Below are 56,886 nucleotides of genomic sequence, written 5' to 3'. Positions count from 1 at the left end.
TCGCGGCCAAGGGCCTGGCCTGGATGCCGACACTGTCCAACGACGTGCAGGCGGTGCTGGCGACGGACAAGGTGCGGTTCCAGGGTCAGGAGGTGGCCTTCGTCGTCGCCGAGGATCGCTACTCCGCGCGCGACGCGTTGGAGCTGATCAATGTCGAGTACGAGATGCTCGAGCCGGTGATCGACGTCCGGAGGGCGCTGGCGCCCGAGACGCCGGTGATCCGCACCGATCTCGAGGGCAAGCGGGACAACCACTGCTTCGACTGGGAGACCGGTGACGCCGCCGCGACCGAGGCGGTGTTCGCGCGCGCAGATGTCGTGGTGAAGCAGGAGATCGTTTATCCGCGGGTGCATCCCGCGCCGATGGAGACCTGCGGCGCCGTCGCGGATCTCGATCCCGTGACGGGAAAGCTCACGCTGTGGTCGACGAGCCAGGCGCCGCATGCCCACCGCACGCTCTACGCGTTGGTGGCCGGACTGCCCGAGCACAAGATCCGGGTGATCGCACCCGATATCGGCGGCGGGTTCGGCAACAAGGTGCCCATCTATCCGGGATATGTCTGCGCCATCGTCGGATCGCTGCTGCTGGGCAAACCGGTGAAGTGGATGGAGGACCGCAGCGAGAATCTGGTCAGTACCGGGTTCGCCCGCGACTACATCATGGTCGGCGAGATCGCGGCCGACACCGACGGCAAGATTCTCGCCATCCGGTCGACCGTGCTCGCCGATCACGGCGCCTTCAACGGCACGGCCGCGCCGTTGAAGTATCCGGCGGGCTTCTTCGGCGTCTTCACCGGTAGCTACGACATCGAGGCCGCGTACTGCAAGATGACCGCGGTCTACACCAACAAGGCCCCGGGTGGCGTCGCCTACGCGTGCTCGTTCCGGATCACCGAGGCCGTCTACTTCGTCGAGCGGTTGGTCGATTGCCTCGCCCAGGAACTGAAAATAGATCCGGCCGAACTACGGTTGCGGAATCTGCTTCGCCCCGAACAGTTCCCGTACACCAGCAAGACCGGCTGGGTCTACGACTCCGGCGACTACGAGAAGACCATGCGCCTCGCGATGGACATGATCGGCTACGACGCGTTGCGAGAAGAGCAGCGGGAGCGACGCGCACGCGGCGAGCTGATGGGCATCGGAATGTCGTTCTTCACTGAGGCCGTCGGCGCGGGTCCGCGCAAGGATATGGACATCCTCGGGCTCGGGATGGCCGACGGGTGCGAGCTGCGCGTCCATCCGACCGGCAAAGCCGTTGTGCGCCTGTCGGTTCAGACCCAGGGGCAGGGACACGAGACGACGTTCGCCCAGATCGTCGCCGAGGAACTCGGCATCCCGCCGGACGACATCGACGTGGTGCACGGCGACACCGATCAGACGCCGTTCGGCCTCGGCACCTACGGCAGCCGGTCGACACCGGTCTCGGGCGCGGCCGCCGCGCTGGTGGCGCGCAAGGTGCGCGACAAGGCGCGGATCATCGCCTCCGGCATGCTCGAGGTCTCCATCGCCGACCTCGAATGGGAGAAAGGCTCGTTCCACGTCAAAGGCGATCCGTCCGCGGCGGTCACGATTCAGCAGATCGCGATGCGCGCGCACGGCGCCGGTGATCTCCCCGAGGGGATCGAGGGCGGACTCGACGCGCAGATCTGCTACAACCCGGAGAATCTCACCTACCCCTACGGTGCGTACTTCTGCGTCGTCGACGTCGACCCGGGGACGGCCGTGGTGAAGGTCCGACGCTTCCTGGCCGTCGACGACTGCGGGACCCGGATCAATCCGATGATCATCGAGGGCCAGATCCACGGCGGTGTCGTCGACGGCATCGGCATGGCGCTGATGGAGATCATCGCCTTCGACGAAGACGGCAACTGCCTCGGCGGATCCCTGATGGACTACCTCATCCCGACGGCGCTCGAGGTTCCGCATCTGGAGACCGGGTTCACGGTCACCCCGTCCCCGGTGCATCCGATCGGTGCGAAGGGCATCGGCGAATCGGCCACGGTCGGATCGCCCGCGGCGGTGGTCAACGCGGTGGTGGACGCGTTGGCGCCGTTCGGAGTTCGGCACGCCGACATGCCGCTGACGCCGTCGCGGGTGTGGGAGGCGATGCAGGGCAGGCCGAGACCGCCCATCTGAGTGGATGCGAGCGATGAGATCACCGATGAAGATCAGCGAGCGAGCGCAGCAGCTGGTCCGCACCCGGACTCCGTTCGTGCACGCGACCGTCGTGCGCGCGCAGCAACCGACCTCGGCGCACGCCGGGGACGAGGCGATCCTGTTGCAGGACGGGACGATCGAGGGATTCGTCGGCGGCCAGTGCGCCCAGAACTCGGTCCGCAAGGCCGCGCTGGGCGCCCTGCAGTCGAACGAGAGTGTGCTGCTGCGCGTGCTACCCGACGGCGATCTGCAATTCCCCGAGGCGCCGGGCGCGGCGGTGGTGGTGAATCCCTGCCTGTCCGGCGGAGCGCTGGAGATCTTCCTCGAGCCACAGATCCCGGCGCCGCTCGTGCGCATCTGCGGCGCGACACCCATCGCGGACGCGCTGGCCGAACTGTGCGAACTGGTGGGCTTCGGGGTGCAGCGAAGCGTCGCCGAACCCGACCCGCTGGATTCTCCTGCCGACACGACGGCGATGGTGATCGCCAGCCACGGTGGACCGGAAGCCGAGTTGATCCGCGTCGCGCTCGACGCGGGCGTGGGCTATATCGGTCTGGTGGCCAGCAGCATTCGCGGGGCGTCGATCCTCGACGAGCTCGGCCTGACCGACGCCGAGCGTGCACGGGTGCGCACCCCCGTGGGTTTGCCGATCGGGGCCAAGACGTCCCAGGAGATAGCCGTTTCGATCGTCGCGGAACTGATCCAGGCGATCCGCAAGGGTGGTTTGACGGTGCCGTCGCGCCCGGCGAGCCTCGTGTCCGAGGCTCTCGATCCGGTGTGCGGCATGACCGTGGCGGTCGGGCCGGACACGCCGCGTCTCACTGTCGACGGTGTCGACTACTGGTTCTGTAGCTCCGGCTGCCGCAAGTCCTTCGCAGCGACGAAGACGGACTCATGACGAGCGGGTTCGTCACCGGAGTCGTCCTCGCCGCGGGAACCTCGCGGCGTCTCGGCACCGCGAAACAGTTACTGCCGTATCGGAATACGACGGTTCTCGGCGCCACGCTCGACGTGGTGCGATCCTGCGCTTTCGATCAGATGATCGTCACCCTTGGCGGATCGGCGGCAGCGATCCAGCGGCAGGTCGATCTGACCGGGCTGGAGGTGGTCATGGCCGAGGACTTCGGTTCGGGATGCTCGTCGTCGTTGCGTTCGGCCCTGCGCTCGGTGCATCCCCGGGCCGACGGGATCGTGCTCGTGCTCGGTGATCAACCGGGTCTGTCGGCGGCGACGGTCGACCGGCTGATCGCCGAGGGAACGACCGGCGCCATCACGGTCTGCCGCTACCGCGACGGCCTCGGGCATCCATTCTGGCTGAGCCGCAGCATGTTCGGCGAGCTGGCCCGATTGCACGGCGACAAGGCCGTGTGGAAGATCATCGAGTCGGGTCGCGTGCCGGTGTCCCGGCTCGAGGTCGACGCACCGGTGCCCTTGGACGTGGACACCTGGGACGACTACGAGCGCCTGCGCGCCGCCTCGCCGCCATGATGTCGCCGTTCGACGATGTCGAGGACGTGGTGCGACGTTTCGACGCCGACGACTACCTGCTCGACACCGGGACCGCCGCGGCGTTCTATCTGGCCACCACGCTGGGGCGGCCGCTGCTGCTGGAAGGCGAACCGGGAGTGGGTAAGACGACGGCGGCGAAGACCTTGGCCACCGTGCTCGGCGCACCGCTGATCCGCCTGCAGTGCTACGAGGGCCTCACGGTCAGCGAAGCGCTGTACGACTGGAACTATCAGCGTCAACTGCTCAGCATCCGGCTCGCCGAGGCACGCGGCGCGGCCCTCACCGAAGCCGATCTGTTCACCGAGGCATTCCTGGTCGACCGCCCGATCCTGCGCTGTGTGCGGTATCGCGGGCCGACGCCGCCGGTGCTGCTCGTCGACGAGATCGACCGTGCCGACGACGAATTCGAGGCGCTGCTGCTGGAATTCCTCGGTGAGGCGGCGGTGACCGTTCCCGAACTCGGGACCTTCGTCGCCGAACAACCGCCGCTGGCGGTGCTGACCTCGAACCGCAGCCGCGACCTGCACGACGCGCTGCGGCGGCGCTGCCTCTACCACTGGATCGATTACCCCGAACCGGCCCGCGCGGTGGCGATCGTGCGACGCACCGTGCCAGGGGCGACCGACGCGCTGATCGAGCACGCCACCCGATTCGTCGCCCACGCCCGCACTCTCGATCTCGACAAGCCGCCCGGCGTCGCCGAGGCCATCGACTGGATCGCCGCGTTGGCCACGCTCGATGTCGCCGAGCTCACCGCGCCGGAGGCGATCGCCGCGCTCAGCGCACTGGCGAAGACACCCGACGATCGCGCCACCGTGCACGGGGCGTTCGCCGAATACACCCAGGGCCTGGCTCCCGGATGAGAGGGATACTTCGATGAAGATCGCCAACGAGTTCACCGTCAACGCACCCGTCGAGCGGGCGTGGGAGGTGCTGACCGACCTCGAACAGGTGGTCCCGCTCATGCCTGGCGCGCAGATGGTGGGCTGGGAGGGAGACGACTTCCTCGGCAAGCTGAAAGTCAAAGTCGGTCCGGTGATCAGTGAATTCAGCGGTAAGGCGAATTTCGTCGAGCGCGACGAAAACGACCATCGAGCGGTGATCAACGGCCGTGGCCGGGATTCCCGCGGATCCGGAAACGCCGCGGCGCTCATCACCACACAATTGCGTGCAGACGGCGACCAGACCCGTGTCACCGTGGACACCGATCTCAAAATCGTCGGCAAGCTCGCTCAATTCGGCAGCGGAATGCTGCAGCAGGTTTCCGAAAAAATGATCGGTCAATTCGTTGCCTCTTTGGAAGCGAAACTCGCGGAAGCCGATTCGGCTTCCATCGAGCCGGTGGCCGAGGTGGACAGCCGAGCAGTGCGGTCACAACCGGTTGCGCAGCCCGAGCAGGCGCCGCTCGACCTCGGAAATCTCCTCAGGTCGGCGATACTGGAGAAGTATGTACCCGCGATCGTGTTCGCGCTCGCGGCATTGATCGGAATCGTTGTGATACTCAGGCGAATGCGCGGGCAACGATGACCCGAGCGGTCCTGCTGCGCGGCGTCGATCTGGCCGCGTTCGCCGTCGCGGTCGTTGCGCGGTTGCGGCGCGGCGGGGTCGCGGTGGCGCCGAGCGGGCCCGCGCTGTACGTGCAGGCCTTGCGTCGCATGGCGCCGCGATCGCGCACCGAGCTCTACTGGGCCACGCGCCTCACGCTCGTCGATCGCATGCAGGATCTTTCCGCCTTCGACGCGGTCTTCGCGGCGGTGTTCGCCAATGCGGTGCTGGGCTCGGACCCGCCGAGCCGAACGCACGGACTGCCGCCGGGACGGGCGTCGGCGCCGGGCACGGGCGGTCGCGGGCAGCCTCGGCAAGGTGGTGAAGTGCCTTGGGCGACACTGGGATCGGTAACCGGCTTCGATCAGTCGACCGACCAGAGCGCGACGCTGCCGGACGTGCTGCCGAGCCGCTTCGCGGCGCGAGCACAGGAACCGTTCGCCCGCTTCGATCCGGACGATCTGCGCACCATCGGGACCTGGTTGGAACAGGCGTCGGCGCTCTGGCCCCAGCGCAGCAGCAGGCGCTACGAGAGTCATCCGCACGGCAAGCGCATCGACTTCCGGGCGACGATGAACAACTCCCGCCGCACCGGTTGGGAGTCGGCGGTGCTGGTCCGCACTCGTCCACGGCGTAGACGGCGCCGAATCGTCTTGATCTGCGACGTCAGCCGCTCGATGCAGCCGTACGCGACGATCTACCTGCATCTGATGCGGGCCGCGATGCAGCGCCGCTCCACCGATCGACCCGAGGTCTTCGCCTTCTCCACTTCGCTGACCAGGCTGACCTCGGTGCTGGCGCACCGCTCCCCCGATGTCGCGGTGGCCCGGGCCAACGACAAAGTGGTCGACCGCTATGGCGGCACGCACATCGGCCGATGCCTCGGCGCGCTGCTCGCGACTCCGTCCGGCGCCGCGGTGCGCGGCGCCGTCGTCGTCATCGCATCGGACGGCTGGGACAGCGATACCCCCGATGTCCTCGCCCGTGCGATGGCCCGGATCCGACGCCGTGCGTGGCGCGTCATCTGGCTCAATCCCCGCGCGGGCGATCCTCGATTCGAGCCGACTACCGGTGCGATGGCTGCGGCGCTACCGTTCTGCGACATGATGATGCCCGCGCATACGCTGGCGGGTGTGGAGGCATTGGTGCGCACGCTGGCCTCGTCGGTTGTCACCTGACGAGCACTCAGGACGTGGCCGAGTCCATGCGAAGGAACTCGTTGATGCGCAGCAGCTTCGGTGGACGCGCCACGTCATCGGCCAAGGCGCGGAACGCCTCCTCCGCCCCGACCAAACGCGGCGCGGCGAGGTCGAGCTCCGTGCCGTCCACCCGGAGCCGCGCGGTGCCCGCCGCCAGGATGTTGCGCACCCAGTCCGAATCTGATCCGTACACCGGAATGAACAGATAGCCGCCGTCGACGGGATGGGCGTCGAGCGGCGTGCGGTAGGTCGCGCCGGAGACGCGGCCGACGTGAATCAGTACGGGCCGCTTGCCTCCCGCGATCGCGGGAGGATTGAACACCCGCTTGTTGACGTGGGCGAACCACCTCGGCATAGGCATCGGTGATCTCCTTCTCTCGCACCGGAAGGGCGTCACGGATTGGTCGTTCGCCGAAACGGCGGCTGCTTCCAACCCGAGAAACTTACACTCGTAAGGCTGGCTTACACCTGTAAGCTTGTCAACACCTTCACACCCTGGAGACGTCATGCCCCCACGCCAACCCCTCAGCAGAGATCGCGTGCTCGATGCCGCGATCCGGGTCGCGGATCGCGGTGGGGCGGAGGCCATTTCGATGCGGCGGGTAGCCCAGGAACTGGGCGTGGAGGCGATGTCGCTCTATAACCACGTACCGAACAAGGAAGCGCTCCTCGACGGCGTGGTCGATGCGGTGTTCGCGGCGATCGAGCTGCCCACCGTCGACTGCGACGAGTGGCGCGATGCGATCCGGGCGCGCTCTCGCTCCGCGCGCGCGGTCTTGTCACGACACAGCTGGGCTCTCGGACTCATCGATTCGCGCCGCAATCCGGGACCGGCGACGTTGCGCCACCACAACGCGGTCCTCGGTGTCCTCCGGGAGGCCGGGTTCTCGCTGCCGATGGCCGCGCACGCCGTCTCGCTCATCGACAGCTATGTCAGCGGGTATGTCCTCCAAGAGGCGAATCTGCCGATGACGACTCCGGCCGATATCGAGGAAGTCGCGGGCAACCTGCTCGAGCACCTACCGACGCGGGAGTTGCCGTACCTCACGGAAATGATCGTCGACCACGCCCTGCGACCGGGCTACGACCACACCAGCGAGTTCGGCTACGGGCTGGAGCTGATACTCGACGCGCTCGAAACGCGCCGGGAAACGCCGACGGTGCACATACCGGCACCTCCGAGTGCGTAGCCCGAAACTCGAGCGGGCACACCCGTCGTCGTCAGATCCGCGCGGGGCGGGCGCCGCGGCGCCGCGGGCGCAGCTGATACAGGCGGTACCAAGCCAGCGCGAGGAAGACGATTCCGAGTGCGGCGACGACTCCCATGTCGACCAGCCACGTCCCGATGCTGTGCTTCCACAGCGGGTCGGCCGCGCCGTCGTGCGGCGACAGAGTGTCGAGATCGAGGGTGGCGGCCCCGGCGGCGTACCCCCACCGCGACGGCGATATGTACGACAACTGCTCCAGGAAGATGGTGCCGGGCAGCCGCACCAGCCCGCCGGTGAGCACCAGTTGCGCCATCGAGAGCACGATCAGCAGCGGCAGCGTCTTCTCGGAGGTGTTGACCGAGACCGACACCAGCAAGCCCAATGCCAGCGAGGTGATACCGAGCAGCGCCATCGCCAGAATCAGCTCCACCTCGGCCGAGGTGAACAGCCCTTTGGGCGGCATAGCCACGCCGATGGTGCCGATCAGCACCAACACCACCGCCTGGAGGGTGGTGATCACCCCCAGCACCAGCATCTTCGACATCAGATAGACGCCCGCCGACAAGCCCGCCGCGCGTTCTCTGCCGTAGATCGTCTGTTCCTTGACGATCTCGCGAATCGAGTTGCCGGTGCCGACGAAGCAGGCGGCGAACATCAAAATCATGAGCTTGGTCGGCGCGTCGACGTTGGTTCCCGGCGTCCCGGCGAAACCCTGGCCCGGGGGCACCGCGGCGATCAAGCCGCCGAGCAGCACGGGCATCACGCCGAGGAGCGCCAGATAGCTTCGATCCGAGGCGATGACCGCCAGGTACCGACGGCACAACGTGCTGAGCTGACTGAGCTTGGACTGCGGCGCGGGCGGTGGCTCCGGCGCGTGCACGTCGGCGGGGCCGACCTCGTCGGTCAGTCCGACCGCCACATACTGCTGGAAGTACGGGGAATCCCGGAACTCGCCCGCCCAGTCGCGGTCGGCCTCGCGTTCGAACGCCTGGAACACCTCGGCCCAGGTGCGCTGCCCGAAGTGCCGCAACCCCTCCGCGGGAGGACCGTAGTAGGCCAGCCTACCGCCGGGCACCAGCACCAGCAGGCGGTCGCAGGCATCGAGATTCGCCACGCTGTGCGTCACCACGATGACGGTCCGGCCATCGTGCGCCAGCTCGGACAGCATCTCCATCACCGTCTTGTCCAAGCCGGGGTCGAGGCCGGAAGTCGGTTCGTCGAGGAACAGCAGCGACGGCTTGGTCAGCAACTCCAGCGCCACGTTCACGCGTTTGCGCTGTCCGCCCGAGAGCCGATCGATGCGGGTCTCGGCGTGCTTCGCCAAGCCGAGCTCCCCCAAGACCTCGTCGACCCGCTGCTCGCGCTCCTCGCGGCGGGTGTCGCCGGGGAAGCGCAGTTCGGCCGCATAGAGCAGGGCGCGCCGGGTCTGCAGCTGGTTGTGCAGGATGTCCTCCTGCGGGACCAGGCCGATTCGGTGCCGGAGCTCGTCGTAGTTGGTGTACAGATCGCGTCCGTCGTAGCGGACCGTGCCCTCGGTCGCGGGTCGCAACCCGGTGACCGCGCCGAGCAGCGTCGACTTGCCCGCGCCGCTCGGACCGATGACGCCGACGAGCGAGCGGTGCGGGATGGGGAAGCTCACCCCGTCGAGGAGCACCTTGCCCTCGCCCGTCCGCACGATGAGGTTTTGCACCGAGACCGACACGTCACCCGTGTCGACGAACTCGCGCAGTTCGTCGCCGACCAGCCGGGCAGTGGTATGCCCCATGGCGATCAGGTCGGATTCGGTGAGGTCGGCGGCATCGACCCGGGAACCGTTGACATAGGTGCCGTTGTGGCTGCCGAGGTCGACGATCCGGTACTTGCCGTCGCCGATCACCCGCAGTTCGGCGTGATGGCGGGAGACCATGAGGTCGGAGACGACGATGTCGTTGTCGGCGGCGCGGCCGATCCGAAGCGGGCTCGTGGTGATCCGTACTACCGCGCTGGGGTCGGCGGACGGAGCCAGCGACCGCGCGATCGGCAGGCCGTCACCCGTGCGGAACTTCGTGACAGTCACTTCGTCGTCGAGCTGGTAGCCGGGATCCGGGACGATCATCGTGTCTCCGCCGGGATCGCCATCGGTCTCGCGACCGGGTGGCGCTTCCACCGAACAGGCCAACTGCTCGCCGTCCCTGGCGTGGCCGAGCTGGAACGTCTCGTCTCGGTCGATCACCATGCGTTCGACGCGTCTACCGTCGAAATACGTGCCGTTGCGGCTGCCCGCGTCCTCGATTTCCCACCCGTCGGATCCCCGCTCCAGGACGGCGTGCACTGCGGATACCCGGGGATCGGTGACCACGATATCGGCTGTGGGATCGCGACCGACGTTATATGCGCCACCGGCGCGTAGCCGATAGACGCGTTCCCTCGTCTGCACCACTAGAACCGGCGCCTCGGGAAATTCCGTGGAGGACGGTTCATCCGCCATAACGGGAGTATACGACCGTGCCGCATGCTCCCCGCAATAGTTGGTCGTAGGTGCCGGATTCGAATCCGCTGCGCCACCGGCCACAATGGAACATCGGAAATCTCGGCTGTGCGTACGCAATTCGATCTCGATACGAAACCGATGCAGCCAGCGGAGCGCTTCGCCTATCGATGGGAATGCGCCGACGAGCGCGTCGGGGTTATCGTTGAAGTCCTGCTGGAGGCCATGGTGGCCTCGAGGGGACACGACATGCACGGAGCGAATGGCGCCTTTCCGCTTTCGGCGGCGCAGCGCGGAATCTGGTTCGCCCAGCACATCGCGGGCGACGTTCCGATCTCCCTTGCCCAATATGTCGACCTGGCCGGACCGATCGACCTCGATCGGCTGGCGCCGGCAGCGCGTCAGGCCGGACGCGAATTCGGCACCGGCTATCTGCGCCTGATCGAAAACGACGGTTATCCACTCCAGTGTGTCGATACCACCTTGGACGACAGCGCGCGCGTCTTCGACTTTCGGCACGAGCGTGATCCGGAGGGCGCGGCCCAAGCCTGGATGCGCGACGAATACTCGGCGCCGCTCGATCTGCTGAACGATCGGTTGGCCTGTGCCGTCATGCTGCGGATCGCCGACGACCGCTGGTTCTGCTACTGGCGTATGCATCACATCGCGCTCGACGGCATGGGCGTCTCGGCCATGGTGCGGCGCACCGGTGAGCTCTACACGGCGGCGATCGAGGGCAGGCCGCCGCCGCGGGCACAAGCCGAGGACCTCAGAAAGATCGTCGACGCCGATCTGGCGTATCGCAGCTCCGAGCGCTTCGCGGCCGACCGGGAGTACTGGCTTCGGCACCTCGACGGGATGGCCGATCCGGTGAATCTCGCGGGCCGCAGCGCCGACGTCGACGCGCATCCGAGGCGCGTCGAGGGCGTGTTGGCGCCGGAGACCGCGCGGCTGCTGGAGACGGTCGCGAAGGCGGCGTCGTCCGGTGTGGCGCCCACGGTGGTCGCCGCCTTCGGCGCCTATCTCGCCGCGACGACCGGTGCTCCGGAGGTGGTGTTGAGTCTGCCGGTCTCCGCGCGCACGACGGCGGCGATGCGGCGCTCCGGCGGCATGATCGCCAACGTCGTTCCGGTGCGACTGCGGCCGACTCCGACCATGACCATCGGCGAGATGATCCGGGCCGCGCAGAACGAGCTGACCGGTGCGCTGCGGCGGCAGCGCTACCGCCAGGAGGACATCTTCCGCGACCTCGGCTGGCCGATGGACGAGGTCGCGACATTCGGCCCCTCCGTGAACCTGATGATGTTGGACACCAAGGTCCAGCTCGGCCCGGTCACCGGACGAGCGCACGTGCTGACCCCGGGGCTGATCGAAGACCTGTACCTCAACCTGTATCCCGGCGTGGGCGGCGAGAGCACCCACATCGATTTCCAGGGCAACGCCAACCTGTACAGCGACACCGAGTTGGGCGCACACCACCGCCGATTCCTGCGATTCCTGCGGCGGTTTCTCCTCGCCGGACCGGACGCCAAGCTGTCCTCGGTGTCCATCGTCTCCGACGACGAGTTGGCCGAGCTGGCGCCGGCACATGGACCGGCGAGCGTCGCGCCGCGTACGCTCCCCGAAATACTGTCCGCAGGTGCGCAAATCGACCCCGACGCGATCGCTGTACGCAGTGGCGCCACCGGTCTGACCTACCGTCGGGTGGGCGAATACGCCAATCGGCTCGCGCGTGTGTTGATCGCTGCCGGTGCGGGGCCGGAATCGCCTGTGGCGATCGCGATTCCGCGCTCGATCGATTCCGTGCTCGGGATGCTCGCGGTGGCCGAGACGGGCGCCGCCTTCGTGCCGATCGATCCGGCCTACCCGGTCGACCGGATCGCGCACATGGTCGACGACAGCGGAGTCGTCCTCGGTGTCACCGTGGCGACCGCGCGAACGTTGTTGCCTGACACTGTGAATTGGCTGGTTCTCGACGACGAGGCGACCCGACGGTGTATCGCCGAGCAGAGCGCGGAAGCGATCGATGACAGCGTGCGCCGCGCCGCGGTACGCCTGGATCAGGTCGCCTACATCATCTACACCTCCGGATCGACCGGATCGCCCAAAGGCGTGCTGGTCACCCACCGGGGTTTGGCGAACGTGGTCACGAGTCTGGCACACGACCTCGATGTCGGCGCCGATTCCGTGATGGCGCACGCGGTTTCGTCGAGCTTCGACCTATCGGTCGAGGAGATCCTGGTGACCTTCGCCGCCGGAGCGACACTCGCCGTTGTCCCACCCTCGGCGTATGCGGGCGAGGAGATGGCGGACAACCTTCGCGCGCAGGGTGTTTCCCATCTGGATGCCACCTCGGCGGTGGTGGGATCCCTCGACCCGGCGACACTGCCCGGCGTGCGTACCGTCGTCGTCGGTGGCGACGCCTGCCCTCCGGAACTGGCGGCCAAGTGGTCCGGCCATACTGTTCGCAACGGGTACGGCCCCACCGAAACGACCGTCACGGCGACCTTGAGCGACGCCTTGGCCCCGGCCGCGCCGGTCACGATCGGTGGCCCTGTTCGCGGCGTCTCCGCGGTCCTGCTCGATCCGTGGTTGCGGCCGGTGGCTCCCGGCGCGATCGGTGAGCTGTACCTCGCGGGTGCGGGTGTGGCGCGCGGCTACCACCGGCGCACGGGCCTCACCGCGGGACGATTCGTCGCGAACCCGTACGCCGACGGCGAACGGATGTACCGCACCGGCGACCTGGCGCGCTGGACCAAGAACTCCGGGCGGTTGGAGCTGGAGTATCAGGGCCGCAACGACTTCCAAGTCAAGGTGCGGGGCTTCCGCGTCGAGCTCGGTGAGATCGACGCAGTCCTGCAGCGCCACCCGGGCATCGACTTCGCGATCACCGTCGGGGCCGAGACCGATTCGGGCGCCACCGTCCTGGTGTCCTACGTACTGCCCGAGCCGGGCGCGGAGGTGACCGCGGAGGAGCTGAAAACAGCTGCCGCCCAATCGCTTCCGTCGTACATGGTGCCCGCCGCGGTTGTTCTCCTGGACAGCGTACCGCTGACACCGCTCGGCAAGATCGATCGTGCGGCGCTGCCCGAACCAGACTTCGCTTCCCACGCGCTCTTGGACCGACGACCCTCGACTCCGCGCGAGGAGACGCTGGCCGCGTTGTTCGCCGAGGTCCTCGGCCTGGAATCGGTGGGCGTCGAGGACAGCTTCTTCGCGCTCGGCGGCGACAGCATCTCGTCCATTCAGCTGGTCTCCCGGGCGAAAACCGCCGGGATCGCCTTCAGCGCGCGGGATGTGTTCGAACGCAAGACCGTCGCCGGGCTGGCGGCGGTGGCTACCGAGGCGTGCGCCAAGGCGGTGCACGAGCTGCCCGGCGGCGGAGTCGGCGCTGTCGAACTCACGCCGATCGTGCGCGCGATGCTGGACCAGGGCGATACCTGGCGTCGGTTCGGCCAGGCCGTCTTGATCGGTCTGCCCGCCGACGTCGACGGTGCTCGGCTGGTCGCGGCTGTGCGAACGCTCCTCGACCACCACGACCTGCTGCGCTGCTCGTTGCGAAAGACCGATCGCGGAGGGGAATGGAACGTCGCCCCGTCCGGTTCGGTCGCGGCAGACACCGTGGTGGAGGTGGTTCCCGCAGGTTCCGATGTCGACAAGACCTGCGAAGACGAATTGCAGCGCGCCGCAGACCAACTCGATCCGGAGGCGGGGATCGTCGCCCGCTTCGTGCTGATCGAACGCGCGGCCGCCGCTCCGCTGTGCTGGATCGTGCTGCATCACCTCGTGACCGACGCCGTCTCGTGGCGGATCCTGCTGACGGATCTGGCGACCGCCGCCGCGGGCGGCGCTCTGGCTCCGGTCGGCACTTCGTTCCGGCGTTGGGCGCGTGGCCAATTCGAGCACGCGGCCGATCGCGATGCCGAACTTCCGGTCTGGCAACGCATCCTCGCCACGCCCGATCCGCCGATCGGCACGGGCACCTTGGATCCGGCCGTCGATGTCGCGGCCACCATGGCGACCTGTCGGATCACCGTCGCCTCCGACGTCGCGGACCCAGCGCTCGCCACGGTCCCGGACCGATTCCACTGTGGTGCGGACGATGTGCTTCTGACAGCGCTCGCGATGGCGGTGAGCCGCTGGCGTGGCCGAAGGACATCGCTTCTCACGCTGGAAGGCCATGGTCGCGAGGAGACGATCCTGCCGGGCGCCGATGTCGCGCGGACGGTGGGCTGGTTCACCACGGTCCATCCGGTGGCCATCGATCTGACGGCCATCGACCTCGATGACGCGTTCGACGGCGGACCGGCGGCGGGAGCCGCGATCAAGACCACGAAGCAGCAGCTGCGCGCGGTGCCAGACAAGGGAATCGGTTTCGGCATGCTTCGCTATCCGAACGCCGACAGCGCGCTCGCGGACGCGCCGCTCCCCCAGCTGAGCTTCAACTATCTCGGCCGGGCGCCGACCGGCGGCGAAGCCGAACCGTGGCTGCCGCGACGCTTCGCGGCGACGCGCGACGACCGAGCGCCGTTGGCAGCGGTCGTCGATGTCAACGCCGTGCTGACCGACATCGGCTTGGAAGTCACCTGGGACTACGCTTCGCGGCTGCTCGACGCGGCCGAGGTCGAAGAACTCGCCGACCTCTGGGCGCAAGCACTGCGGGCCCTGGTCGATCACGCCGCTACCGCGGGAGCGGGCGGGCGCGCACCGTGCGACTTCGACCTCGTCACGGTCACCCAGCCGCAGATCGATGCCTGGGAGCAGGACTACCCGAAGCTGACCGACATCTGGCCGCTTTCGCCATTGCAGTCCGGCCTGTTCTTCCACGCGACATACGATCCCGACACCGCCGACGACTACACGGTGCAGTCGCTATTCACGCTGGCGGGCACTATCGATGCCGCACGGCTGCGCACCGCCGCGCAGGCGGTGGTGGCCCGGCACGACATCCTGCGCGTCGCTTTCGTGGAGACCGGCGAGGGGCCCCGCCAACTCGTCTCGGCGGACGCCGACATCGGTTGGCGGGAAATCGATTTGAGCGGAGTCGCCGATGCCGACGAACGACAGCGAGAAGTCGACCGGCTGATCGCCTTGGACGCCAGTACCCGATTCGACCTGTCCCGCCCACCGCTGGTGCGTTGCACGCTCGTACGCGGCGCCCCCGACCGGTACCGGTTCGTGCTGACCAATCATCACCTCGTGCTGGACGGGTGGTCCACCGCGTTGCTCGTGCGCGAGCTTCTGACGCTGTACGCCACCGCGGGCGACGCATCCGTGCTGCCGCCCGCGCACTCGTACCGCGAGTTTCTCTTGTGGCTGCGCGAGCAGGACCATGCCGCGTCGACGGCGGCATGGAAGCGATCCCTCGCGGGCATCGATACGCCGACACGGGTCGTCCCGACCCTCGCCGGGGACAAGGCGATAGAGGCCGGGATGGTCTCCATCGACCTGTTCGGGGACACGGTCGACCGGCTGGAAACGGTCGCACGCGATTCCGGCGCCACGGTGAACACCGTGGTGCAGGCGGGCTGGGCGATGTTGCTGGCCACGCTGACCGGCCGCACCGACGTGGTGTTCGGCGCGACGGTGTCCGGCAGGCCGCCGGAACTGACCGGTGTCGAGGACATGGTCGGGCTGTTCATCAACACGCTGCCGGTACGAGTGCGGCTCGATCCCGCGGAGCGGGTGGACGACCTGCTGACTCGCCTGCAGAGCGAGCAGGCGCGGCTGATGGACCACCAGCACGTCGGGCTCGCCGCGATCCACAAGGCGGTGGGCTTGGCCGAATTGTTCGACACCCTGACGGTTTTCGAGTCCTACCCGATCGACCGGGAAGCTCTGTCGGCAGCACCCGACATCGCGGGCATGCGTGTGCTGGACATCGAGGGCGCCGACGCGACGCCGTATCCGTTGAACCTCATGGTCCTTCCGCTCCGCGGTGGCGCTGGGCACACTACGCTGCGCGTCACCCTGAAATTCGCGGCCGACCAGATCGCGCCGGAGGCGGCGCGGCCGCTGTTGGATCGCTTGGTCCGGCTGCTGACCCAGCTCGCGAACAACCCGCATGCTCTGGTGTCCCGCCTGCAGTGCTGCGACGACGCGGAACGAGCCGAGCTGCTGCCGGTTCGTGGCGCGGAGTCGGCGCAGCCGCGAACTCTGCCCGAGGTACTGCACGCCGGAGCGCGGATCGATCCCGGTGCCATCGCGGTGCGCGCGGGCGAGCGCACGATGTCCTACGGGGAGCTCGACGCCCGGTCCAACCGCCTCGCCCGGGCACTGCTGCGCCGTGGTGTCCGGCGGGAGATGTGCGTCGCGCTGGCCCTCGGGCGATCGCTGGAATCGGTGCTGGCGGTGTGCGCGGTGGCCAAGACCGGCGCGGCCTTCCTGCCGCTGGATCCCCGCAGTCCGATCGCGCGGACAGAGCACATGCTCGCCGACTCCAAGGCGCCGATCGGCCTGACGGTGACCCCGGTTCGCGAGACGTTGCCGAGCACCATCGACTGGATGCTGCTCGACGAGCCCGAGTCGATCCGAGAGCTCGAGCAGATCGCCGACGCGCCGATCACCGACGCCGAGCGCGGCGGGCGCATCGACATCGACCAGGTGGCCTACCTGATCTACACCTCGGGATCGACCGGCACACCGAAGGCTGTGCTGGTCGGCCACGGCGGTATGGCGAATATCGTTGAGGGCCTGCGGGATTACCTGGATCTCGGTCCGTCCGACAGCGTGTTGCAAATAGCCGCACCGAGTTTCGACGGGTCGGTGTTCGATCTGCTCGCCGCGCTGAGCGTGGGCGGCAGGCTCGTGATCTCGCCACCCGATGTCGGCGGTGGCGCCGACCTTGTCGATCTAGTACGCACCGAACGGGTCACGCACATGGCGATCACACCGTCGGCGCTGGCCACCATGGATTCCGCGGGCCTCGATTGCCTGCGGGTGCTCGCTGTCGCGGGCGAGGCCGCGACACCGGAGCTGATCGAGCAGTGGTCGACCGGGCGGCGGATGCTGAACTTGTACGGCCCGACGGAGTTCAGCATCTGGGCGACTGGTCGCGACGAACTCGCACCGGACGAGCCGCTCACCATCGGCGGACCGATCCGTGGCGCCGCGACAGTCGTGCTCGACACCTGGCTGCGCCCGGTGCCGGTCGGCGTCGCCGGTGAACTGTATCTGGCCGGTCCCGCGCTCGCCCGCGGCTATCTCGACCGGTGCGGGATCACCGCGGGACGATTCGTCGCCAACCCCTGGGGCGAGCCGGGTGCTCGGATGTACCGCACCGGTGACATGGTGCGCTGGGTCGTCGGGCGCGACCATGCCTACGAGCTGGAGTACTTGGGCCGCAGCGACTTCCAGGTCGAGATCCACGGCGTGCGGATCGAGCTCGGCGAGATAGACACCGTGCTGTCGCGCGACGAGCTGGTCGATCACGCGGTGACGATCGGCCGGGTCGGACCGACAGGATCGACCGTGCTGGTGTCGTACGTAGTGCCCGTCGAGGGCGTCGAGGTCGAGATCGAGCACCTGCGCGCGGTAGCGGCCGCCGCCCTGTCCGCGTACATGGTCCCTTCGGCTTTCGTCGTGCTGGACGCGCTCCCGCTCACCGCGGTCGGCAAGCTCGACCGGGCGGCCTTGCCCGCGCCGAATTTCGCGGACTGCCGGGCCGAGTACCGAGCACCCTCGACGCCGACCGAACGAACTCTCGTCGACATCTACGCGGAGTTGCTCGGTCTCGCCGAGGTCGGTGTCGACGAGTCCTTCTTCGCCCTCGGTGGCGACAGCATCGCCGCCATTCAGCTCGTGACCAGAGCAAGGCAGCGGGGTGTCCACTGCACGCCGCTGCAGGTGTTCGAGCACCGCACCGTAGCCGCGCTGGCCGCGGCCGCCGACACCGCATCCGCGACGCAGCCACCCGAGGAGCTGTCCGTGGGACCCGCGCTCGACGTCGTCTTGCCGATCCGGCTCGGCGGCGCCGAACCCGCGCTGTTCTGCGTCCACCCGTCGTCCGGAGTGTCTTGGAGCTACCTGGGATTCGCGGACGCACTGGCGCCCGGCAGGCCGATCTATGGACTGCAAGCGCCGGACCTGGGCGGTTCCGAAGCTCCGGCGCGCTCGATCGAGGAGTTGGCCGATCGGTACATCCGCGAGATCCGCGCCGTCCAACCCGAGGGGCCCTACCACCTGCTCGGCTGGTCGTTCGGCGGACTCGTCGCGCATGCGATGGCGGCGAAGCTCGAGAACGCCGGCGCCACGGTCGGCGTCCTCGCGTTGCTCGACGCCGATTGCGCCGACATCGACGCTGACGGCATCGAGCAGCTGTCCGCTGGCGCTTTCGTCCACACTCACGGCCCGATCTTCGGTATCCACGACGTGCCCGCCGATGCGTCGGCTCGGGAGGCCGCCGATCTGATCCGTGTCCGGCTCGGTGGCGCGTCGCCGATCGACGCGGACGTCATCGAGCGGATGGCCCGGACCTACAACGCGGCGGCGCGGATCCGAACGGGTTACCGGCGTCCCGTATTCGACGGTGACATGGTGTATTTCCGCGCCAGGATCGCTACGTCCGACATCTTCGGTCCGGTCGGCTGGAAGCCTTTTGTCACCGGCGAAGTCGTCAACCACGACATCGAAGCGACTCATGAGCAGATGACCGCGCGACACGTGCTGCCGATCATCGCTCGCGTACTCGACGAGCATTTGGCAGGTCGGAGATGATCATCGCGGTGTTCGGATCGGGTCATGTCTGGTCGCCGGGCGCGCGAAGCAGCCGAGTTTGCAGCGCCAGATAGAGCAGCGCCGCGTCGGCGGGCGCCGCGAAGGCCGCGCCGGTGAGTCGCTCGATTCGCTTGAGACGGTGCAGGACCGTGTTGCGGTGCAGGTGCAGGCGCTCCCCCACCGCCGATGTGGAGCCGCCGAGTTCGTACCAGGCCAGGGCGGTTCGCAGGAGAGCATCGGCGTCGTCGGGGTGGAGTCGATCGAACGCGGCGAGCGCATCCGCGAGGACGTCCGCGGCGAGTCCGGGGTTCGCCGCGATCAACGCGCGCGCCGGGGACGAGGCATAGGTGTGGATTCCGGTGTCCGCCTCGCTCAGGCATCGGAACGCGAGGCGCGCTTGGTCGAGTGCGGTGGGCGTGGCCGCGAGGTCGGTGAACGGCTTGCTCGCACCGGCTCGCGCGCGCACGGCGTGCAGCGCGCGGTCGAGCGTGACCGGCGAGACCGCGGCGGCAAGGGTGACTCGGTCTTCGGCGAGACGGGTGCGGACGGTGGCGACTCCGGTCGCGACGAGGCGAATGTCGCCGACCAGGACGACGTACGTGGCTCGGGCGGGCAGGCGCATCCTTCGGCCAAGGTCCGCACGCTGCGTCGGCGGGAAGCCGGGATCGAGCAGCGCCCGCAGCAACCGTTGATCGGGTTGTTCGGCCCCGGAGACGACTACACGCCGGTAGGCGTCGGCCGCGGCGACGGAATACTCGTCGACGGTGGCCCACATCCGCGTGGACAGCTGAGGTAGCTCGGGACGGTCGTCGTCATCGGCGCGTTCGACGATGATCTCCCAGAACGCCAGGCCCGCGAGACGGAAGGCGTGCAGCAAACTGTCCAGCGGAATGCCTCGCTCGGCCTTGAGGCGTCCAGCGCCTCGGGCGGGTTCGAGCGAATACGGCTCTCCGCCAAGCGCGTCCAGCAACGCCGCGAGGCTTTCGGACACGATGGCGGCCAATTCGTGCTGATCGAGCGCGGCGTCGCCGTAGTCCCCGTCGTCGTTTTCGATTCTGGCGGTGACCATTTCGGAGATCGCGGCCAGATCCGCGCGCAGCTCGCGAAGGAGGCGCGGGTGCTCGGCGGGTATGTCCTGGGTCACTGTCGTGAACCTAGCGCTCGTTGTGCGCGCGCACAACGGAGGTGCCCGAAGTGGAGGCGTGCGCCCGTCGCCACGACGGACGGCTCCCCGCGACACTGAAGTCCCTGATCGGTCACAGCGTCCAGAGTGGCCCTCGCGGAACACCTTTCAGGTCATATCGACGAAAACTACTGCTACAGCGATCGGAGTTGGCCCTCATGACCACTGCCACACACGAATTGTTCGAGCGCTACCACGCGTGCTGGGCGGACCGCGACCCGGACCGAATCATCGAACTCCACACCCCCGACTCGGTGTTCCACTTGCACTCGGGCCAGGAACCCGCCCGAGGCCGCGCGGCCATCCGCCAGGCCGCGGCAGGGACCTTCGCCTTGGTTCCCGACCTGACCTTCCACCTGATCTCGTTGCGCGTCGGAGACGATTTCTGGGTGGTGCAGTGGCAGTTGACCGGGACCTCGGCGACCGGCAATCGCGTGCAGGTCGACCTCGCGGACTACGTCCTGGTCGAGGACGGCGCCGTCAAGGAGAAGCATTCCTACGTCGACGGGGTGGCCATGCAGGCGGCGCTCGGCTGACAGCGCGCTCACACCGCCGAGTTGCTAGTCACGCCAGACAGGTGGGCGCTTCTCCAGGAAGGCCGCCATCCCTTCGCGGGCGCCGGGAACTTGCGCGGCGGCGGCCATGACCTCCAGGGCGAGGGCGTAGGCGTCCGCTTCGGGGCGGTCGAGTTGGCTGTAGAGGGTGCGTTTGCCGAGTGCCTTGCAGGCCCGACTGCCCCGGGTGGCGCGGGCGAGCAACTCGTCCACGGCGGCGTCCAGCTCGGCGTCCGGCACCGCCCGGTTGATCAAGCCCCACTGTTCGGCCGTACGGGCATCTATCGGGTCGCCGGTGCGGGCCAGCTCCATCAGCCGCTTGCGGCCGACGGCGCGGGCCACCGGCACCGCGGGAGTGTGACAGAACCAGCCGCCCTTGCCGCCAGGGAGCGCGAAACCGGCGGATTCGGCGGCGACGGCCAGATCGCAGGAGGCCACCAGCTGGCAGCCCGCGGCCGTGGCCAGTCCGTGTACCCGGGCGATCACCACCTGCGGCACCGACTGAATCGTCGACATGAGTTCGGTGCACAGCGTGAGCAGTTCCCGCACGCCGAGCAGGTCGCGGGCGGCGACGTCGGCGAAATCGTGTCCCGCGGAGAAGACCGGACCGTGCGCTCCGAGCACTATCCCCGTGGCGTCGGTTTCGCCCGCGGCGCGGAACGAGGCGAGCAGTTCGGCCAGATGCTCACCCGACAGCGCATTGCGCCGTTCCGGCCGGTTCATGGTGATGCGCACGGTGTCGCCGTCCCGCGCGACCAGCACATGCCGATACTCCAAGGCGGTCATATCTCCACCGTAGAGCGCCACGGGCAACCGCACGACAACTCCGGGGCGGCACTGTCTTTTGCGTTCTCTCAGCCGCGGTACGGCCCGGGATCATGCGGCCGGGGCTCCGTCGCGGGAGTGGACCACGGTGCGGTTTCGCCGGGCCTCGGTGTGTCGGCTGGGCGGCGCTGCCTGTCCGCTTCGGCAGCGGCTCTGGTATCGACCTCACGTTGCGCGAAGGCGATGTCGCGTGCGCTTCGCACCGACAATCGGCCCAGCGAGGTCGCGGCGAAGAAGAGGATCAGCGCACCGAGACCGTAGAAGTAGGTCAGTTGCAGCACGGCACGTTTCCAGTCGGACGTGGCGACCGGGTCACCGACATCCCCGATTCCCAACGGGCCCGCCAGCACCGGCCCGATGACGAACCAGAAGCCCGCCGCCACCCCCAGCCACGCGCCGAAGCTCGCCACCAGACGGTTGCGGCTCACCAACATGAGCAGTCCGCCGATGACCGCGGCGGCGCCGGGCAGTACTTCGAGCCACCCACGCGCCGCGGTCCACACCCACGGCTCGTCCGGAGTGAACGCGAAGTCGAAGGACGGCCCGAGGAACGGGATCAGCGCACCCCAGGCGCCCAGCAGTAGCACCGCGAGCCCGCCGAGGGCTCCCCGGCTACGCGGAATTCGCAGCCGCCGGCCGCGGTCGGCGGGAACAGTGTCATCGACGTCCCTCATGACGCCTCCATTCGTGGGGGTAGGTGCTTACACCGCGCCTACCCCTTGCCCACCGCGGTACGCACGATCACCGCAGGTGGGTCCACAGCCGCTGCGCGACCGGCGGCTATCCGCCGAATCCCACCAGCGCGTCGGCGAGGTCCGGAACCTCGAGCACCTCCAGTGCTTGCTGCCGGACGTCGGGGCAGGTCTGCGTGGTGACCGTGTCGACGATCGTCTTGTCCTGAACGACGTCGTCGGTCAGCTCGTTGCGGGCCGCCCAGTTCTGCACGGTTCCGTTGAAACTGGTCTTGGCGATAGTCGAACCCTGGTCGCGCCAGTTGTCGAGTTCGGGCTGGATCATGTCGCACAACTGCTGGCTGGCTTCGGAGCTGATTTCGGCACCCGTCGTCGGCGATGTCGCAGGGGAGGTGGTCGGCTGTGTCGTGGTGACGGGCAGTGTGGTGATGATCGTGGTGTCGTCTGCGGTGTCGTTGCCGTTGTCATTGCAGCCGGTGAGCATGATGCTCGCGGCCACCGTCCCGGCGACGAGAGCGGAGCGGGTAATTCGACGTCGGTTGGCGATCACGTCATCTCCTTCTGGTCGAGTCGTCGATTCGCGTTCGGAGCCCAGGTGAGCACCGTTCATCGTTGGGCGGGCAAAGCGCTGACCATCTCTGACAACTTGAATTCGCTGTGACACGACTGCGATGTCGTCTACCGGCCCGGGACTCGGCGCGCTCGCGACATGTGGATTGTGGATTCGAAGCCGAGCCGTTCGATCTGATACGGGGCAGTCCATCGAAATTGTGCCGGGCAATCGAGCGGCTCGTGGCGCATTCCGGAGATTCAGCGCCTCGGCGATGCCCCGGCAACGGTGGTGTGGACGCCGGATCGCTGCGCGCACCGATCGTCGAAAACCTGCCACGACCGCGGCAGCGGAGTACCTTTTACTCAGGTGAGCCGGGAAGTCTGGTCGGCGTGTCGTATCCGCCGACCTCGAAAGGGCTTCCATGTCCACAGCGGCGTTGCCCGCACGCGTCGATACGCGCGCGGCCATTTCGATCGAGCATCTGTCCAAGCGCTTCGGCCGCACCATCGCGGTCGACGACCTGACCCTGACCGTCGGGCCAGGTGAGGTGTTCGGCTTCCTCGGACCCAACGGAGCGGGCAAGTCGACCACTATCCGGCTGATTCTCGGCCTCATCCGACCCACCGCGGGCACCGTACGAGTGTTCGGTGCCGACGCCGGTGATGTGCGGCGCGCGCACCGCCACCTCGCCTACGTGCCCGCCGATGTGGCGTTGTGGCCGTCTCTGACCGGTGCCGAGGCGCTCGAGCTACTCGCCCGCGTCGGCCCTGGCATCGACCTGTCCTATCGCGCCGAGCTGATCGACCGCCTCGACCTCGATGTCGACAAGCCCGGCAAGGCCTACTCCACCGGCAACAGGCAGAAGGTCGCTCTGGTCGCCGCTTTCGCCTCCCGCGCTGCGCTGCTCGTTCTCGACGAGCCGACGAGCGGGCTGGACCCGCTGATGGAGCGCGAGTTCCGTCGGTGTGTCGCCGAAGCACGCGAGCGCGGGCAGACGGTTTTCCTGAGTTCGCACCAGCTCGGCGAGGTCGAGGCGCTGTGCGACCGGGTCGCGATCCTGCGCGCCGGGCGACTGGTGGAGATCGCGACACTGGCCGAGCTGCGCCGACTGCACCGCACGATTGTCGAGGTCGCCTACCAGGGCGCGGCGCCGGCGCTGGACCAGGTGGACGGTGTCGAGGCCGTCGAGGTGCTCGATGAGGGCCGCATGCGGTTCACCCTGTCCGGGCCGCCCGCGCCCGCGCTGCGCACGCTCGCCGCAGCGCAAGTGACGGCGCTGTCGTCTCGGGAGCCCACCCTCGAGGAAATCTTCCTCGACTACTACGGGCAGGCACGGCGATGACCGCCACCACGGTCCGGCCACAGCCAGTGCGGCTCTCCGCACCCGGGCGGGCGGCGGCCCGGCTCACCCGCCGCCAAGCGCGGCGCGCAGCGGCGATCGTGGCGCTCACAGCCACCGGCCTGTCGGCTCTCGTCGCGGCTCAATACCGCACGACCTTCGCCGACAGCATCGACGCCGGCGCGCTGCGCGCACTGGCCGAAAACCCCGCCGTGCGAATCTTGTTCGGAGCCCCGCTCGCCCTCGACGATCCCGGCGGGTTCACCGTCTGGCGCACCGGTACCCCGGTGCTGGTGCTGTGCGGTATGTGGGCACTGTTGGCCGCCACCCGCCTGACTCGCGGCGAGGAGGACGCCGGGCACTGGGACCTGCTGCTCGGCGGCAGGCTACGCCCGATGGACCTGGTCGTGCGCTGCGCAAGCACATTGTGTCTGGCCGCCGCGGTGATCGCGACGGGAGTCGGAGCCGGTCTGGTCGTGACCGGTACCGACCCCACCGGAGCGCTCCTGCACGCACTGTGCGTGTTCGGATCGACGGTGACCTTCGCCGGCGTCGGGCTGCTGGCCGCGCAACTGCTGCCGACGCGGGCGGCGGCCTCAGGGCTCGCCTCGGCCGTCCTCGGGGCGAGCCTGCTGCTGCGGATGCTCGCCGACGGTGTCCCCGCGCTCGCGTGGACCGCCTGGCTCACCCCCTTCGGGCTCGCCGCCCGCGTCGCCCCGTACGCCCACAACCGAATCGAACCGCTGTACGTCCTGGCGGTACTCGCCATCGCGCCCGCTACGGCGGCGATCGTCGCCGCCCGGTGGCGCGATCTCGGCGGCGCCCTGGTCACCCTGTCCGACACCAAGCCCGCCCGCACCCGACTGCTCGGCTCGGTGCACAGCTTCGCCATTCGGCGCGCCCTCGCACCCACCACAGGCTGGGGCGTGGGGATCGCCGCCTATTTCCTGCTCATCGGCGCATTGATCTCCTCGATCCTCGAATTCTTCGCCGAGAACCCGCGTTTCGCCGAACTCGCCGCGACGGCCGGGTTCGGCAGCCTCGATTCGGCCACCGGGTTCGCCGCGGCGATGTTCGCCCTGCTCTCCATCCCGGCCGGGCTCTACGCCGCCACCCGCATCACCACCATGGCTGCCGACGAGAAGGCGCGCCGCTGGACCGCCCTACACGCCCTTCCGCTGCCGCGCTACCGGTCGGCGGGAACCGAAATCATCGTCACCGCAGGCGGTCTCGCAGTACTGTTGCTCACCGCGGCGGTCGCGATGTGGGTCGGTGCGGTACTGACCGGTGCGCCGCTGAGCCTGCCCGAGGCCATCGCAGGCGCCGCGAACGCCGCCCCGGTCGCTGTGCTCGCGCTCGGCGCCGCGGCACTGGCACTGGGCTGGTTCCCCGAGGCCGTCGGTCCGATCGGCGCCGTGCCCGTCGTCGGCGGGTTCCTCCTCGACGTCGTCGCCCAGAGCATCGGTGCGCCCGGCTGGGTCCGCGAAATCTCCCCCTTCGCGCACCTCGCCGCCGTACCGGACACCGCACCCGACTGGGGAGCGAGCCTCACCCTCGCCGCCATCGCGGTCGTGGCCGTGACGATCGGACTGTACGGCTACACCCGCCGCGACCTGAGAGGTTGAACTCCTCTGTCACCGTTTGCCGCCATTCGTGACGGGCGGCGAAAGGAGCCTTCCGCCCCGAGCGGCGGGTGCCGGTCTCGACGTCATTCGATCCGAGTTTCGTGCACGGGCGGTGACTGCGATAGCGGAGATCGCGTGGTGATAACAATCGTTGGTGACCCGGTGCAAAGCTGCTAAATTTGCGAAGATTCGCCGTCGACATGCCGTGAGGTCGATCCGACGCCTACGACGACACACGAGTTCGCTTTCGACGACATGGAGCAGGGCGTTCGAGGTTCGGACCAGAAGCTCGACGATGTCGTGAAGGTGCTGATTCGTTTCGGCTGAGGACCGCCGCCACTTCGCTTGCCTTCTTCCGGGAAAGAGCCGAGATGCACGATCCCGATCCACCATTCAGACCGATTCGTCATCGAGACGGCTATCTCCCGCTCGAGGACTACGGACTGATCGGAGACGGCGCGACCGCCGCCCTCGCCGGTGTGGACGGCACGATCCCCTGGCTGTGCATTCCCCGGTTCGACGCCGAACCGCTGTTCTGCGGACTGCTCGATCACGCACGTGGCGGCTCGTTCACCGTCGCACCGGCGAACTTGCTCGAAGGCCGACAGCGGTATCAACCCGACACCGGCGTACTGGAAACCGAGATGCGCTGTGCGACCGGGGTCGTCCGGTTGACCGATGCGATGGTGCTGCGCTCCGGCGCCGACCTGCGCGACGACGCTCCGGCCAACCGCGCCGAACTCGTGCGCTCCGCGGTGGTCATCGACGGACACGTCCGTTTGAACGTGGACGTCTCACCCCGCGGCGGTGGCGAGGTAAGACCGGTGTTCAGCGGTCTCGAGATCCGCGCGAAGTCACAACCGGGCCTACGGCTGCATCTGCGCGGCAACCTGCCGCTGACCGGCCTGCACGGCAGCACCGACCTGGAACAGGGAGAACGGCTGGACCTGGTGTTGTCCTGGGGACGGTTCCACCGCCACCACCGTCTCGACGCCTCGTCGATGCTGCACGACACCGCGAGCGCCTGGCGATACTGGTTGACGGGGTGCAGCTACGACGGCCCGCGCGAACCTCTGGTCCGGCGTGCCGCGATCACCCTCAAACTGTGCGACCACTGGGTCAACGGCTCCGTCGTCGCCGCACCCACCTCCTCGCTCCCCGCACCGATCGGTGGCATCCGCAACTGGGACTACCGTTATGTGTGGATTCGCGACGCGTCCTATGCCGTGTATGCCTTGCGCCGCATCGGTTTCGACGGCGAGGCCGACGCGTTCCTCGGATGGGTTCTCGACGCGTTCGAACGCAGCAACGGGCCGCGCATCATGTACGACATCGACGGCGACCCCGTGCCCGACGAGACCGAGGCCGCGGATCTGGAAGGCTACCGGCGCTCGGCTCCCGTCCGCTGGGGCAACGGCGCAGCCGACCAACGCCAGCACGACGTCTACGGCGAGATTCTCGACTGCGCCGACCAGTGGCTGCGCTCCGGCGGGGAGATACAGCAAGTCCTGTGGGCCAGCCTGGCGCGACTGGCGGATGCGGCCGGTCGTTCATGGGAGGAACCGGATCAAGGCATCTGGGAAGTGCGCAGCCCAGGCCGCGCGTTCACCTACAGCGCCGCACTGTGCGAGGTCGCGCTGGACCGAGCCGCCTCGATCGGCGAACGCTTCTTTCTGCCCGGGCCCGTCGGCACGTGGCGCGCCACCGCCGCTCAGATCCGCGAATCCATCCTGAAACGCTCGTGGGACGATCGCGCGCAAACGCTCAGCGCACATCTCGACGGAGGCGGCGCCCTCGATGCCAGCCTGCTGGCGCTGCCACTACGGCATGTCGTCCCCGCCGATCATCCCCGCATGGTGGCGACAACCGCGGCCGTGGCCGATCGCCTCGGCGCCGGAAACGGATTGCTGTATCGATACCGGCACGACGAATCACCCGACGGCCTGCCGGGCGACGAGGGCGCCTTCGTCCTGTGCAGCTTCTGGCTGGTCGACAACCTGACCATGCAAGGCCGTATCGAGGAAGCCGAGCAGCTCTACGACTCACTGTGCGACCGCGCCAGCACCCTGGGTCTGTTCTCCGAACAGATCGACCCAACGACCGGTGCGTTCATGGGCAACTTCCCTCAGGCGTTCAGCCACATCGGCGTCATCGCCAGTGGCGTGAATCTCGCACGCGCGAAGGCGGATCGACGATGATCCAACGACTTGTCATCTTCGGCGGCACAGGCGATCTGACCGGACGCTATCTCCTGCCGGGACTGGCCGCACTGCACGAGACCGGAAAGCTCGACACGAGTTGCCAACTCGTCTGCGTCGATCTGAAAGATTGGGACGACAAGCAATTCCGGGCATGGGCTGCCGACCAACTCGACCAGCACGCCGCGAAGACGGCAGGCGATGCCAGACGAGCGGTCACAGCCGCCGCGCGATACCGGCGAGCCGACATCCAGAACCCGCTCGAGGTGGCCGAAGCGATCGCCGGTGACGGTCCGGTGGCTGTCTACCTGGCGCTGGCTCCCGGACTGTTCCCCACGGCGATTCGGACGTTGCACGACACGAACCTGCCCGACGGCAGCCGGATCGTGCTCGAGAAGCCGTTCGGCGTCGACCTCGCCAGTGCCGAGACACTGAACCAGCTGCTGTCGGACCTGGTGCCGGAACAGGCTGTGTTCCGGGTGGACCACTTCCTCGCCATGACGACCGTGCAGAACCTGCTCGGCAGCAGGCTGGCCAATCGCGTGCTCGAATCCCTGTGGAACAGCGCCCATATCGCCAAAGTCGAGATCACCTGGGATGAGACGCTCACCGTCGAGGGCAGGGCCGGGTACTACGACAACGTCGGGGCGCTCGAGGACATGGTGCAGAACCATCTCCTGCAATTGCTGTGCCTGGTGGCCATGGAACCACCGATCACGCTGTCCGAGCGTGATCTGCGCGACCGCAAGGTCGACGTGCTGCGGTCGATACGTCCCCTCACCGACGACGACATACCGCACCGCACGCGGCGAGCCCGCTACAGCGCAGGCACGATCGGCGATCGCAGCGTCCCCTCCTACACCGACGAGCCCGGCGTCGACCCGCGACGGGGCACCGAGACTTTCGCCGAAATCGAACTGGCACTCGACAATTGGCGATGGTCGGGAACGACCTTCGTACTGCGCACCGGCAAAGCTCTCGGCGCGGACCGCAAGGAAGTCGCGGTCCACTTTCGTCCCGTACCCCACGTGCCCTTCGGTCACGATGAATCGACATCGCCGAACATCCTGCGTTTCACGCTCGACCCCGAAAGCCTCACCCTCGCTCTCACGGTCGTGGGAGCCACCGTGGGCACCCTGGTCCCGCTCACCATGACGGCGCCGATTCAACCACCGGAACTTCCCGCCTACGGACGGCTCCTGTTGGACGTCCTGACCGGAAACCCGGTCCTGTCCATCCGCGGTGACGAAGCCGAACAGGCATGGCGGGTGGTCACTCCGATCATTTCCGCCTGGTCGCGCGACCTCGTGCCACTCGACCACTACCCCGCGGGTTCGATCGTCCCGAGTGGGGTCGGCAATGGCCGATGACCACATCAGAAGGCGGAAAGCTCTTGTCAGAGAATCACTCTCTCGTCCAGCGATGACAGCGTTGGGTCGACTGGGCGGCGGGGAGGCCGGGTCTCAGCGGTCCCTTCCGCTGGAGTCGTCGCAGCAGTCGCAGGCGTGCTCGCTCGTCCCCGCGGTGCCGAGCAGTGCGGTCGGTGTGGCGCAGCAGGTGTCGCCCTTCCAGGCGTTGCGGCCTTCCTTCACCGCGATCGCGGCGATGACGAGCGCGGCGATCGGGTCGGCCCAGGACCAGCCGAAGAGGCTGTTGAGCAGCAGTCCGATCAGCAGGACCGCCGAGAGGTAGGTGCACAGCAGGGTTTGCTTGGAATCGGCTACCGCGGAGGCGGATCCGAGTTCGCGCCCGGCGCGGCGCTGCGCCCACGACAGCACCGGCATGACGACCAAGCTGACCGCGGCCAGGGTGATCCCGATCGGCGAGTGCCGCGCGTCGCCGATACCGAGCAGGCCGCGGACCGACTCGACGGTGACGTAGGCGGCGAGGGCGAAGAAGGAGAACGCGATGATCCGCAGCGCGAGCTTCTCTCGTCTCGCCGGGTCTCGGCCGGCGAACTGCCAGGCCACCGCCGCGGCCGAGGACACTTCGATCACCGAATCGAGGCCGAACCCGATCAGTGCGGTCGAGGACACCCGCGCGCCCTCGGTGAGCGCGATGACCGCCTCGATGACGTTGTAGGAAATGGTCGCGGCGACGAACCACCGGATCCGCCGCGCCAGCACCGCCTTGCGATCCGGGCTCGGACCGACCGAGACCTCGAACGAGGGCATCCCGAGGGAAGCCATCAGCAGCAACCTTCGGTGTCGGCGTCCGGGCAGCAGGCCGGGTCGACGGCCAGCACCAGGCCGAGCAGGTCGTCGAGGGCGGCCGCGATGCGGGTGTCGGCCAGTTCGTAGCGGCTGCGGCGGCCTTCGGGGACCGCGACCACCAGCCCGCACCCGCGCAGGCACGCGAGATGGTTGGACAGGATCTGGCGGGTGACACCGATCCGCTCGGCCAGCTCCGACGGATATCCCGGCTCGAGGCGCAGGTTCAGCAGGATCTGGGTGCGGGTCGGATCCGACAGCGCATGCCCGAACCGGGCGAGAGCGTCGGTGTGCAGCGCCGGCAGAGTCTCCATAGCGCAACGGTACATCATAATCTGTATTCAGAAAATATTGGATTGTGATTCGGGGTTGCATCCTGTACCGGGGTCCAGGCTTACCGTCGGAACATGACGATTTCTCCTGGAAGCGAGGGCTGGGTGCCGGACGCGTGCACCCTTCCCACCGCGGAACAGCCGATCCGGATCGCCGAATTCGACCGCTTCTTCGCCGAATCCGTGCACACCGCCCGCCGACCGAGCCCGGCCCGGCTCGAACTAGTGCTGGATCCGGCCGCCGAACCGGCCGCCCGTGATCTGGCGGCGCGGGAGTCGAGTTGCTGCTCGTTCTTCACCTTCGACTTCGACACCACCGAAGCCGGTCTCGTGATGGGCGTCGGCGTTCCCGACACCTACCTCGACGTGCTCGACGCCTTCGCCGCCCGCGCGGTCACCGCGATCGGCGGAGCGCGGTGACCGCGTTGCGCACCAGCGAACTCGCCGCCGCGGCCGGGGTGAACACCGAGACGCTGCGCTACTACGAACGCCGCGGCCTGCTCGCCGAGCCGGAGCGCACCCTCGGCGGGCACCGCCTGTATCCGGAGCAGTCCGTCACGGTGCTGCGAGTGATCAAGGCGGCCCAGCGGCTCGGCTTCACGCTCGACGAGGTCGCGGTCCTGCTCGACGCGACCCAGTTCGGGCGCGGCCGAGCCGATGCCGGGCTACAGGCCCGGGCCGCGGCGAAGCTGGCCGAGGTCGACGCCAAGCTCGCCGAACTCACCGCCGTGCGCGACACCCTGCGCGCGGCGCTGGCCGCCGGATGCGACGATCTGCTCGCGTGCAGCGAATCACCTTGCTGCCCGGTGCCTTTCGATACGGAAGTCGGTCATCGCACGACCCGCGCGGGAGGCCGCTGTGGTTGCTGAGACAACGAAGCGTCGTCGCTGGTGGGCACCGATCGGCGCGGGCGCCCTGCTGTGCCTGGGCTGCTGCGTGGTCCCGCTGCTCATCGCGGCCGGTGTCGTCGGCAGCGGCACATTGTTGGTCAGCCTGTCGTGGCTGCAACCGCTCGGCTTCGCGCTCATCGGTATGGGTGTCGCCGGATTGCTCTGGTCGCGGCTGCGCAGTCGCCGCACCGGCTGCGGCAGAACAGGCGATGCGAGATCGGGTTGCGGCTGCACCACGACCACGGCCGCCTGAATTCGGGCATTTAGGCTCTGCCCATGACCGTGCTGCGCTCGATACTGCTGTTCGCCCTGGCCGCCGTCGCCGAGATCGGCGGCGCATGGCTGGTCTGGCAAGGCGTACGCGAGCACCGCGGATGGGCCTGGATCGGCGCGGGCGTCATCGCCTTGGGCGTCTACGGCTTCGTCGCCACCCTGCAACCCGACGCCAACTTCGGGCGCATCCTCGCCGCGTACGGCGGGGTGTTCGTCGCCGGATCCCTGCTGTGGGGCATGGCGCTGGACGGGTTCCGCCCCGACCGCTGGGACGTGATCGGCGCCGCCATCTGCCTGATCGGAGTCGCCGTCATCATGTACGCGCCTCGCGTCGTCTGACCCCACTTCCCGAAACCCAGCTCTTGCCGCGATGAGGTCAATCCCTCATCCTTCGCCACCGCTCGTGTCGACGCCGCGCGGATCGTGGTGTGGGCTCGCACCTCTACGTCAACCAGATGAGCACGAGCACTACCGCGATGACCAGCAAGATCGTGATGGCGAGGTGGGGTGCGGGCACCCTCCGCGTGGCCGGCGCGTCGGAGGGTGAGACGTCGTCTCGACCGTGGTCGGCAGGCATCGATTGATCATCGAATCGTTCGGACATGCCCCTGCGATACCCGGGTGCCGGAGCGAAAAACTCGCTGAGTGCTCCCCCATCCCGCCGCTTATGCCGTTGCACTTGGCGGCGGCCTCCCCCGGCGGTGCCGTGGTTGGCCTTCAGGCGCACGGCTCGGTTGGCCGATGCCGTCACGCTGGCGACTTTCTGCCTTGCGCAGCAGACGCAGCGAAAGCGGTCGCTCAGCGTGCGGCCCGGCCTCTGCGAACGGAGGTCAGTGCCGAGCTGTGGCTCGCAGGACGAGTTCGGCCACGTCCGACGGACGCGAGACCGCGACGGCATGTGAGGCGGTGACCTCGACCGTGATCGCGTTCGCCCGTTCGGCCATGTTCCGCTGCGCCTCGATCGGGATGTTCTTGTCCTCGGTCGTGAGCAACGCGTAGCTCGGCAGCTCGCGCCACGCGGTGGCCGACGCGCCTTCCTGCAGAGCGGCGAGCGCGACGGGGCGCTGGGTGATGCCCATCAGTTCGCCGGTGGCGGCGGGCGTATCGGCGGCGAACTGGGTGTGGAAGGCATCCTGGCGGATGTAGAGCTCGGTGCCGGTCGAGCCGTCGGGCAGTGGGTAGGTAGCCGAGCGGGTGGTCGGACCGAGAGTGGAGCCGGGGAACTTGTCGGTGAGTTCCAGGGCGCTCTCGCCGATGTCGGGGATGAAGGCCGCGATGTAGACCAGGGCGGTGACGTTCGGTTTGCCCGCGGCGGCCACGGTGATGACGCTGCCTCCGTAGGAGTGGCCTACCAGAACACAGTCGCCTTCGATCGAGTCGAGGACGGAGGCGATGTACGCCGCGTCGCTGTCGAGGCCACGCAAGGGGTTGGCGGCCGCGATCACCGATGTGCCTGCGGCGCGCAGTCTTTCGGCGACGCCGTTCCAGCTCGACGAGTCGGCGAAGGCGCCGTGGACGAGAACGATGGTCGGTGTGGGCAAGGCGAGTCCTCTCTGATGCGACGTGTTGCTGTGCCGCATTCAGTTTCGGCCGCCCACGCCCACGGCGCCCCTCTCCTCCGGCCGTAAATGCCTCCGATCAGGACAAGCCTTCCGGTCCCGCGGCTCGTCTACCGTGTCGCGCGGAGATCGCCGAATACCCCGACGCAATCACCTCCGCTGATATCGGTCACTTGCAGACGCAGCCGCAACGGCTTGTCGAATTCGAGATGGATCGGAACCGTGGCGCCGAGTTTCACAGTGACGTCGGTGAGGAGCGTCCCGTCGGCGTAGATCTGGAACTGCATGGCGATATCACTGGGTGTCGAGTCGTCGCGCACGCCCATCACTCCGTCGAGCCGAGTGAACTTGCGGCCGAGGTCGTATTCGACGAAAGCCAGCTCCTTGTAATAGGGATCGAGCATGACCGACCGACTGTAGGAAGTTCCCGACACCTTGCTCGGCCCGGTATCCAGATCCGAATACTTGCCGCCGGACAATGTCTTGAAGTCCATCAAATACTGCACAGCGTCGGTGCTCACATCCGACAGGGCGCCGGATGTGGGAGTGGTCGCCGTCTTCGAAACCGAAGTGGCCGTGCCGGATTGGGGTGCACTCGGCAGGCCGGCGGCCGAGGTCGCGACACTCGGGCTCGGTGCGACCGCGGTAGCGGGCGCCGCCGCTCGTCCCGCCGGGGTAGGCGACTTCTGCGTGACCAGCACCACGACCGCGCCGATCAGCACGACGCAGACAATCCCCAGCGCGGCAGCCGCAAGCAACCAGGGGTTACGTCGAGCACTCGCAGGCGCGGGTAGATCCGCGAAAACGATATCCAGATCCGCTTGGGTGACCGCACTGGCGATCTTCTGCGACCTCAGATCGAATTCTCGGTAATCGATACGACCAGCCGCCTGATGTTCGTTGAGAAGCGCCAGGGCGCGATCCCTTTCGACCGTGCCTATCCGTGGAGCCATATTCTCTTCCATTGTCGGCAGTGTAGTGCATCCGCACACTTGTGTTGGAAATTTGCTGCAACAGTGCGGCTTTCGAACCAATTGGGACACAAGGAATTCCGTGAACCCGACTCGGCCCATTTAGTTGTTCGAACGAAGTCATGACCTGAATCCCCTTTTTCGTATGCGGAGAAGGTGCGCCTGGATCAGGCGGAGCTGATGCGCTCGAACGGGATTCGGTTGATGTGATGCCGCCGATGCGGGCAGGCTCTCCGCCCCCTCACCGCCTACGTCCGGGCGGCGCCGTGCAGTGCACCCGGGGTCGTCCCCACGCATTCTTGGCGTCCTGAGATTTTCTCGTGTCGAACAACGTCAGCCGCACCACACCGGAGAGATCGATGTCGACCTCCCGGGCGGCATCCGTCATGGACATCTCGTCGGCGAAGACCTCGCGATCGTCAGCCTTGACCACGAAGCGACCCACACCGGCGGAAGACGCGGACTCGGCATCCTTGCCGATCCACACCGAGAAGCGATCACATTTGCCGCCGACCATCCAGGTCGCGCGGTTCATGGGGTCGGACGAACTGGATGGGTAGTAGCCGACGATACTGCTCGGGAAGCTCGCCGAACCGATGAGAACCGGATCGACCGGGTCGAATCCGTTGTTCCAGGCCACGGACTGGTACGCGGTGAGCTCGTACCAGCCGTCCGAGGGCGTCGGGCCATCGGAGTTCGTCGCGCCCGCACTCGGCACACCCGCCGAACTCGGCACCGATGTCTTCGGCGCCGAAGAAGTGGCACTCGTCGAAGGTGCGACGGAAGTGGTGGTGGCGGGCGAAGTTCCGGGGAGCAGCGCCTCCTTGTCCGCCGGAGTCGCCGATGGTGACGCCGAGGCATCCGATGCGAGCCGTTCCAGGAACGACAGCGCGCCATCGGCATTCGACAGAGCGACGACCGCCAAGGCCAGCACCGTTGTTGCGGCCACCCACCGCGATCGCTTCTCTTTGGTGAAATCCAAGGCAGGCTCCAGTCCTGATCGAATGGCGGTAGTGGTCCCCAGTCGCGGCAGTAGTGCCGACGTCGCAGTTTCGGGCTCAATCGATACGCGAGTATTCGTCGATTCGCAACCGAAAGGCGAATTGTCCGGGACGTCGGACCTCACGTCCGAATGCCGCTCGTGCAATGAGAATCCGAGCGGTCGGCTTTGTTTCACTGCATGCTCGAAGTATCCACGGCAAGCGGGATGCGCTACGGTCGCTGGACCGCGGACCGATTATTGGTCCAACGTCCAACCCAACTTCTGTTGTTCGGCTTTGAGCCGTCCGAAAGTGTCGCGCACATACTGCACGTATGCCGCGCCGGGATGCGGCACCAGGGGATGCACGTACACGCTGTCGGATTCGGCCGCCAGTTGCACCTCGACTGCCGCGACGTGCGAACAGAAATTGAGCAGCGGTTCGGGCACGTCGTATTCCGGTACGAGATCGGCGTGTTCGACGATCAGATCGCGCATCGCCCTGTTCACCGGCATCAAGGCGTGGTCACGCCACCGCCGCCAACTGTCGGTGGCGAGATCCGGACGGCGGCGGGCCGAGGCTGGTAGATGTGATTCGCGCAATTTCTCCCATATTTGCTCGTTGATATCGACCATCACGTGCAGCGGCCCGTAGAGCTCACGAATCTGCCTGCTCACCCTGCGTAGTCGCGCCTGCCTGCGCTCTTGCGCGATCTGGCCGCGCTGGTTCAGCAAGTAGGCGAGGCCGGCGACCGCGATGGTCGTCACGGCCGTGATGAGCGCGGCGACCGTGCTCACACGACCCCGCGGGTTCGGCGAACTGGGCTCTGCCCGTCAGTTCGAACGAACGAGACTACAGGCATGCGCTGACTCTCCCTGTCGTACAGCAATACTCGAGGCTCCACGGGCGCCGACACCGATGTGGTGGAGCGAGGGAGCTCGACCCGGGTTGCGCCGTCGCGAAGGAACGGATCCAGGATATTTCTGCTGTGGCCGTTTTCGGATGCCGCTGTCGTTCAGACGATTACAGACAATTTCAGCGCGTGCCGCCGATGAGATCGCCGAATTCCCTACCCTCGATCGAACGAGCCTTGTGGATGCGCGGTAGCCGTCGGCGTGTCATCGCATCCGCGATCGTCGCGAGACTCGACGGCGTCTGCTCGGGCCGCGATCTCCGTCACGCGGGCGGTGTCGCGCACCTGGGTGAACATGACGATCGCGGTACGCCAGTGTTGTTGTGCGACTGTCCATTCCCCCCGGGCGGCAGCGACCTTCCCGAGCCCGTCGTGGCCACGAGCCTGCTCGACGAGACTGCCGGCCGCGTGCCCGAGGACGGTGGCGCGGTCGAAGGCTTCGCGCGCGTCCACGAGATCGTCCAGGACCAGATAGGCGTCGCCGAGCACGTTCAAGGCCATGGCCTCGTCGACGAAGAGATTGAATGTCCTGAACATCTCCAACGCCTCCAGCAGTCTCGGCAGGGCGTCGAGGCACTTGCCGAGACTCACCTCGATGAGCGCGGTGTCGCGCAGCAGGATGGCCTTGTTGCGGGGAGCGCCGTGTATGTCGACGAATTCGAGTGCGCGGATACTAAGTCTCAGCGCCTCTTCGAACTCCCGCCGGTGCACGTGCACCCACGCCTGGTGGGCGAGCGCGGTGTGTTCGCCGTGTCGGTCACCGAGACGCACGAACAATGCCCGGGCCCGCTCGTACAGCACCGCGGCCGCCGTGTGGTCACCGGTGGTCATGAGGGCGAGACCGAGATTGTTGCAGGTGACGGCTTCCGCATACTGGTTGTCCGTCCGCACCGCGGCCGCCGCGGCCAGGTGATGGGTCTCGGTCCACAGCTCGATGTCGTTGATGATGAACGCGAATCCCCGCACCGCGAAGGCGATCTGCCAGCATTGTTCGTCGAGTCCGTGCTCGAACGCTGCGCGCGCCGCGGCGGCCAGATTGTCACGCTCGGTGGTCATCGCCCGCACGGCCTCCGGGTAGGTCGATGCCGTTTCGGGGATGCGAGGCGAGCGAGGCGCCATCTTGGAGCGGTGCCGATACGGTGTCAGGACCCGGTCCGCGGCGTCGGCGAACATGGTGTAGTGGTCGACGAGGCGGGTGATGGCCTCGGTCGAGGTCACCGCGTCGCAGCGGGCGGCGGCGCGGCGTCGCGCGAAGGCGCGCAACAGGTCGTGGAATCGGTACCGTCCCGGCGCGGATGCTTCGAGCAGACTCACCTCGACCAGCGTGCGCAGGTGTCGCCACATGGCCGGGGGTTCGATGCCCACGAGTGCCGCCGCGCTCTCGATGTCGAAACTCGGTCCCGGGTGCAGGCCGAGCAGCGTGAATGCCTGCGCGGAATCGGGTGGCAGGCGGCCCACGGAGTATTCGAACAGCGTCTCGACATCACGATCGCCGTCGTGCAGCATCTCCAGATCGACTCTGGTCTCGCCGCGTCCGGCCGGAGCCGTTGGCCACATCTCGCTGCGCAGGATCGCCGAGGCGATCCTGACGGCGACGGGCAGACCATGGCACTGCCTCGCGATCGCCGCGCGCTGTTCGGGATTCGGTGCACGCTCGACCGGAAGCCCGCTCGTCAGGCGATCCAGCAGAGCCTCCGAATCCGAATCCGCCAGTCGCGCGATCTGTACTCGGTCGACATCGTCGAGGCCGTTGAGCGTGCTGCGACTCGTGACGAGTATCGCGGACGCACCCGCGGCGGGCAGCAGCGGCGCGACATGGGCGGAATCCAGGACATTGTCGAGCACCACGAGATAGCTTCCCGCACAGAGCTTCTCACGCAACAGTGCCAGCCGCGAATCCGGCGGGGCGGGAACGGACTCGGGAGCGACGCCCATCTGCCGCAGGAGCGCGCCCGCGGCTACCTCGGGCGCCACGACCGGCGCGGCGGCGTAACCGTGCAGGTCCACGAACAGGCAGCCGTCGGGGAACCGGGGCAGCAGAACACGGGCCGCGCGAACCGCGAGAGCGGTCTTACCGACACCGCCGAGACCCGACAGTACACAGACCGCACCGCCGTCTCGATCACCCGATATCGCGATCACCCGGTCGAGTTCGCGCTCTCGGCCGTGCAGAACCGCGATGTCGCGCGGCAGGTCGGGATGCTGCGGCACCTCCCGCATCGGCGCCTCGGCACGCACGTGCTCGCCTCGACGCGCGATGTCGATCGCGTCACGCAGGTCGATCAGCCGCTTGGCATCGCTGCCGGAAATATGCAACTTCTGGAGCAACCTGTCGAATATCTCGGTCTGCGGCAGTGTCGTGCCGTTCAGATAGGCGTAGACACTGCCGGGAGATAGATTGAGCTGCTCCGCCATTCGCGCGCGACTCACGCGCCCGTGCTTCTTTTCAGCGCGTAGGGCGGCAGCGCTCAACTCGTCGATGAACGGCTTCATCTCCGGGTGCGCTCTCCGTTTGCCGCCCACTGTCACCCTCCTGCTCGGACCACACAGCACCTTCAGGGTGTTCGAGCACTTTTCAGGGCCCCGGGCACCACACGCGTCGATTGTGCTGGAGTGAGGCCTTCGTAGTCCACCGAAGGAATGAACATGTCCGATGCGATGAATCAGCCGAGATCCACGGAACACTCGCCCTTCGACGGCACGACGTCGAGGCAGGCTCCCGATCCGACCGGTCCGCACGAACCGACGGGCACCCGAAACCACCGCCGCCCGTACGGCCTGGTAATCGATATCGACGGACGAATTCTCTTGGCGGACACCGCAGAGGAGATTCGCGACCGCCGGTTCTCACAGGTCACCGCCGAGACGTTCCGCGCGCCTGTCCCGATCCGCGCCGCCGCCGAGACAGGCAGACTTCGGCTACCTCGCACGGCCGCGTGAGCGGAATGTTTCGCCACATCTCCATCGTCGACTCCGTCCTCGCCTCGATCGACCAGCATGTCGCCGCCCACCCACCGGAACGCGGCGGCGGACTGCTCGGACCGTTGGGGCTTCCGCTGATCGCGTCGTTCCTTCCGGACTCGAACGCGATATCGACGGCTACGACCTTCCGCGCCTCACCCACATTTCAGCGGATGCTCAGCCGCATCGAGGAGGCCGAGCCCAACCTCGAACTGAAGGGGATCGTCCACTCGCATGCCGAAGGCGTGGACCATCCCTCGCGGGGTGACGCCGCGGCCTTCGCCGACAGTCTCCGCTTGACTCCGTGGCTCGGACGCTTCGTCAACCCCATTGTCACGAACCAGAATCGGCGAACAGAAGACCACCAGGTGCTACTGCCCAACGGCCTCATGTCGATCTTCGTCTCGGAGCTGACGCCGCAGGGTTCGGTCGACGTCCGTCCTGCCCGAGTACAGATCCTGCCGGTGGGTCGCGATTGCGCGAAACTCGCGACGGCACTCGGCGCGCAGGCTTTCACGCCGAGCACCGTCGAGGTCGAGGGGGTCGGGTATGTCTCGGTTGTCTTGCGCACGGTCGGACTGGAGCTGAAGCTGTTGTTTCCGTTGCTGTATCCGATCCAGGCCCCGATCGTGCTGGCCGAGCGGACCGACGAATTCCACAGCAGGACATCGACATTGCTGCACCGCTTCGGCGTCGAACACCGGAACGACCGCATCCTTCCGCTGCCCCTCACCTGGGATCTGAACGTTCCCGCGGAATCCCGGTTGGCGCGAGCACTGCACGCCGCGCCGAATCCGGTGCGGTGATTTCGTGGCGCAATGCAGTCCGGAAGACCGATGTGGTCGCCTACCATACTGGGCCATCACCGAATTCGGGCCGCGCACAGGTCGGCGATGCGGAAGCGACAGTGCACTCGTACCCCTGCCCGATGAAACACATTCGGGGCATCGATCGGAAAGGACGACATGAGAGGCGGGAAACCCATGACACCGACAAGGGCTGTTGAGCAGCCCACGACGCTCCAGTGAGCACGGAACAGGATGCATCCGCGCGGGCGGCTTCGGACAACGAAGCCCCTCGGGTGTTTGTCTCCTATTCTCACGACTCCCCCGAGCACAAAGAACTCGTTCGCCAGTTCTGTACGTTCCTGCGCAGCGAGGCGGGCGTCGATGTCCGGCTCGACGCGTGGGACGACTACGAGCGCCGCGACTGGTCGCTGTGGGCGATCGACCAACTCTCCGCGGCCGATTTCGTCGTGGTCATCGCCTCGCCCGCCTATAAACGCCGCGCGGACGGCACCGCCGCGGCAGACGAGGGTCGAGGCGCGCAGTTCGAGGCGGCGATCATCCGTGACGGTCTCACCAGAAACTTGCGCGGGGAAACCCGACGCATCCTCCCGGTCGTGCTCCCAGGCCGCTCGGTCGACGAGATTCCGGTGTTCCTGGCCGCGCATTCCACAACCCATTACGAGATCAGCGAATTCACGACAGAAGGCATCAACGATCTGCTCGCGGCATTCAGCGGAGTCTCCGAACACGCCGCGCCGCCCCGCGGCAAATACGTCGGCCCGCAGTTCGGCGCCTGGCCGACCGAATCGCCGGATTCGAGCAGCACACCGCGTAAACGCAAGGCACGACTGCTCACCGACGCGCTCGAACCCATCACGCGCGGCGCGGATCTACGGATCACCGGAGCCGATCTGAACAGCATCCACTACGGCAACAGCATCGTGCACCGCTGCGCGAACTTCTGCAGCGATGCGCGCAGTCCGATCGAGTACAACCTGCGCCGATCGTTTCGCGAGTTCGAAACAGTGGTCGGAATCCTGGACGACGCCGCGGATCCACGGCAGACCGGCTACTTCCAGGTCTTCCTCGACGGCGAAGCACAGAAGCAGGTCGAGGTCGCCTACGGCGAGCCGGCGAAGATCCGCTACGACGTGAGCGATGTCCTGCGATTGCGCCTGGTCGCCTATCGACCGGACACGCTCGACAATCCGATGCTGGCCGGCGCGATGGCGGCTGTCGGACGTTCCGGCAAACTGCCTGCCCTCGCGTGGGGCAACCCGACCCTGTTCACCTAAGGCCGATCGGCCGTCCTGTAGGTCCCGAAACACACCGCCTTTCAGAGGGAGTCGACCATCGCGGCGACTCCCTCTGCGGCTTTGCCCGACCGATCTCGCGATCCGCGAGGCGGCGTGGCCACCGGTGATCGGCGCAGCTCTCGCCGCGTCTTCCAGCAACGTTCAATACTTTCCAGCATTTCTCGGCTACGGACCGGCACACAGCCGAGGCCGTGCATGCTCGATCCGACGACGCCGTGGCGCCGTCACGAAAAGGTCCGGCCGATTCGGGTGCGGGCGGGGTGTACCCGAATCGGTGCCCGCCACCCATCGGAATCGGCTCCGGGACAGCTGATCCCAGGACCCGATGCCGCCCGCGGCCGGGTGCCGAGACGTCGAGACGAGCCGAAGTGCCGGCGCGACGACGCGCGCACCCACTCCGCACAGCGGACTCACACAGGTCGATGCGGTGTCGAAAGCGATTTCGGATATGAGAGAGGTTGTCGGATGCGAGTTGTCAACGCGTTGTTCGTAGCGGTTTTCGGAATCATGATCTGTATAGCCGGATTCAACTACTACGGTTTCGGCGCGATCGTCCTGGTTGTTCTGGGACTGTTGTCCATCGGGTACGGAGGCTATATCGCGTTCTCGCGTGGCACATATTTCATGACGGATTGGTTCTATGCGCTCCCCATCGTCGGCGGGCTCATTCTCTTCGCCGGCCTCGACCACTGACAGGGAGTGGACAACACCATGAGATTCCGATCCGTTCTGCCGGTAGCGGCAGGCGTCCTGCTGGTCCTGGCACCCGTCTCGTGCGGGCAGGATCCCAAGGATGTGACCTGTTCGGACTTCGCCGCGATGAGTTACGAGGATCAGAACGACACCCTCGACGACCTGCTGTCCGACCACGGCCTGGACACACTGTCCGTGTCCAACACCATCGGTGTGCGCAAACAAGTGGACTCCTACTGCGGGACATTCGGATTCAGCAAGGAGACCGGAGGCAAGGCCGGACGCAACGGCACGCAGTCGATCGACAACGCCGTCGACTGGGACTCCAACACATGGGGCTGAGCTCACCGGCCGCGGACCACTGCGGCCGGATTCTCTCTTCGGGAAAGGTGAACCTGCAATGACCGTGGAAGTCGCCGTCGCCATGTTGATCGCATGGGCGGTCGGCAAGGCCAACCGCGTCGGAACACAGATCAACGGACTCACCGACGAGACACTGGACCTCGCGGTGAATCGAGTACGAAATGCGGTCGTCTTCAAGCTCGGCGACGACGCAGCCGTGCGACGACTGTTGGAGGAGGCTCGGGCGACGAACGGTTCGGTGTCGTCGGTGACGCAAATTGCCGCCGAACGGTCGATTGCGGCGGCGATCGCGGACGACAGCCGCTTCGCCGCCGAACTCGCGCGAGTGACAGCGACGCCGACCGCGCCCGGTACGGTGTCGATGAACAACTCCGGCAATTTCGCCGGGGTGATGGGCGATATCCACAGCACCGGTCCGGTGAATGTCACGAGCAAAATCGTCAATCAGGCCAAGAACCACCCCGTTCTCGCGGCATTCGTCGTCGTCGGCGCGGTCGCGCTTCTCGGCTTCTCGGCCGACCGGCTGATGGGCGGCGCGACGGATTCGCTGTCTTCCCCCGGCGGGGCGGCAGGCAACAGCGGCGGATCGAGCTCACTCTCGGTCGGGGACGAATCGGTGGGCTCCCGTGCCATAGTCGGCACCTGGACCGCATCCGACGGCACCGGAACGAAAACGTTCAATTCCGACGGCGGCAGTTGCGACGGCTTCTTCTACAGCAACGGCGAACCGCTCGACATCGGCGGCCCGATGACGTGCTCGATCTCGAGCAAACCCGACGCGGAGGGCCGATACACGCTGGTCGTGGCGCAAAGCCCCAATCGCGCCAGCTACCGCGTCGAGTTCACCGACACCGACCATGCCTCCGTCTTCGACCCGTCCGGGTCGAAACTCTATGAGCTCGAACGTTTCTGACCGAGCTCACGGACCCCCGGTTCGATGGCGCCCCTGCTGTCAGATCGGCTAGGGCCCTCGCCGGAAACGGCTGTTGGCCAACGCGTTTCAGCGCCCAGCTGGCGGCGCGGGGTGCCGCCGCCCGAGCGGGCGACGATCACGGCGGCTACACCACCGACATGAGGTCGGTGGGGTCGGTGTTGGCGCCGCAGAGGACGAAGGCGATGCGTTCGCCATGGTGCGAGCGGGACCTGCCCGCGCGCACGGCCGCCGGACCGGTGGCCGCGCCGTGTTCGACGGCGATGCGGTGGCGGTTTCAGAGCAGGCGGCGGGTCGCGATGATGGCGAGGTCGTCGACGACGACCGAATGAACGACAGCGGCTCGGGCCCACGCCAACGCCGCGCCGCAGACCCGGAGTGCGCCAACGGAATCGGCTGTGAAACCGAGCGGCCGGACGTCCGCAGGCCGCGAGACAACGAGAGTCCGCGGCCTGCGTTCGCCCGGCTCGGCGGTGCGGCCGACTTCTATCCCAGCACCGGGTAGTTCGCCCGGATCACTCCGCGCGGATCTCGCGCCCGCTTGAGCTCGCCCAGCCTGGCCAGCGTCCCTGCGTCGAACGCGCTCGCCGCGGTCTCCTCCGGGGTGAGGAAGGTGTAGGGCTTGCGGCCGCTGATGCTGCCGCCGAGCGCGTCGACGATCTCGCGACGGCGGCCCTTGACCGCGTCGGCGAGATGCGGAAGACCCAGGCCGAGCAGGTACAGCAGGTAGGGCTCGGCAACGGGACCGCACGCACCGCCGTCGGGACCGGTTTCGGCCAATGCGCCGCCGAGGTGGCGGATCTGGATGTCGACCAGCGGGGCGACCGGTCCTTCCAGCACCGTCTTCACGACCGCGTCGTCGAGGGCGGTGAGCAGTTCGGCGCGGGACAGCGAAGGGCTGGGATCGGTGGGTTCGGCGGCGATGGCGCCGAGATCGGCCACCGCCAGCGCGCCGCGGGTGTCGGTGACCGCGCCGCCGATCGCGTCCAGCGCGGCGAGCAGTTCCCGCCCTGCATCCGGGTCGCCCAGGTAGGCGGCGTCCAGCCCGACCATCGGCGGTGCGTCCGGGAACTGGAAACGGTGGAACCACACCGACAGTTCCGCGGGCGCGGACGCGGTGATCTCCTCGAAGAGCGCGAACACCTCCGCGGTGCGGGTACCCGGCCACATCACCCGGCCGCCGTACAGTCCCGGCGCCGGGAACAGCTCGAACTCCAGCCCGGTCACGATCGCGAAGTCACCGCCACCGCCGCGCAGCGCCCAGAACAGCTCCGGATCGTTCTCGGCCGTCACCCGCGCCGCGGCGCCGGTCGCGTCGATGATGTCGAAGGCGCGCACCGCATTCGAGGCCCAGCCGTACTTGCGACCGAACCAGCTCAGACCGCCGCCGAGCGTGTAGCCGCTCACTCCGACCACCGGATTGCTGCCCGCCAGTCCGGCGAGCCCGCGCGCACCGGCCGCGGCCTGCACGGCACCCCAGTTCGCGCCCGCGCCGACCTTCGCGATCCGCCGTTGGGCATCGATCTCGACGCCGTCGAGCCGCCCGGTGCGCAGCAGGATCGCCTCCGAGATCCCACCCGCCGCACCGTGACCGGTCGGCTGCGCCACCACCGGCACCCCCGCCCGCGCCGCATAAGTGACGACGGCGGCCACGTCGGCGACGTCGGCGGCCTCCACCACCGCGGCTACCGGCTGAACGACCGTCACATTCCACGGCCGTGCGGCGCCGTCGAAGCCCTCGTCGCCGGGCAGCAGCACCCGGCCACGCACCGTGTCGCGCAGAGCATCGAAAGACATTGTTGCTTCCTAACTTTCAGTAGTACACAAATGTGGGGCGCGATCGCCTTTGTCCGTGCCCACCGGGAATTACGCGCGCCGGAACTTCAGCGCGAGGGGCAACGGCTTCGGGTCGCGCTGGGCCGGGGCGCGCAGCGCCCAAGAGGCCAGCGTCAGTCCCGCGAAAACCAGCGGGGACACCACCTTCGCGGTCGGATCACCGACCGCGAGATGCGAGGCGGCCGCACCGGCGTAGACGAAGAACAGTCCGGCGTAGGCCCATTCCTTCAGTCGCGGGAATCCCGGCGTCACCACGGCGACGACCGCGGCCACCTTGGCCGCGCCGAGAATCGTCGCGAAGTACATCGGGTAGCGCAGCCCGACGAAGGTCTCCTCGACGTACGGGATGCGGGCCAGATCCCAGTACGCGCCCACCACCGACTCGGTCAGTACCAGGCCGGTGGTCGCGGCGAAGACGGCGAACTTGGTTCGCGATGCCGCGGTGCGGCCCGCCACGGAGTCGATCAGGCTCCGCACGCGGTGTGCCGGAGTCGCGACGGTTGTGTTCATGGTCGGTGTTCCTTTTGCATTGTGTTCGGGTGGGTGGCCGCCCGGTACCGATATGACGACGCCGGGCTGAAAACTGTGACAGCGGGCCGCGGTTCAGGCCTGCTCGCCGCGGTGGTAGACGCCGGCGACGAACCCGGGGACATCGTTGGACTCGCAGTAGGCGGAAACCTGCTCGCGGAGCTGGACTTCGACGTTGCGCAGTGGGTTGTAGTTCATGCGAACGATCGTCGAACCTTCCCCTCGGGGCAAGGTCAAGCCCTGAACAAAGAAACTCGACGAGCTCTTCGATCGTGATGGCGACTCGGAGAACCTTGCGGGCTACCGCGAGAAGTACCCCGACGTGCACGTCGAGTGCGTTGGGGCGGAGGTCCGGCCCGCCAGGGAAGCACCCACTGATGTTCTACGAGATTCGGCGACGCCTGGTGCAGCCGGGCCGCCGTGACGAATGGGCGGGATCGCCTTCGCCATGCGGCTGATCCAGCCAACCGAGGAGGTCCCGCGGGCTACCAGCCCTCCGCAGTGCACCGAGGAGTTCCCGGATGCGGGATCGCCGGGGCCCTGGCCGTTCTGGCGGGGCATGGGTGTCCTGCTGGCCCGGGTCCCGCAGACCTTGCAGGACGCGAGGGTCCGCGGGCGCGGGGAACGAGCGGGCTGGAATGGAGCGGTCAGGGGGTGATGGTGGCCGGGACCTCGAAGTAGTGACCTTGGCCGAGATCATCGAGGAGGCCGGGCTGGACGGGCTTCCAATCGAGGAGGTCCCGGGTCAGCGTGCTCGAGGACGGGTTGTCGGCCGTGGCGTGGGCGCTGAGGAAGCCGAAGTGGGTGTCGGCCTGCGTCGCGGGGATGCTGACCACGGGCACGTTCAGCCCGCGGCCGATGGCCTCGGCGATCTCTCGGAAGGAGATCCCCTGGTCATCGACGGCGTGCAGCCGTGATCCGGCTGGCGCCGATTCCAGCGCCAGCCGGTACAGGCGGGCCGCGTCGAGCGTGTGCACGGCGGGCCAGCGGTTGTCCCCATCGCCGACGTAGGCGGCGACGCCCTTGGACCTGGTGATGGAGATCAAGGTCGGGATGAAGCCGTTGTGGTCGAGCGTGCTGTGCACGGTCGGAGCAAGCCGGACGACGGACGAGCGGATATCGCGCTGCGCTAGTGCGACCACCGCGTTCTCGGCGTCGATCCGCGGCCCCGCGGCGATTACGTCCGCTTCGGTGGCCTCTCTCAGCCCCGCGAAGGCGAGCAGCATGGTTCCCGACGTGCTTACCAGAGGCTTGCCGGTGCCGGCGAGCGCGTGCCCGAGCGTGTCGATGGCGCGCAGATCCGCTGCCACCGCGCTGTCGAAGTCGCCGGCGAACATGGCGTCGTGCTTGAAGGCCAGGTGGATGACGCCGTCGGCCGCGGCGGCGACCGCGGCGAGGCCGTCGAGATTGTCGAGGTCGCCTCGGTGCACCTCGGCACCGGCAGCCGTCAAGGCGGCGGCGGACTTGTCCGAGCGGGCCAGGCCGACGACCCGGTGTCCCGCTTCGAGGAGTTCGGGGACGACGGCGGAGCCGATGTGTCCGGAGCCTCCGGTGACGAATACGCGCATGGTGCGCCCCTTCTGCTGCGGCAACCCCACCCGAGGCAGGCCACCTGATGTCAGTTCGTGACATCACCGTAGCACTGATGTCAGACTCTGTCATCACTTTGATGTCAGATTCTGTCATCGGTGTATACGATCGGAGCATGAGCCGATGGAAACCTGACGCACGAGGCCGCCTGGAGAAGGCGGCGCTGGAGCTCTACAACGACCAGGGCTTCGACGCCACTACTGTGGCGGAGATCGCGACACGCGCCGGCGTCACCGAACGAACCTTCTACCGGCACTTCGCCGACAAACGGGAAGTCCTCTTCCTCGCCAGCCCCCTCGCCGACCTCCTCGCGAGCGCCGCGGCCGCCGCCCCTGTCTCGCTCTCGCCGCTCGAGGTGATCACCCACGCCCTGACCGAAGCCGCACCCGTCTTCGAAGAACGCGGGGACCTGGCACGGCAACGCCACGCCGTCATCTCCGCCAACCCCGAACTCCAGGAACGCGAACTGGCCAAACTCGCCGCACTCGCTTCCACGCTCGCCCACGCGCTGGGCGAACGCGGTCTACAGACCACCACCGCAACACTCGCGGCCGAAATCGGGATCGCCGCGTTCAAGGTCGCCTACGAACGCTGGGTCAACGACCCCGACCGAACCCCCCTCGTCCATCGCATTCGGGAAACCCTGGACATCGCCAGGCGTCTCACCGCACCTGCCGTAGGTATCGCCGCGGCCGACGATGGGAGCTTCGCAGACCAGGAGGGAACGGCATGAAGGCGGGACAGCAGGGGCCCGCGGGCAATTTCCGTTCCGACGCTCCCGAGGGCTCGGGGACGTCGGCGAAATCGCGCCAGAGGTAACTGATTTCGGTGTGGCGGCGGGTTGGCCAGGGGGCGGGCAACCATCGGGATCGGCGATCGTGATGAGCAGGATATGCGCAGGTCGGCAGTGGGTGCGCTCGCACCTGTTCGGCGTGGATGCTGGCCTCTGGTTCGGTTGTGTCCGGTGCTCGTGGCGCGCGTAGGTGAGTTTGTCGAATCGGAGGACTGCGGCAGCCAATCGGTCACGTCGGCCGTAGTGATACAGGCGACGGTCGTGATAACTGTCATAGTTCGTCAACGAAACGAAATCTCTACTCGGCCAGATGATCTGGGAGCGGCCGCCAATGAGGGCGGCCCCTACCCGAGGAGACGACATGGCCCAACGTATGTTGCTCGCGGCCGTCGCGGCCACCGCCGCAGTGACCCTCAGTGCGTGTGGCGGCGAGGGCGCGTCCAATGCCGGATCTTCGGCATCGAGCACCGTTTCCAAGACCGTCTCGACCACGGTGCCCACTGTCGAGACGACCGCGCCCGGCGCTGAAACCACCGCGCCCGGCGCTGAAACCACCGCGCCCAGCGCGGAAACCACGGCGCCTGCCACCAAGAGCACCGTTACCTCGGCGGCACCCCAACCTTCGGACACGCCGTCAGCGGACGAACCCTGCGCCATGGTCACTCGCGAGTTTCTGATCACCTCGTTGAGAATGACTGGGACGCCCAAGTATCCGCTGGCAGATCTCCAGCGCGCACGGTGTAGCGGCACCTTCGCCTCGGCGATGAGCCATCCGGAGGGCACCCTGCATCCGGTCATGTATCTGTTCCAGTACTCCGCGTGGAACGGGAACATGCGCTGGCACGTGATCGATGTCGGCGAAGGCCTCGACTGTGTGAACAGGCACGGCGTACCGGCGGCGGCAGGACGTGAAATCGGCTGCGCCGCATAGTCGTTATCCATACCTGAGGGCATCGGTGTCGGAATGGCGTTGGCGTGGGTGACGACCGAGGTCCCATAAACTGCCGCCGCGACGCCCGCTGAATGGATTGGGGCTCCACGACTTCGGAGTCTCCTACCGGACCCACACGATTTCTCCACACTTGGTAACCGGATCAGACACAACTGGTCGATACAGTGACCGCGTGTTCGCTCGTGATACATCGTGGAATCGCTCGAGCCTTTTCGCGTACATATTGCATGTCGTTGCCGTCGGCGCGCTGGCTGTGGCGTGGGTGGCGATCGGGCTCGGACTGTACTCGGAGCCGGGATCGGATCCACGGTTCGAGCTCGAAGCGGGCGGCAGCTTCGCGGCCAACCTCATGGTCTATTGGCCGTTCCTGTTTGTGATCAGCCCGGTGCTGGTCGTCACTGGCATTTTCGGGCTGATGCCATACCGGTTCGCGCCTGGCGGCACCATCGCGGGTGGGATAGTTGCCAGTTTGTTCGCTCAGTGGGTGGGAACCGAGCTGTACTTGTCCGATTACAAGCCGGAGTTATCCGGACACCTCGACACGAGCATCGTCGCGGCGTGCTTCGCCCTTGCCGCAGCGTTCGCGGCAGCCTTCTTGCACTTGTATGGCAACCGATCCGGTCGGACGCGCGCCGCCTCGATTCGAGGCGGAGCAGTGCTGGTAGTTGCCATTCTCGTCGGTGCGGTGGTCACAATTCCGCCGCTGATCGCGGGCAGCGGCACACCGTCCGGCGTCCTGGCTCGGCTCGTCACCAACCCCCATTGCGGCAGGAACTTGTCGGACTGGACCGACGAGGGACAGTCGACCGTCTACACGGGCGGCGCGACCCAGTCGTATCCGCCGAAGGATGTGCCCGACAACGTGTTCGGGGTCGTGGTCTCTCTGCGTAACGGCACCGGCAGCGTCGAAACTACCCCGCCGACCGCGATCTCGTTCCGAGACCAGCTGCCACTACAGTCGGGTCCGCCGGGAACCCAAGTGATGCTGTATCAGCCTGGTACAGGCAACGAGTTCGCGTTTACCCACCTGCGCGCTCCGAATTGCGAGGCTGGCAGTAGCCGGGTGGTTTCGGCGACCTACGAATATGCGGATTACGGCGGAACGAGCACGTCTCGGATTCAGGGCACGGTATCTCGTAGCGGCTAACGCGCTGGCAGGGGTGTTCGATAGCCGTCGCTGATCTGAATGTCCGCATCCGCCTATCGCGCGGTCGGACAGTCTGTCTGGCACTGGCTGGGTGACATGTCGGTTACACACTCATCAAATGCCCGCTTGCGGGAGGGAGACGACGATGTCGCCTCTCCCGACAGCAGCCCCGTGATTCGGCGCGGCGAGAGCACGAATCCTGATGGATCGGTTAGGAGGTGGTGGAGCCGCTGCCGCCGGTCCGCGTACCCGGAACAGGCGCGGACGGATGTCCCCCAGATCGGTCTTCGACCACGTCGCTACCACCAAGTCGGCAAGCATCCTGTAATGGCGAATCGAGTATGGTGCCGGGTCCCGAGCTGTTGTAACACCTGGTCTATCAGCGCTCGGAGCAGAAAGCCGAGCGGAGAGGAGAGCGATGACTGATCCCCGTTGGCAGCTCGTGCGGGCTGGTGAAGTCATCGGAGTCCTGGCCCAGGACGGCGTCGACATGTTCTGGACAGACTGCCTGTTCGAGCCTGGACCTGGATGGCCGGATCTCGAACCAGTGTTCGCTGCTTCTCGCGACGCCTGGCGTCGCGGCGACTCGAAGGCGGCCGCCGAAGCCGATGAGGCGATTCAGGCGCTGGGGCTTGCCCTCATGTCTATCGACGGCGGGGCGTCACTGACAGGAATTCTGATACGTATCAACGGGGACAAGGCCCGCTTTCGATACTGATCGCACTCTGACGACGCGCGGGCAGGGCGCCGATTGTCCGCTCACGCCGCTGATCGCGCGGGCTGCTCTGGGCCTTAGGAGGCAGAGTCGGCGAAAATGGCCGGGGTGACATTTCCATTAAGCACTCCTCATTTCGGTCGAATGCTGCCCGCCCCGTTGCCGCTGCCACATTGCCCATAACAGCATGTTGCGGTGAAGCGGTGGGAGGGCCGCGACGCCGCGTAACCGTCCACGAATCAACGGATGATCTCGGCACGTGCTCGTTCGTTCGGGGTGCCGATGTCCCAGAAGCGGACCGTGCCCCGCGCTTCGCGGTACACGCCTGTCCCGCCGGTGATGGCCATGTCGAGCGGGCTCGCGCCTCTCACCCAGAGGGACTGCATGGTTACCGAGCCTTGCATGAGTTCCATGGTGATCGAGCACTGCATGGTGATGTTCTCGCCGTCGACATGAAGGGTCTGGCACGAGCCGCCCCCGCGTCCGACTGTGCGTCCGTGCTGTATCGCGTTGCCGGAGTACACGTCCATGTCGCCCACGCTCACCCCCGGCTGGCCGAGATCGAGACTGGCGTACTGATCGTTCTCGACCCCGAGTTCGAGGACCTCGACCTGATCATCTGCCCGGGCTTCGGTCTCGCTCGTGTTCGCGCCGCAGCCGCTGACCGCGACGGCGATGAGCGGCGCGGCGACGAACGTCATGAACGCGGCCTTGGTGCGAATGTTGTTGTGCATGAGGACTCCTCGAATTCGAGTGGGCGGACCATCCGCCCACGTCTCGACTGTGCTGCTCGTTCCGGGCGGTGCATGTCCACAGCTTCACCGATTGCGTTCTATGCTGTCCAAGACCAGAATTCACAAGAATTCATAACACTCAGGCTATGAAATGGATCTGTTGCAGCTCCGCTACTTCCAGGCGGTGGCCCGCCGCGAGCACCTCAGTCAGGTGGCCGCCGAGCTTCGCATCGCGCAGCCCTCGCTCAGCCGCGCGATTGCCCGCCTGGAGGACGATCTCGGCGTGCCGCTGTTCGATCGGGTGGGGCGAGGGCTGCGACTCAACCGATTCGGCGCCGCGTTTCTCCGCCGCGTCGACCGGGCGCTGCGCGAACTCGACGACGCCCGCCGCGAACTCGGCGATGCCGCCGGCTTCGACCACGGCAGCATCGCAATCGCCGCGGAAACCCTGCTCACGGTGACCGGGATGGTCACCGAGTTCCGCGCCGAGCACCCGGGTGTCGATATCCGACTCCACCAGTCCGATGCCGCGACCATGGCGAGACAATTGCACACGGGCGAGGTCGACCTCTGTATCGCTTCCCAGCCGCTGTCGGGACCGAACTTGCGGACGCGAGAACTGTTGCGGGAGGAAGCACTGCTCGGGGTACCGCCGGGACATCGGCTCGCTGGACGGGAATGCGTGCGACCCGAAGAACTCGCGGGCGAACCGTTCGTCACCACCCGCCCCGGCTACTGGCCACGCGAGCTGACCGATCAGATGTTCGCGGCGGCCGGACTACAACCCGTGTACGTCTGCGAGAGCGATGAGCCCGGAGCTACCGGCTACTTGATCAGCGCGGGCCTCGGCGTCGGTCTGGTGCCTGCGTATTCACTGAGCACCAGCGCTTATCTTCCGGGCTCCTGGGTGCGCCTGGACGTACCGGACTGCTACCGCGTCCTGACCCTCGTGTGGCGCGCGGACACCTATTTCTCCGCCGCGGCACAGCGGCTGACCGACTTCGCAAGTGAATACTTCCGCCGCTTGTAGCAGTCACCTGCCGTGGTTTGTTCACCGACGGCCTACCGGGATCGAATCCAGCCGCCTCTCAACATGTGAGCCGGACGGTAGCAGCTCGGACAGGGCCGTTCACTGCGCTATGAGCGACACTGTCCGTGAGTTGAGTGGTTTGTTGTCGAGTTCAGGTGCGGGGCAAGGGGTTTGCGGCTGCACGCCGTCGATCGGCCACGAACTCGCTGCCGCCAACGTGCTGCCAGTAGGAGTGCAGAGCAGGCACCACTCGCTGGGGTGAGCATCGAGTACTACACGCGTCTGGAGCGCGGCAACCCAAAGGTGTCTCCGACACCATGTTGGACGCGCTGGCCCAGGCGCTGCGGCTCGACGGAACCGAGCGCATACATCTGTACGACCTCGCCCGCTCGGCAGCACCGACACCGGAGACCCGGCACCGGGCGGTCCGGCCGACGGTTCGGCCCAGCGTGGCGCGACTCGTCGAAGGCATGCCGGGGCTGCCGGCGTCCGTCGTGAACAACCGCCTCGACACGTTGGCCGCCAACCCGCTCGCCCGGGGCCCTGTACTCGGAGATGTACTCCACCAGCACACGACGAGAACCAGTGGTAGGACCGATGGCCGTGATCCCCCGGCACCTCGATGTCGTGGTCGTCGGGCCGGACTGTCGGGCGATCGCGGCCGAGCCAACTACGCGGCGGCCACGGTCTGCAGACTGTCGCGACGGGCACCGGATCCGATGCGGCGGCGCGGTCCAGGCCGCGGTGATCGTAGATGTGGGGTGGCGAGGACGCCGAGGACAAGGCCGGGCGAACCGCGACGGATCAGAGCGACCCGGGCTGAGGAGAGTGGCGGGTCGGCTCTGCCGCCCGGGATTGCGTAGCTGCCCAACTGGCGAGGAGTTCGAGCCGGTCTTCCGATGCGGTGCCGGGCTCGGCGGTGTATGTGATCAGGTTGTGCACGGCTCGGCCGGGCAGGGGTAGGTCGAGGTCCTGGAAGGTCAGTTCCAGGTGGCCGACGTCGGGGTGCTGGAGCCGTTTGATGCCGTCGTGGCGGATCAGGACGTCGTGCGCGGCCCAGCGGTCGCGGAACTCGGGGCTGAGGGTGGACAGCTCGCCGACGAGTTCGCGCAGTGCCCGGTCGCGGGGCTCGCGCCCGGCCTCGGCGCGCAGCAGGGCGGCGGTGGCATTGCCGGCGGCGTCCCAGTCGAGGAAGAAGTCACGTGCGCCGGGGTCGAGGAAGACGTAGCGGGCGATGTTGGGGCGACCGCGCTGGTCGATGGTGTCGCTGACGAACATCGGCGCGTGCAGGGCTCGGGCCAGAGGGTTGCTGGCGACGACGTCCGTGCGGCCGTTGCGTACGAACGCCGAGGACATCGTCATGGAGTCGAGCAGCCACTGGACCTGGGGCGGGACCTCGACATCCCTGCGACGCGACGGCGTGCGATTCGCGGGCCGCGATGACCGGGCCAGGTCGAACAGGTAAGTGCGTTCGTCGTCGTCCATTCGCAGGGCGCGAGCAACCGCGCCGAGGACGTCTTCGGACACGCCGCCGATATGGCCCTTCTCCAGCCGCGTGTACCACTCCGTGCTCACGCCGGCGAGGACGGCGACCTCCTCGCGCCGCAGCCCGGCGACCCGGCGACGAGCGTTGGTCGGCAGTCCGGCCTGCGCCGGGGTGATTTTGGCGCGCCGGCTGGCGAGGAAATGCCGGATTTCGCCGCGGTTTCCGGGCTGCTGGTCCATGTCGTTCACGGTAGCCGCTGGTTACGGCGCGAGGGGGGTCGAGATCACACCCCCTATAAACGCGACCTTCTCCGGTGGCGGCCATCGCGGTCTCCTGGGGGATCGAACGTCCCGACACGATCCCAGGGGTGATGAGAAATGAGACTGGAGGTAGGCGAGATGACGAGTAGGACGCTGACAGCGCCGGCGGTGGCGCTGGGCACGTGGGCCTGGGGAGACAGCGGCGAGGTGGGCGACGGCTATTTCGGCAGTCGGCTGACCGAGTCCGGCCTGCGAGAGGTCGTCGAGAAGGCGCAATCGAACGGGTTCACCCTGTGGGACACCGCGGTGGTGTACGGCATGGGCCACTCGGAGACGGTCCTCGCTCAGGCGCTGAAAGGCTACGCCCGCAGCGAGTACCAGCTGTCGACGAAGTTCACCCCGCAGGTCGCGGGTGACGGCGACGATCCGGTCGCCGACATGCTGGAGCAGAGCCTCGACCGAATGGACACCGACTATGTGGATCTGTACTGGATCCACAATCCTGCCGACGTGGCCCGTTGGACGCCGCTTCTGATACCGCTGCTGCAGAGCGGCAGGATCAAACACGTTGGCGTCTCGAACCACAACATGAAGGAGATCGCTCTTGCCGATCAGATCCTCGGCGAGGCCGGCTTCCGTGTGGAGGCGGTCCAAAACCACTATAGTCTCCTGTACCGAAGCTCTGAGCGCGCCGGCATCCTCGAGCACTGCCGCGAGCACGACGTGCGGTTCTTTTCCTACATGGTTCTCGAGCAAGGGGCGCTGACCGGCAGGTACAGCCCGGCTCATCCGTTGCCGGAGGGCAGCAGCCGGGCGGCCGTGTACAACGGCATCCTGCCTCAGCTGCAGGCGCTGACGGCCAGGATGGGAGCGATCGGCGAGGACCGAGGCGCGTCCGCCGCCGACGTCGCCACCGCCTGGGCCATTGCCAAGGGGACCACCCCGATCATCGGGGTCACGAAGGCGGGTTACATCGACGGGTTGGTCCGAGCTTGCGGCATCGAGCTCGCCGACGAGGAGATCGCGGAGCTGGAGGCGCTGGGGGATGCTGCGGGCGTCGACACGCGCGGCAGCTGGGAGCACGACATGTAGCAGTCGTCAAACGGCTTCCTTGACGCGCCTCGCACGCCGGAGGACAAGCAAGACAACGACAATGACCGTCCGTTCGCTGAACTGGTGTGCGGCATCTGGCGCCGCGGCCGCGGGGCGCAATACAGTGGGCGCATGCGTGAACGATCTCGAATCCTGCTGTGCGCTACCACGACCGTCGCCGCGGCGCTGGCGCTGCCGGTCCTCCCGATCGCGTCCGCTGAGCCCTCCCCCAGTTCCACCGGCTGCGCGGAGGTCAGCGTAGTCACCGTCCGTGGCACGCTCGAACCGCAGATCGGCAGTCTGCTGCTGACCCCGCTGGCCCGGCGGATCGCCCAGGAATCCGGCCGCAGCACCACAGTGACCGAACTCGAGTATCCCGCCTCGATGGCTCCCGACAGCGCCGTGCGCGGTGTCGAGAACCTGACGGCACTCGTGAACAAGGCCGCAGCCGAATGCCCGAAACAGCAGCTCGTCCTCCTCGGCTACTCACAGGGCACCCGCGTCATCGGCAACACCCTTCGCACGCGGACCGCCTTGACCGACCAAGCCGCCGCGCAGATCGACGCGATCGCCCTGTTCGGCAGTCCGCTGTTCAACGGCGCCGACCCCTTCAACCGCGGCAACTACGATCCCGCCCTGTCGGGCACCGCCGCGCTGCCCGTCGGCGCCCTCGGAGAATTCACCGACCGCGTGCGCTCCTACTGCGCCGCCGCCGACCGCGTCTGCCAGGGCGGCGACCCGGCCGCCGGGTTCGGAAATGCCTTGAGTCCTGGGCATTTCGCGTACTTCGTCAACGACTACCGGGACCAGGCTGCGGCATTCGTCCGCGAGCAACTCGGCTCGTAGTCGTCCCCTCCTGCGGCCCGCGTCCGACCGATCACCGCGCCGCGGTGATCGGTCGACACGCTTCTAGCGAGCACGCGGTTTCGATCGCACCCAGCCGAAGGTCAGTTCCACCGCGCGCCTCCACTTCTCGTACTCGTCCTCGCGATGCGCGGGGTCCATTCGCGGAAGCCATTGGGCGGCAAGGCGCCAATTGTTGCGCAGCCCCTCCAGATCCGGCCAGTAACCGACAGCGAGGCCGGCGGCATACGCCGCACCCAGCGAGACGGTCTCGGCGACCAACGGACGCATGACGGGTACGTCGAGTACGTCGGCCACGATCTGCATGAGCAGGTTGTTCGACGTCATGCCGCCGTCCACGCGCAGGGTGGCGGCCTGCAGGCCGGAGTCGGCGTTCATCGCCTCGACCACGTCGCGGGTCTGCCACGCGGTTGCCTCCAGCACGGCGCGGGCGATGTGCCCTTTGGTGATGTAGGAGGTCAGTCCGGCAATCAGGCCGCGGGCGTCGCTGCGCCAATGCGGCGCATACAGCCCGGAGAACGCGGGCACCACATAGCAGCCGCCGTTGTCTTCGACGGTGCGCGCGAGCGTTTCGATCTCCGGCGCGCTGGTGACCAGGCCGATGTTGTCCCGCACCCACTGCACGAGCGAGCCGGTGACCGCGATCGGTCCCTCCAACGCGTATACCGGCTCGGGGCCGATCTGGTAGCCGATCGTGGTGAGCAGGCCGTGCTCGGACCGCACCAGATCGCGTCCGGTGTTCATCATGAGGAACCCGCCGGTGCCATAAGTGCACTTTGTTTCCCCACGCGCGAAACAGGTTTGGCCGAACAGCGCGGCGTGCTGGTCGCCCAGCGCGGCGGCGATCGGAATGCCAGGCACCACCCGGCGGGTCACGCCGTAGGACGCGGTGGAGCGCTGGATGTGCGGCA

Annotated in this window: 52 protein-coding genes (2 of these 52 running past the window's edge); 32 read left to right on the top strand and 20 right to left on the bottom strand. The window is 67.3% G+C overall.

Annotated features, from left to right (window positions below; translation table 11 throughout):
* The 6 genes in view from AB0H49_RS05735 to AB0H49_RS05710 are tightly spaced (at most 25 nt apart) and all read left to right on the top strand, a layout consistent with a single transcriptional unit that may run on beyond the window.
* A protein-coding gene (locus tag AB0H49_RS05735) for an aerobic carbon-monoxide dehydrogenase large subunit (RefSeq protein WP_357247578.1) crosses the window boundary here: on the top strand, nt 1-2,135 show its 3' portion. The gene continues 256 nt to the left of window position 1, outside the view; only the last 2,135 of its 2,391 coding nucleotides appear in the window; its start codon lies beyond the left edge, outside the window; the stop codon is at nt 2,133-2,135.
* Nucleotides 2,136-2,160: 25 nt separating this feature from the next.
* Nucleotides 2,161-3,054 carry an XdhC family protein gene (locus AB0H49_RS05730; protein WP_355001708.1) on the top strand — a complete coding sequence of 298 codons (894 nt, stop codon included), beginning with the start codon at nt 2,161-2,163 and terminating at the stop codon, nt 3,052-3,054.
* On the top strand, nt 3,051-3,644 hold the full coding sequence (locus tag AB0H49_RS05725; RefSeq protein WP_355001433.1) for an NTP transferase domain-containing protein: 594 nt from the start codon (nt 3,051-3,053) through the stop codon (nt 3,642-3,644). The genes AB0H49_RS05730 and AB0H49_RS05725 overlap by 4 nt, the downstream gene beginning before the upstream one ends.
* Nucleotides 3,641-4,528 carry a MoxR family ATPase gene (locus tag AB0H49_RS05720; RefSeq protein WP_357247575.1) on the top strand — a complete coding sequence of 296 codons (888 nt, stop codon included), beginning with the start codon at nt 3,641-3,643 and terminating at the stop codon, nt 4,526-4,528. Before AB0H49_RS05725 ends, AB0H49_RS05720 begins: the two co-directional genes overlap by 4 nt.
* Nucleotides 4,529-4,541: 13 nt before the next feature.
* On the top strand, nt 4,542-5,192 hold the full coding sequence (locus AB0H49_RS05715; RefSeq protein WP_357247572.1) for an SRPBCC family protein: 651 nt from the start codon (nt 4,542-4,544) through the stop codon (nt 5,190-5,192).
* On the top strand, nt 5,189-6,388 hold the full coding sequence (locus AB0H49_RS05710) for a VWA domain-containing protein (protein WP_357247569.1): 1,200 nt from the start codon (nt 5,189-5,191) through the stop codon (nt 6,386-6,388). The genes AB0H49_RS05715 and AB0H49_RS05710 overlap by 4 nt, the downstream gene beginning before the upstream one ends.
* Nucleotides 6,389-6,395: 7 nt before the next feature.
* Here the strand turns inward: AB0H49_RS05710 and AB0H49_RS05705 are convergent, their stop codons facing one another.
* Nucleotides 6,396-6,770, bottom strand: coding sequence for a nitroreductase family deazaflavin-dependent oxidoreductase (locus tag AB0H49_RS05705; RefSeq protein WP_357247566.1), 375 nt, complete (start codon nt 6,768-6,770; stop codon nt 6,396-6,398).
* 145 nt (nt 6,771-6,915) lie between these two features.
* On the opposite strand from AB0H49_RS05705, the gene AB0H49_RS05700 reads away from it, so the two are divergent.
* Nucleotides 6,916-7,599 (top strand): TetR/AcrR family transcriptional regulator, encoded by a 684-nt coding sequence (locus tag AB0H49_RS05700; protein ID WP_357247563.1) that lies wholly within the window; start codon nt 6,916-6,918, stop codon nt 7,597-7,599.
* Nucleotides 7,600-7,630: 31 nt separating this feature from the next.
* Here the strand turns inward: AB0H49_RS05700 and AB0H49_RS05695 are convergent, their stop codons facing one another.
* The gene (locus AB0H49_RS05695) at nt 7,631-10,084 is read right to left on the bottom strand and encodes an FHA domain-containing protein (protein WP_357247560.1); all 2,454 of its coding nucleotides are present in this window, start codon (nt 10,082-10,084) and stop codon (nt 7,631-7,633) included.
* A gap of 249 nt (nt 10,085-10,333) precedes the next feature.
* Between AB0H49_RS05695 and AB0H49_RS05690 the strand changes: the two genes are divergently transcribed.
* Nucleotides 10,334-18,799 carry an amino acid adenylation domain-containing protein gene (locus tag AB0H49_RS05690; protein WP_357247557.1) on the top strand — a complete coding sequence of 2,822 codons (8,466 nt, stop codon included), beginning with the start codon at nt 10,334-10,336 and terminating at the stop codon, nt 18,797-18,799.
* Between the two features lie 22 nt (nt 18,800-18,821).
* Here the strand turns inward: AB0H49_RS05690 and AB0H49_RS05685 are convergent, their stop codons facing one another.
* Complete coding sequence (locus AB0H49_RS05685; RefSeq protein ID WP_357247555.1) at nt 18,822-19,943, bottom strand: helix-turn-helix domain-containing protein; 1,122 nt, start codon at nt 19,941-19,943, stop codon at nt 18,822-18,824.
* A gap of 197 nt (nt 19,944-20,140) precedes the next feature.
* Between AB0H49_RS05685 and AB0H49_RS05680 the strand changes: the two genes are divergently transcribed.
* Nucleotides 20,141-20,518, top strand: a complete 378-nt coding sequence (locus tag AB0H49_RS05680; protein WP_357247552.1) for a nuclear transport factor 2 family protein — start codon at nt 20,141-20,143, stop codon at nt 20,516-20,518.
* Between the two features lie 24 nt (nt 20,519-20,542).
* Here AB0H49_RS05680 and AB0H49_RS05675 read toward each other — a convergent pair whose 3' ends face one another.
* The 3 genes from AB0H49_RS05675 to AB0H49_RS05665 all read right to left on the bottom strand — a co-directional run bounded on the left by AB0H49_RS05675 (nt 20,543) and on the right by AB0H49_RS05665 (nt 22,603).
* Complete coding sequence (locus tag AB0H49_RS05675; protein ID WP_357247549.1) at nt 20,543-21,322, bottom strand: enoyl-CoA hydratase-related protein; 780 nt, start codon at nt 21,320-21,322, stop codon at nt 20,543-20,545.
* A 68-nt stretch (nt 21,323-21,390) separates the two neighbouring features.
* The gene (locus tag AB0H49_RS05670) at nt 21,391-22,035 is read right to left on the bottom strand and encodes a hypothetical protein (RefSeq protein ID WP_357247547.1); all 645 of its coding nucleotides are present in this window, start codon (nt 22,033-22,035) and stop codon (nt 21,391-21,393) included.
* Between the two features lie 106 nt (nt 22,036-22,141).
* The gene (locus tag AB0H49_RS05665; RefSeq protein WP_355001444.1) at nt 22,142-22,603 is read right to left on the bottom strand and encodes a hypothetical protein; all 462 of its coding nucleotides are present in this window, start codon (nt 22,601-22,603) and stop codon (nt 22,142-22,144) included.
* A 424-nt stretch (nt 22,604-23,027) separates the two neighbouring features.
* Here AB0H49_RS05665 and AB0H49_RS05660 point away from each other — a divergent pair, with 424 nt between their 5' ends.
* The 4 genes from AB0H49_RS05660 to AB0H49_RS05645 all read left to right on the top strand — a co-directional run bounded on the left by AB0H49_RS05660 (nt 23,028) and on the right by AB0H49_RS05645 (nt 29,138).
* Nucleotides 23,028-23,948: an ABC transporter ATP-binding protein gene (locus AB0H49_RS05660; protein ID WP_357247543.1), complete on the top strand. Its 921-nt coding sequence runs from the start codon at nt 23,028-23,030 to the stop codon at nt 23,946-23,948.
* Complete coding sequence (locus AB0H49_RS05655; protein WP_357247539.1) at nt 23,945-25,570, top strand: polyketide antibiotic transporter; 1,626 nt, start codon at nt 23,945-23,947, stop codon at nt 25,568-25,570. The genes AB0H49_RS05660 and AB0H49_RS05655 overlap by 4 nt, the downstream gene beginning before the upstream one ends.
* A gap of 371 nt (nt 25,571-25,941) precedes the next feature.
* Complete coding sequence (locus AB0H49_RS05650) at nt 25,942-27,768, top strand: glycoside hydrolase family 15 protein (RefSeq protein ID WP_357247534.1); 1,827 nt, start codon at nt 25,942-25,944, stop codon at nt 27,766-27,768.
* Entirely contained in the window at nt 27,765-29,138 is a 1,374-nt protein-coding gene (locus AB0H49_RS05645) for a glucose-6-phosphate dehydrogenase (RefSeq protein WP_355001449.1), read from the top strand. Before AB0H49_RS05650 ends, AB0H49_RS05645 begins: the two co-directional genes overlap by 4 nt.
* 93 nt (nt 29,139-29,231) lie before the next feature.
* On the opposite strand, the gene AB0H49_RS05640 is transcribed toward AB0H49_RS05645, so the two are convergent.
* A complete protein-coding gene (locus AB0H49_RS05640) occupies nt 29,232-29,957 on the bottom strand; it encodes a cation transporter (protein ID WP_357247530.1) in 726 nt (241 codons plus the stop codon).
* On the bottom strand, nt 29,957-30,292 hold the full coding sequence (locus AB0H49_RS05635; RefSeq protein ID WP_357247527.1) for a metalloregulator ArsR/SmtB family transcription factor: 336 nt from the start codon (nt 30,290-30,292) through the stop codon (nt 29,957-29,959). Before AB0H49_RS05635 ends, AB0H49_RS05640 begins: the two co-directional genes overlap by 1 nt.
* 93 nt (nt 30,293-30,385) lie before the next feature.
* Here AB0H49_RS05635 and AB0H49_RS05630 point away from each other — a divergent pair, with 93 nt between their 5' ends.
* The 5 genes from AB0H49_RS05630 to AB0H49_RS05610 all read left to right on the top strand — a co-directional run bounded on the left by AB0H49_RS05630 (nt 30,386) and on the right by AB0H49_RS05610 (nt 32,057).
* Nucleotides 30,386-30,730 (top strand): hypothetical protein, encoded by a 345-nt coding sequence (locus AB0H49_RS05630; RefSeq protein WP_355001452.1) that lies wholly within the window; start codon nt 30,386-30,388, stop codon nt 30,728-30,730.
* The gene (locus AB0H49_RS05625) at nt 30,727-31,179 is read left to right on the top strand and encodes a MerR family transcriptional regulator (RefSeq protein WP_357247524.1); all 453 of its coding nucleotides are present in this window, start codon (nt 30,727-30,729) and stop codon (nt 31,177-31,179) included. Before AB0H49_RS05630 ends, AB0H49_RS05625 begins: the two co-directional genes overlap by 4 nt.
* A complete protein-coding gene (locus AB0H49_RS05620; RefSeq protein ID WP_357247521.1) occupies nt 31,169-31,453 on the top strand; it encodes a hypothetical protein in 285 nt (94 codons plus the stop codon). The genes AB0H49_RS05625 and AB0H49_RS05620 overlap by 11 nt, the downstream gene beginning before the upstream one ends.
* A 23-nt stretch (nt 31,454-31,476) precedes the next feature.
* Nucleotides 31,477-31,812 carry a YnfA family protein gene (locus AB0H49_RS05615; protein WP_355001455.1) on the top strand — a complete coding sequence of 112 codons (336 nt, stop codon included), beginning with the start codon at nt 31,477-31,479 and terminating at the stop codon, nt 31,810-31,812.
* A 116-nt stretch (nt 31,813-31,928) separates the two neighbouring features.
* Complete coding sequence (locus AB0H49_RS05610; protein WP_357247518.1) at nt 31,929-32,057, top strand: hypothetical protein; 129 nt, start codon at nt 31,929-31,931, stop codon at nt 32,055-32,057.
* Between the two features lie 246 nt (nt 32,058-32,303).
* On the opposite strand, the gene AB0H49_RS05605 is transcribed toward AB0H49_RS05610, so the two are convergent.
* From AB0H49_RS05605 to AB0H49_RS05585, 5 genes are all read right to left on the bottom strand, one after another.
* Nucleotides 32,304-33,014: an alpha/beta hydrolase gene (locus tag AB0H49_RS05605; RefSeq protein ID WP_357247515.1), complete on the bottom strand. Its 711-nt coding sequence runs from the start codon at nt 33,012-33,014 to the stop codon at nt 32,304-32,306.
* 128 nt (nt 33,015-33,142) lie between these two features.
* The gene (locus AB0H49_RS05600) at nt 33,143-33,997 is read right to left on the bottom strand and encodes a DUF1707 domain-containing protein (RefSeq protein ID WP_357247512.1); all 855 of its coding nucleotides are present in this window, start codon (nt 33,995-33,997) and stop codon (nt 33,143-33,145) included.
* Nucleotides 33,998-34,244: 247 nt separating this feature from the next.
* Nucleotides 34,245-34,985 carry an NPCBM/NEW2 domain-containing protein gene (locus tag AB0H49_RS05595; protein ID WP_357247509.1) on the bottom strand — a complete coding sequence of 247 codons (741 nt, stop codon included), beginning with the start codon at nt 34,983-34,985 and terminating at the stop codon, nt 34,245-34,247.
* 255 nt (nt 34,986-35,240) lie between these two features.
* Complete coding sequence (locus AB0H49_RS05590) at nt 35,241-35,780, bottom strand: hypothetical protein (RefSeq protein ID WP_357247506.1); 540 nt, start codon at nt 35,778-35,780, stop codon at nt 35,241-35,243.
* Between the two features lie 272 nt (nt 35,781-36,052).
* Nucleotides 36,053-38,326, bottom strand: coding sequence for an NB-ARC domain-containing protein (locus AB0H49_RS05585; RefSeq protein ID WP_357247503.1), 2,274 nt, complete (start codon nt 38,324-38,326; stop codon nt 36,053-36,055).
* Between the two features lie 216 nt (nt 38,327-38,542).
* Between AB0H49_RS05585 and AB0H49_RS05580 the strand changes: the two genes are divergently transcribed.
* The 6 genes from AB0H49_RS05580 (at nt 38,543) to AB0H49_RS05555 (ending at nt 42,930) form a co-directional block, all read left to right on the top strand.
* Nucleotides 38,543-38,836: a hypothetical protein gene (locus AB0H49_RS05580; protein ID WP_357247500.1), complete on the top strand. Its 294-nt coding sequence runs from the start codon at nt 38,543-38,545 to the stop codon at nt 38,834-38,836.
* 5 nt (nt 38,837-38,841) lie between these two features.
* Nucleotides 38,842-39,663 (top strand): Mov34/MPN/PAD-1 family protein, encoded by an 822-nt coding sequence (locus AB0H49_RS05575; RefSeq protein ID WP_357247971.1) that lies wholly within the window; start codon nt 38,842-38,844, stop codon nt 39,661-39,663.
* Nucleotides 39,664-39,938: 275 nt separating this feature from the next.
* Nucleotides 39,939-40,940, top strand: coding sequence for an SEFIR domain-containing protein (locus AB0H49_RS05570; RefSeq protein ID WP_357247497.1), 1,002 nt, complete (start codon nt 39,939-39,941; stop codon nt 40,938-40,940).
* A 486-nt stretch (nt 40,941-41,426) separates the two neighbouring features.
* A complete protein-coding gene (locus AB0H49_RS05565; protein WP_355001461.1) occupies nt 41,427-41,654 on the top strand; it encodes a hypothetical protein in 228 nt (75 codons plus the stop codon).
* 18 nt (nt 41,655-41,672) lie between these two features.
* Entirely contained in the window at nt 41,673-41,996 is a 324-nt protein-coding gene (locus AB0H49_RS05560; RefSeq protein WP_355001462.1) for a hypothetical protein, read from the top strand.
* Nucleotides 41,997-42,054: 58 nt separating this feature from the next.
* Nucleotides 42,055-42,930, top strand: a complete 876-nt coding sequence (locus AB0H49_RS05555) for a hypothetical protein (protein WP_357247493.1) — start codon at nt 42,055-42,057, stop codon at nt 42,928-42,930.
* A 504-nt stretch (nt 42,931-43,434) separates the two neighbouring features.
* Here AB0H49_RS05555 and AB0H49_RS05550 read toward each other — a convergent pair.
* From AB0H49_RS05550 to AB0H49_RS05535, 4 genes are all read right to left on the bottom strand, one after another.
* The gene (locus AB0H49_RS05550) at nt 43,435-44,745 is read right to left on the bottom strand and encodes an FAD-binding protein (RefSeq protein ID WP_357247490.1); all 1,311 of its coding nucleotides are present in this window, start codon (nt 44,743-44,745) and stop codon (nt 43,435-43,437) included.
* 69 nt (nt 44,746-44,814) lie between these two features.
* Entirely contained in the window at nt 44,815-45,294 is a 480-nt protein-coding gene (locus tag AB0H49_RS05545; RefSeq protein ID WP_357247487.1) for a DoxX family protein, read from the bottom strand.
* Nucleotides 45,295-45,387: 93 nt separating this feature from the next.
* Nucleotides 45,388-45,510, bottom strand: a complete 123-nt coding sequence (locus AB0H49_RS05540) for a hypothetical protein (protein WP_357247484.1) — start codon at nt 45,508-45,510, stop codon at nt 45,388-45,390.
* 449 nt (nt 45,511-45,959) lie between these two features.
* On the bottom strand, nt 45,960-46,880 hold the full coding sequence (locus tag AB0H49_RS05535) for an SDR family oxidoreductase (RefSeq protein ID WP_357247968.1): 921 nt from the start codon (nt 46,878-46,880) through the stop codon (nt 45,960-45,962).
* A 137-nt stretch (nt 46,881-47,017) separates the two neighbouring features.
* On the opposite strand from AB0H49_RS05535, the gene AB0H49_RS05530 reads away from it, so the two are divergent.
* The 4 genes from AB0H49_RS05530 (at nt 47,018) to AB0H49_RS05515 (ending at nt 50,512) form a co-directional block, all read left to right on the top strand.
* The gene (locus AB0H49_RS05530) at nt 47,018-47,635 is read left to right on the top strand and encodes a TetR family transcriptional regulator (RefSeq protein ID WP_357247481.1); all 618 of its coding nucleotides are present in this window, start codon (nt 47,018-47,020) and stop codon (nt 47,633-47,635) included.
* A 433-nt stretch (nt 47,636-48,068) separates the two neighbouring features.
* Entirely contained in the window at nt 48,069-48,626 is a 558-nt protein-coding gene (locus AB0H49_RS05525) for a hypothetical protein (protein ID WP_357247478.1), read from the top strand.
* Nucleotides 48,627-48,819: 193 nt separating this feature from the next.
* On the top strand, nt 48,820-49,794 hold the full coding sequence (locus AB0H49_RS05520) for a hypothetical protein (RefSeq protein ID WP_357247475.1): 975 nt from the start codon (nt 48,820-48,822) through the stop codon (nt 49,792-49,794).
* Nucleotides 49,795-50,212: 418 nt separating this feature from the next.
* Nucleotides 50,213-50,512, top strand: coding sequence for a hypothetical protein (locus AB0H49_RS05515; RefSeq protein ID WP_355001470.1), 300 nt, complete (start codon nt 50,213-50,215; stop codon nt 50,510-50,512).
* 236 nt (nt 50,513-50,748) lie between these two features.
* Here the strand turns inward: AB0H49_RS05515 and AB0H49_RS05510 are convergent, their stop codons facing one another.
* Complete coding sequence (locus AB0H49_RS05510; RefSeq protein ID WP_357247472.1) at nt 50,749-51,210, bottom strand: dirigent protein; 462 nt, start codon at nt 51,208-51,210, stop codon at nt 50,749-50,751.
* 184 nt (nt 51,211-51,394) lie between these two features.
* Between AB0H49_RS05510 and AB0H49_RS05505 the strand changes: the two genes are divergently transcribed.
* Entirely contained in the window at nt 51,395-52,273 is an 879-nt protein-coding gene (locus tag AB0H49_RS05505) for a LysR substrate-binding domain-containing protein (RefSeq protein ID WP_357247469.1), read from the top strand.
* 317 nt (nt 52,274-52,590) lie between these two features.
* Nucleotides 52,591-53,136: a hypothetical protein gene (locus AB0H49_RS05500; RefSeq protein WP_357247466.1), complete on the top strand. Its 546-nt coding sequence runs from the start codon at nt 52,591-52,593 to the stop codon at nt 53,134-53,136.
* On the opposite strand, the gene AB0H49_RS05495 is transcribed toward AB0H49_RS05500, so the two are convergent.
* Nucleotides 53,078-53,998 carry a helix-turn-helix transcriptional regulator gene (locus AB0H49_RS05495; RefSeq protein ID WP_357247463.1) on the bottom strand — a complete coding sequence of 307 codons (921 nt, stop codon included), beginning with the start codon at nt 53,996-53,998 and terminating at the stop codon, nt 53,078-53,080. The genes AB0H49_RS05500 and AB0H49_RS05495 overlap by 59 nt on opposite strands.
* Nucleotides 53,999-54,157: 159 nt before the next feature.
* On the opposite strand from AB0H49_RS05495, the gene AB0H49_RS05490 reads away from it, so the two are divergent.
* Both AB0H49_RS05490 and AB0H49_RS05485 read left to right on the top strand, forming a co-directional pair.
* Complete coding sequence (locus AB0H49_RS05490; protein WP_357247460.1) at nt 54,158-55,111, top strand: aldo/keto reductase; 954 nt, start codon at nt 54,158-54,160, stop codon at nt 55,109-55,111.
* A 132-nt stretch (nt 55,112-55,243) separates the two neighbouring features.
* Nucleotides 55,244-55,957 carry a cutinase family protein gene (locus AB0H49_RS05485; protein ID WP_357247458.1) on the top strand — a complete coding sequence of 238 codons (714 nt, stop codon included), beginning with the start codon at nt 55,244-55,246 and terminating at the stop codon, nt 55,955-55,957.
* A gap of 63 nt (nt 55,958-56,020) precedes the next feature.
* Here the strand turns inward: AB0H49_RS05485 and glpK are convergent, their stop codons facing one another.
* Nucleotides 56,021-56,886, bottom strand: partial view of a glycerol kinase GlpK gene (gene glpK, locus AB0H49_RS05480; RefSeq protein ID WP_357247455.1) — the 3' portion only. 649 nt of this gene lie beyond the right edge of the window; only the last 866 of its 1,515 coding nucleotides appear in the window; the start codon falls outside the window, past its right edge; its stop codon occupies nt 56,021-56,023.

Origin of the sequence: Nocardia sp. NPDC050713, from assembly GCF_040654315.1 — a bacterium.
Taxonomy (GTDB): Bacteria; Actinomycetota; Actinomycetes; order Mycobacteriales; family Mycobacteriaceae; genus Nocardia.
Note: the sequence above shows the minus strand (reverse complement) of the source record. Positions and strands in the feature narration are given on the sequence as shown.

Coding starts and splice junctions, on each gene's coding strand:
- AB0H49_RS05730 (WP_355001708.1), top strand. CDS start 2,161: ATGAAGATCAGCGAGCGAGCGCAGCAGCTGGTCCGCACCCGGACTCCG.
- AB0H49_RS05725 (WP_355001433.1), top strand. CDS start 3,051: ATGACGAGCGGGTTCGTCACCGGAGTCGTCCTCGCCGCGGGAACCTCG.
- AB0H49_RS05720 (WP_357247575.1), top strand. CDS start 3,641: ATGATGTCGCCGTTCGACGATGTCGAGGACGTGGTGCGACGTTTCGAC.
- AB0H49_RS05715 (WP_357247572.1), top strand. CDS start 4,542: ATGAAGATCGCCAACGAGTTCACCGTCAACGCACCCGTCGAGCGGGCG.
- AB0H49_RS05710 (WP_357247569.1), top strand. CDS start 5,189: ATGACCCGAGCGGTCCTGCTGCGCGGCGTCGATCTGGCCGCGTTCGCC.
- AB0H49_RS05705 (WP_357247566.1), bottom strand. CDS start 6,770: ATGCCTATGCCGAGGTGGTTCGCCCACGTCAACAAGCGGGTGTTCAAT.
- AB0H49_RS05700 (WP_357247563.1), top strand. CDS start 6,916: ATGCCCCCACGCCAACCCCTCAGCAGAGATCGCGTGCTCGATGCCGCG.
- AB0H49_RS05695 (WP_357247560.1), bottom strand. CDS start 10,084: ATGGCGGATGAACCGTCCTCCACGGAATTTCCCGAGGCGCCGGTTCTA.
- AB0H49_RS05690 (WP_357247557.1), top strand. CDS start 10,334: ATGCACGGAGCGAATGGCGCCTTTCCGCTTTCGGCGGCGCAGCGCGGA.
- AB0H49_RS05680 (WP_357247552.1), top strand. CDS start 20,141: ATGACCACTGCCACACACGAATTGTTCGAGCGCTACCACGCGTGCTGG.
- AB0H49_RS05675 (WP_357247549.1), bottom strand. CDS start 21,322: ATGACCGCCTTGGAGTATCGGCATGTGCTGGTCGCGCGGGACGGCGAC.
- AB0H49_RS05670 (WP_357247547.1), bottom strand. CDS start 22,035: ATGAGGGACGTCGATGACACTGTTCCCGCCGACCGCGGCCGGCGGCTG.
- AB0H49_RS05660 (WP_357247543.1), top strand. CDS start 23,028: ATGTCCACAGCGGCGTTGCCCGCACGCGTCGATACGCGCGCGGCCATT.
- AB0H49_RS05655 (WP_357247539.1), top strand. CDS start 23,945: ATGACCGCCACCACGGTCCGGCCACAGCCAGTGCGGCTCTCCGCACCC.
- AB0H49_RS05650 (WP_357247534.1), top strand. CDS start 25,942: ATGCACGATCCCGATCCACCATTCAGACCGATTCGTCATCGAGACGGC.
- AB0H49_RS05645 (WP_355001449.1), top strand. CDS start 27,765: ATGATCCAACGACTTGTCATCTTCGGCGGCACAGGCGATCTGACCGGA.
- AB0H49_RS05640 (WP_357247530.1), bottom strand. CDS start 29,957: ATGGCTTCCCTCGGGATGCCCTCGTTCGAGGTCTCGGTCGGTCCGAGC.
- AB0H49_RS05635 (WP_357247527.1), bottom strand. CDS start 30,292: ATGGAGACTCTGCCGGCGCTGCACACCGACGCTCTCGCCCGGTTCGGG.
- AB0H49_RS05630 (WP_355001452.1), top strand. CDS start 30,386: ATGACGATTTCTCCTGGAAGCGAGGGCTGGGTGCCGGACGCGTGCACC.
- AB0H49_RS05615 (WP_355001455.1), top strand. CDS start 31,477: ATGACCGTGCTGCGCTCGATACTGCTGTTCGCCCTGGCCGCCGTCGCC.
- AB0H49_RS05610 (WP_357247518.1), top strand. CDS start 31,929: ATGAGCACGAGCACTACCGCGATGACCAGCAAGATCGTGATGGCGAGG.
- AB0H49_RS05600 (WP_357247512.1), bottom strand. CDS start 33,997: ATGGAAGAGAATATGGCTCCACGGATAGGCACGGTCGAAAGGGATCGC.
- AB0H49_RS05580 (WP_357247500.1), top strand. CDS start 38,543: ATGTCCGATGCGATGAATCAGCCGAGATCCACGGAACACTCGCCCTTC.
- AB0H49_RS05575 (WP_357247971.1), top strand. CDS start 38,842: ATGTTTCGCCACATCTCCATCGTCGACTCCGTCCTCGCCTCGATCGAC.
- AB0H49_RS05565 (WP_355001461.1), top strand. CDS start 41,427: ATGCGAGTTGTCAACGCGTTGTTCGTAGCGGTTTTCGGAATCATGATC.
- AB0H49_RS05560 (WP_355001462.1), top strand. CDS start 41,673: ATGAGATTCCGATCCGTTCTGCCGGTAGCGGCAGGCGTCCTGCTGGTC.
- AB0H49_RS05555 (WP_357247493.1), top strand. CDS start 42,055: ATGACCGTGGAAGTCGCCGTCGCCATGTTGATCGCATGGGCGGTCGGC.
- AB0H49_RS05550 (WP_357247490.1), bottom strand. CDS start 44,745: ATGTCTTTCGATGCTCTGCGCGACACGGTGCGTGGCCGGGTGCTGCTG.
- AB0H49_RS05545 (WP_357247487.1), bottom strand. CDS start 45,294: ATGAACACAACCGTCGCGACTCCGGCACACCGCGTGCGGAGCCTGATC.
- AB0H49_RS05540 (WP_357247484.1), bottom strand. CDS start 45,510: ATGAACTACAACCCACTGCGCAACGTCGAAGTCCAGCTCCGCGAGCAG.
- AB0H49_RS05535 (WP_357247968.1), bottom strand. CDS start 46,880: ATGCGCGTATTCGTCACCGGAGGCTCCGGACACATCGGCTCCGCCGTC.
- AB0H49_RS05530 (WP_357247481.1), top strand. CDS start 47,018: ATGAGCCGATGGAAACCTGACGCACGAGGCCGCCTGGAGAAGGCGGCG.
- AB0H49_RS05525 (WP_357247478.1), top strand. CDS start 48,069: ATGTTGCTCGCGGCCGTCGCGGCCACCGCCGCAGTGACCCTCAGTGCG.
- AB0H49_RS05515 (WP_355001470.1), top strand. CDS start 50,213: ATGACTGATCCCCGTTGGCAGCTCGTGCGGGCTGGTGAAGTCATCGGA.
- AB0H49_RS05510 (WP_357247472.1), bottom strand. CDS start 51,210: ATGACGTTCGTCGCCGCGCCGCTCATCGCCGTCGCGGTCAGCGGCTGC.
- AB0H49_RS05505 (WP_357247469.1), top strand. CDS start 51,395: ATGGATCTGTTGCAGCTCCGCTACTTCCAGGCGGTGGCCCGCCGCGAG.
- AB0H49_RS05500 (WP_357247466.1), top strand. CDS start 52,591: ATGTTGGACGCGCTGGCCCAGGCGCTGCGGCTCGACGGAACCGAGCGC.
- AB0H49_RS05495 (WP_357247463.1), bottom strand. CDS start 53,998: ATGGACCAGCAGCCCGGAAACCGCGGCGAAATCCGGCATTTCCTCGCC.
- AB0H49_RS05490 (WP_357247460.1), top strand. CDS start 54,158: ATGACGAGTAGGACGCTGACAGCGCCGGCGGTGGCGCTGGGCACGTGG.
- AB0H49_RS05485 (WP_357247458.1), top strand. CDS start 55,244: ATGCGTGAACGATCTCGAATCCTGCTGTGCGCTACCACGACCGTCGCC.